General features: G+C 60.9%; 45 protein-coding genes and 4 pseudogenes. 29 read left to right on the plus strand and 20 right to left on the minus strand.

What is annotated here, in order from left to right; genetic code table 11:
* Positions 1-356: 356 nt before the first annotated feature.
* Positions 357-1,211, minus strand: a complete 855-nt coding sequence (locus BT116_RS24240) for a LysR family transcriptional regulator (RefSeq protein WP_072347701.1) — start codon at positions 1,209-1,211, stop codon at positions 357-359.
* 74 nt (positions 1,212-1,285) lie between these two features.
* Between BT116_RS24240 and BT116_RS24245 the strand changes: the two genes are divergently transcribed.
* Together BT116_RS24245 and BT116_RS24250 are read left to right on the plus strand one after the other, a co-directional pair.
* Entirely contained in the window at positions 1,286-2,236 is a 951-nt protein-coding gene (locus tag BT116_RS24245) for a DMT family transporter (protein WP_072347703.1), read from the plus strand.
* 91 nt (positions 2,237-2,327) lie between these two features.
* Positions 2,328-2,726, plus strand: a complete 399-nt coding sequence (locus BT116_RS24250) for a VOC family protein (protein ID WP_072347705.1) — start codon at positions 2,328-2,330, stop codon at positions 2,724-2,726.
* Between the two features lie 23 nt (positions 2,727-2,749).
* Here BT116_RS24250 and BT116_RS24255 read toward each other — a convergent pair whose 3' ends face one another.
* Positions 2,750-3,682 (minus strand): LysR family transcriptional regulator, encoded by a 933-nt coding sequence (locus tag BT116_RS24255; RefSeq protein ID WP_072347707.1) that lies wholly within the window; start codon positions 3,680-3,682, stop codon positions 2,750-2,752.
* Between the two features lie 148 nt (positions 3,683-3,830).
* Between BT116_RS24255 and BT116_RS24260 the strand changes: the two genes are divergently transcribed.
* Positions 3,831-5,060, plus strand: a complete 1,230-nt coding sequence (locus tag BT116_RS24260; protein WP_072347709.1) for an MFS transporter — start codon at positions 3,831-3,833, stop codon at positions 5,058-5,060.
* Between the two features lie 224 nt (positions 5,061-5,284).
* On the opposite strand, the gene BT116_RS24265 is transcribed toward BT116_RS24260, so the two are convergent.
* Positions 5,285-5,632, minus strand: coding sequence for a carboxymuconolactone decarboxylase family protein (locus tag BT116_RS24265; RefSeq protein WP_072347711.1), 348 nt, complete (start codon positions 5,630-5,632; stop codon positions 5,285-5,287).
* 110 nt (positions 5,633-5,742) lie between these two features.
* On the opposite strand from BT116_RS24265, the gene BT116_RS24270 reads away from it, so the two are divergent.
* On the plus strand, positions 5,743-6,666 hold the full coding sequence (locus BT116_RS24270) for an AraC family transcriptional regulator (RefSeq protein WP_072347713.1): 924 nt from the start codon (positions 5,743-5,745) through the stop codon (positions 6,664-6,666).
* A 3-nt stretch (positions 6,667-6,669) separates the two neighbouring features.
* On the opposite strand, the gene BT116_RS24275 is transcribed toward BT116_RS24270, so the two are convergent.
* The 6 genes and pseudogenes from BT116_RS24275 to BT116_RS31930 form a co-directional block, all read right to left on the minus strand.
* Entirely contained in the window at positions 6,670-7,575 is a 906-nt protein-coding gene (locus BT116_RS24275) for a LysR family transcriptional regulator (RefSeq protein ID WP_072347715.1), read from the minus strand.
* On the minus strand, positions 7,575-8,495 hold the full coding sequence (locus BT116_RS24280; RefSeq protein ID WP_072347717.1) for a LysR family transcriptional regulator: 921 nt from the start codon (positions 8,493-8,495) through the stop codon (positions 7,575-7,577). Before BT116_RS24280 ends, BT116_RS24275 begins: the two co-directional genes overlap by 1 nt.
* Positions 8,496-8,573: 78 nt before the next feature.
* The gene (locus BT116_RS24285; RefSeq protein WP_063321590.1) at positions 8,574-9,203 is read right to left on the minus strand and encodes a glutathione S-transferase family protein; all 630 of its coding nucleotides are present in this window, start codon (positions 9,201-9,203) and stop codon (positions 8,574-8,576) included.
* Positions 9,204-9,415: 212 nt separating this feature from the next.
* Positions 9,416-11,470, minus strand: coding sequence for a 2Fe-2S iron-sulfur cluster-binding protein (locus tag BT116_RS24290; RefSeq protein ID WP_072347719.1), 2,055 nt, complete (start codon positions 11,468-11,470; stop codon positions 9,416-9,418).
* 199 nt (positions 11,471-11,669) lie between these two features.
* Positions 11,670-11,858, minus strand: a pseudogene (locus BT116_RS24295) (hybrid sensor histidine kinase/response regulator); the annotation flags it as partial.
* A gap of 85 nt (positions 11,859-11,943) precedes the next feature.
* A pseudogene (locus tag BT116_RS31930) lies at positions 11,944-12,013 on the minus strand (hypothetical protein); the annotation flags it as partial.
* An 88-nt stretch (positions 12,014-12,101) separates the two neighbouring features.
* Between BT116_RS31930 and BT116_RS31525 the strand changes: the two are divergent.
* A pseudogene (locus BT116_RS31525) lies at positions 12,102-12,290 on the plus strand (hybrid sensor histidine kinase/response regulator); the annotation flags it as partial.
* On the opposite strand, the gene BT116_RS31935 reads toward BT116_RS31525, so the two are convergent.
* The 3 genes and pseudogenes from BT116_RS31935 to BT116_RS24310 form a co-directional block, all read right to left on the minus strand.
* Positions 12,271-12,885, minus strand: a complete 615-nt coding sequence (locus BT116_RS31935) for a methyl-accepting chemotaxis protein (RefSeq protein ID WP_371914176.1) — start codon at positions 12,883-12,885, stop codon at positions 12,271-12,273. The pseudogene BT116_RS31525 and the gene BT116_RS31935 sit on opposite strands and share 20 nt — an antisense overlap.
* Positions 12,859-13,626, minus strand: a pseudogene (locus BT116_RS31940) (PAS domain-containing protein); the annotation flags it as partial. The gene BT116_RS31935 and the pseudogene BT116_RS31940, both read right to left, overlap by 27 nt.
* A gap of 84 nt (positions 13,627-13,710) precedes the next feature.
* The gene (locus tag BT116_RS24310; RefSeq protein ID WP_072347723.1) at positions 13,711-14,616 is read right to left on the minus strand and encodes a transcriptional regulator GcvA; all 906 of its coding nucleotides are present in this window, start codon (positions 14,614-14,616) and stop codon (positions 13,711-13,713) included.
* A gap of 113 nt (positions 14,617-14,729) precedes the next feature.
* Between BT116_RS24310 and gstA the strand changes: the two genes are divergently transcribed.
* Positions 14,730-15,329: a glutathione transferase GstA gene (gene gstA / locus BT116_RS24315; RefSeq protein ID WP_072347725.1), complete on the plus strand. Its 600-nt coding sequence runs from the start codon at positions 14,730-14,732 to the stop codon at positions 15,327-15,329.
* Positions 15,330-15,479: 150 nt separating this feature from the next.
* Here gstA and BT116_RS24320 read toward each other — a convergent pair whose 3' ends face one another.
* Positions 15,480-16,436: a threonine dehydratase gene (locus BT116_RS24320; protein WP_063321596.1), complete on the minus strand. Its 957-nt coding sequence runs from the start codon at positions 16,434-16,436 to the stop codon at positions 15,480-15,482.
* Between the two features lie 92 nt (positions 16,437-16,528).
* On the opposite strand from BT116_RS24320, the gene BT116_RS24325 reads away from it, so the two are divergent.
* From BT116_RS24325 to BT116_RS24385, 13 genes are all read left to right on the plus strand, one after another.
* Positions 16,529-17,344, plus strand: a complete 816-nt coding sequence (locus BT116_RS24325) for a helix-turn-helix transcriptional regulator (protein ID WP_072347727.1) — start codon at positions 16,529-16,531, stop codon at positions 17,342-17,344.
* Between the two features lie 242 nt (positions 17,345-17,586).
* Positions 17,587-19,461, plus strand: coding sequence for a 3-dehydroquinate synthase (locus BT116_RS24330; RefSeq protein ID WP_072347730.1), 1,875 nt, complete (start codon positions 17,587-17,589; stop codon positions 19,459-19,461).
* Complete coding sequence (locus tag BT116_RS24335) at positions 19,458-20,348, plus strand: UbiA family prenyltransferase (RefSeq protein ID WP_072347732.1); 891 nt, start codon at positions 19,458-19,460, stop codon at positions 20,346-20,348. The genes BT116_RS24330 and BT116_RS24335 overlap by 4 nt, the downstream gene beginning before the upstream one ends.
* A complete protein-coding gene (locus BT116_RS24340) occupies positions 20,345-21,118 on the plus strand; it encodes an EboA domain-containing protein (RefSeq protein ID WP_072347734.1) in 774 nt (257 codons plus the stop codon). Before BT116_RS24335 ends, BT116_RS24340 begins: the two co-directional genes overlap by 4 nt.
* Before the next feature lie 39 nt (positions 21,119-21,157).
* Positions 21,158-22,042 (plus strand): TatD family hydrolase, encoded by an 885-nt coding sequence (locus BT116_RS24345; RefSeq protein WP_058545409.1) that lies wholly within the window; start codon positions 21,158-21,160, stop codon positions 22,040-22,042.
* Positions 22,039-23,268: a metabolite traffic protein EboE gene (eboE, locus tag BT116_RS24350; RefSeq protein ID WP_072347736.1), complete on the plus strand. Its 1,230-nt coding sequence runs from the start codon at positions 22,039-22,041 to the stop codon at positions 23,266-23,268. The genes BT116_RS24345 and eboE overlap by 4 nt, the downstream gene beginning before the upstream one ends.
* Positions 23,258-24,712: an alkaline phosphatase family protein gene (locus BT116_RS24355; RefSeq protein WP_072347738.1), complete on the plus strand. Its 1,455-nt coding sequence runs from the start codon at positions 23,258-23,260 to the stop codon at positions 24,710-24,712. Before eboE ends, BT116_RS24355 begins: the two co-directional genes overlap by 11 nt.
* On the plus strand, positions 24,682-25,824 hold the full coding sequence (locus BT116_RS24360) for a hypothetical protein (protein WP_072347740.1): 1,143 nt from the start codon (positions 24,682-24,684) through the stop codon (positions 25,822-25,824). The genes BT116_RS24355 and BT116_RS24360 overlap by 31 nt, the downstream gene beginning before the upstream one ends.
* Before the next feature lie 10 nt (positions 25,825-25,834).
* Positions 25,835-28,219, plus strand: a complete 2,385-nt coding sequence (locus tag BT116_RS24365; RefSeq protein WP_072347742.1) for a hypothetical protein — start codon at positions 25,835-25,837, stop codon at positions 28,217-28,219.
* A gap of 155 nt (positions 28,220-28,374) precedes the next feature.
* Complete coding sequence (locus tag BT116_RS24370) at positions 28,375-29,295, plus strand: hypothetical protein (RefSeq protein WP_072347744.1); 921 nt, start codon at positions 28,375-28,377, stop codon at positions 29,293-29,295.
* Between the two features lie 19 nt (positions 29,296-29,314).
* Positions 29,315-30,619 (plus strand): hypothetical protein, encoded by a 1,305-nt coding sequence (locus BT116_RS24375; RefSeq protein ID WP_072347746.1) that lies wholly within the window; start codon positions 29,315-29,317, stop codon positions 30,617-30,619.
* 3 nt (positions 30,620-30,622) lie between these two features.
* Complete coding sequence (locus BT116_RS24380) at positions 30,623-32,440, plus strand: hypothetical protein (RefSeq protein WP_072347748.1); 1,818 nt, start codon at positions 30,623-30,625, stop codon at positions 32,438-32,440.
* Between the two features lie 32 nt (positions 32,441-32,472).
* A complete protein-coding gene (locus BT116_RS24385) occupies positions 32,473-33,528 on the plus strand; it encodes a hypothetical protein (protein WP_072347750.1) in 1,056 nt (351 codons plus the stop codon).
* Between the two features lie 156 nt (positions 33,529-33,684).
* Here BT116_RS24385 and BT116_RS24390 read toward each other — a convergent pair whose 3' ends face one another.
* The 5 genes from BT116_RS24390 to BT116_RS24410 form a co-directional block, all read right to left on the minus strand.
* Complete coding sequence (locus BT116_RS24390; RefSeq protein ID WP_072347752.1) at positions 33,685-34,449, minus strand: SDR family NAD(P)-dependent oxidoreductase; 765 nt, start codon at positions 34,447-34,449, stop codon at positions 33,685-33,687.
* A 267-nt stretch (positions 34,450-34,716) separates the two neighbouring features.
* Positions 34,717-37,086, minus strand: a complete 2,370-nt coding sequence (locus BT116_RS24395) for a hypothetical protein (RefSeq protein WP_072347755.1) — start codon at positions 37,084-37,086, stop codon at positions 34,717-34,719.
* A gap of 52 nt (positions 37,087-37,138) precedes the next feature.
* Positions 37,139-37,888: an ABC transporter permease gene (locus BT116_RS24400; RefSeq protein ID WP_060741800.1), complete on the minus strand. Its 750-nt coding sequence runs from the start codon at positions 37,886-37,888 to the stop codon at positions 37,139-37,141.
* Between the two features lie 7 nt (positions 37,889-37,895).
* Positions 37,896-38,897, minus strand: a complete 1,002-nt coding sequence (locus BT116_RS24405; protein WP_072347757.1) for an ABC transporter substrate-binding protein — start codon at positions 38,895-38,897, stop codon at positions 37,896-37,898.
* Positions 38,894-39,733 carry an ABC transporter ATP-binding protein gene (locus BT116_RS24410; protein WP_072347759.1) on the minus strand — a complete coding sequence of 280 codons (840 nt, stop codon included), beginning with the start codon at positions 39,731-39,733 and terminating at the stop codon, positions 38,894-38,896. Before BT116_RS24410 ends, BT116_RS24405 begins: the two co-directional genes overlap by 4 nt.
* Before the next feature lie 134 nt (positions 39,734-39,867).
* Between BT116_RS24410 and BT116_RS24415 the strand changes: the two genes are divergently transcribed.
* Complete coding sequence (locus BT116_RS24415) at positions 39,868-40,602, plus strand: GntR family transcriptional regulator (RefSeq protein ID WP_072347761.1); 735 nt, start codon at positions 39,868-39,870, stop codon at positions 40,600-40,602.
* A gap of 6 nt (positions 40,603-40,608) precedes the next feature.
* Here the strand turns inward: BT116_RS24415 and BT116_RS24420 are convergent, their stop codons facing one another.
* Both BT116_RS24420 and BT116_RS24425 read right to left on the minus strand, forming a co-directional pair.
* The gene (locus tag BT116_RS24420) at positions 40,609-41,520 is read right to left on the minus strand and encodes a bifunctional helix-turn-helix transcriptional regulator/GNAT family N-acetyltransferase (RefSeq protein WP_072347763.1); all 912 of its coding nucleotides are present in this window, start codon (positions 41,518-41,520) and stop codon (positions 40,609-40,611) included.
* Between the two features lie 226 nt (positions 41,521-41,746).
* Positions 41,747-42,343 carry a TetR/AcrR family transcriptional regulator gene (locus BT116_RS24425; RefSeq protein ID WP_072347765.1) on the minus strand — a complete coding sequence of 199 codons (597 nt, stop codon included), beginning with the start codon at positions 42,341-42,343 and terminating at the stop codon, positions 41,747-41,749.
* A 510-nt stretch (positions 42,344-42,853) separates the two neighbouring features.
* On the opposite strand from BT116_RS24425, the gene BT116_RS24430 reads away from it, so the two are divergent.
* The 9 genes from BT116_RS24430 (at position 42,854) to BT116_RS24470 (ending at position 54,455) form a co-directional block, all read left to right on the plus strand.
* Entirely contained in the window at positions 42,854-43,867 is a 1,014-nt protein-coding gene (locus BT116_RS24430) for an SDR family oxidoreductase (RefSeq protein ID WP_072347767.1), read from the plus strand.
* An 81-nt stretch (positions 43,868-43,948) separates the two neighbouring features.
* Positions 43,949-45,469: a class I adenylate-forming enzyme family protein gene (locus BT116_RS24435; protein ID WP_072347769.1), complete on the plus strand. Its 1,521-nt coding sequence runs from the start codon at positions 43,949-43,951 to the stop codon at positions 45,467-45,469.
* Positions 45,459-46,070 carry an HAD-IB family hydrolase gene (locus tag BT116_RS24440; protein WP_003201018.1) on the plus strand — a complete coding sequence of 204 codons (612 nt, stop codon included), beginning with the start codon at positions 45,459-45,461 and terminating at the stop codon, positions 46,068-46,070. Before BT116_RS24435 ends, BT116_RS24440 begins: the two co-directional genes overlap by 11 nt.
* A gap of 3 nt (positions 46,071-46,073) precedes the next feature.
* A complete protein-coding gene (locus tag BT116_RS24445) occupies positions 46,074-47,837 on the plus strand; it encodes an FAD-dependent monooxygenase (RefSeq protein ID WP_072347771.1) in 1,764 nt (587 codons plus the stop codon).
* A gap of 388 nt (positions 47,838-48,225) precedes the next feature.
* Positions 48,226-49,047 carry an acyl carrier protein gene (locus tag BT116_RS24450; RefSeq protein ID WP_256572600.1) on the plus strand — a complete coding sequence of 274 codons (822 nt, stop codon included), beginning with the start codon at positions 48,226-48,228 and terminating at the stop codon, positions 49,045-49,047.
* A gap of 74 nt (positions 49,048-49,121) precedes the next feature.
* On the plus strand, positions 49,122-52,550 hold the full coding sequence (locus BT116_RS24455; RefSeq protein WP_072347775.1) for a polyketide synthase family protein: 3,429 nt from the start codon (positions 49,122-49,124) through the stop codon (positions 52,548-52,550).
* Positions 52,551-52,607: 57 nt separating this feature from the next.
* On the plus strand, positions 52,608-53,078 hold the full coding sequence (locus tag BT116_RS24460; RefSeq protein WP_072347781.1) for an SRPBCC family protein: 471 nt from the start codon (positions 52,608-52,610) through the stop codon (positions 53,076-53,078).
* Between the two features lie 85 nt (positions 53,079-53,163).
* Positions 53,164-53,862, plus strand: a complete 699-nt coding sequence (locus BT116_RS24465) for an outer membrane protein (RefSeq protein WP_072347777.1) — start codon at positions 53,164-53,166, stop codon at positions 53,860-53,862.
* Positions 53,863-54,026: 164 nt separating this feature from the next.
* A complete protein-coding gene (locus tag BT116_RS24470) occupies positions 54,027-54,455 on the plus strand; it encodes a DUF1810 domain-containing protein (protein WP_072347779.1) in 429 nt (142 codons plus the stop codon).
* The last annotated feature ends 240 nt before the right edge of the window (positions 54,456-54,695 follow it).

Raw genomic sequence — 54,695 nt, forward strand, 5'->3', positions numbered from 1 at the left:
GATGCATTCCCACGCAGAGCGAGGGAACGATCGGGGCGCGGAGGTGGTGGAAGATCGTTCCTCACGCTCCGCGTGGGAACGCCGCCAGGGACGCTCCGCGTTCCGCTTCTGGACGGTGACGCAGAGCGTCACGGGATGCATTCCCACGCAGAGCGAGGGAATGATCGGGGCGCGGAGGTGGTGGAAGATCGTTCCTCACGCTCCGCGTGGGAATGCCGCCAGGGACGCTCCGCGTTCCGCTTCTGCAAGGTGACGCAGAGCGTCACGGGATGCTTTCCCACGCAGAGTGAGGGAACGATCAAGCGTGGCGGAGGAGCTTGCTCGTGCTGGGTGAGGCAGCAGCCCCTGCCCCGGCTCTATAATCGGAAATACTGTTGCATCGTACGGGAAAGCAGGTTCACGGCCTCATCGCCGTGTGACGCCTGGGCTCGCATGAACACCACCTCGTGCTCCTTGATGACCGGAAGGCCTTCGAGGATCTGCATGGCATCTGTCACACGCGCGCGGTCTATCAGGCTGACCGCCAACCCCGCCTCCACACACGCCTTGACGGCCTGGTTGGAGGGGCTTTCCAGAACGACTCGGGTCCTGCGGCCGCTTTGCCTGAGGGCCTCCATCATCGCTTGCCGATAAGGGCATTGCGCCGCATGCACCGCCAACGGCAGTGGCGCCATCGGGGCCATCGTCGTGTGGACCGGACCAACCCAGACCGGGGTGGTGGAAACCAGCACTTGCCCTCCAGCACTGGCCTGCCCCTTGGGCTGCACAACAACCGCTGCCTGGAGCTTGCCGCGCTGCACCAGGTCACGTAACGCGTAGCTTGGCGCGGTCTTGAGTTCCAGCACCACGTTGGGCCACGCGGCGGCGAAGGCCGGGAGGATGTCGCGGATGACATGCTCGGCGTATTCATCCGGCACCCCCAACGTAATGCGTCCCGCCAGCCGGGTTCCGTGCAGATCGGCCAGCACCCGGTCATGGGTGCTCAGCAGTTCCGTCGTTGCCACGAGCAGACGCTTGCCCAACGCGGTGAGGGACACCGATTGATTGTCCCGGTTGAGCAAACGCCCGCCAGCGACCGCCTCCAGGCGCTGAATATGCACGCTGACCGCCGCCGGGCTTTTGTGCAGTTGTTCTGCCGCCGCACTGAATTTGCCGATTCGCGCCACCGCATGAAAGGTACGGATCAAGTCGATATCGAGTATGGCCGTCATGATTCAATCTTCGTGAAGCACTGATGCATTACATTTTGATTTATTAGATTACGTCGGTTTCGTAGCCTGTGGTCATGAACCCGACTAAATCGATGTGCTGCCCTTCACTGCCCAAGCCCGACTGGCGCTGGCTGATTCCATTGCCACTGCTCGAAGCCGCGTTGCTGCTGACGTGGAGCTCCGGCTTCGTTGGCGCGCGTTTTTCCATTGATTACGCGCCAGCATTGCTGGTGGTGTTCTGGCGTTGCGTCGTGGTCACACTCGTCCTGTTGCCCTTCGTCGCCAGAGCGCTGCGCCGAACCTCGCCCGTCGTGCTGTTGAAAAATGCCGGCATCGGCCTGCTGGCGATGGCGGGCTACCTGGCCGGTATCACCCAAGGCATTGCGCTGGGTGTGCCGGCGGGCCTGGCCGCGCTAGTCGCTGATCTGCTGCCGATGGGCCTGGCGCTGTTGGCGGCGAGCGTACTCAAGCAACGACTGGCCTGGCAGGTCTGGGCCGGCCTACTTATCGGCCTGCTCGGCGTCATGCTGGTGACCCAAGGCGCGCTGGCGTGGGGCAACGCGCCCTGGTGGGCCTATGGCCTGCCGCTGCTTGGCATGCTCTCGCTCGCCGTCGCGACTCTGTGGCAGAAATACCTACCCTGCGCGCAAACACTGGGCCTGTTGCCTAACCTGTGGCTGCAATGCTGCGTTTCGGGCCTGGCCTTCGCCCTGGTCGAAGCCGCCCATGGCAGCCTCGCCCCGATACCCAGCACCGGCTTTGCACTGAGCGTCTTGTGGACTGCGGGCCTGTCGACGATGGGCGGCTATGGGCTCTACTGGCTGTGTCTGCGCCGCGCGACCGCCACCCGGGTCGCCAGCGTCCTGTACCTCAGCCCGCCCATTACGATGCTCTGGGCCTGGGTCATGTTCGACGAACCGCTTTCATGGCAGATGGTGGTGGGGATGGCGGTGTCCGGGATTGGCATCTGGCTGGTCGTCGGCACCGAAGCCCGGCAGGCCAGGCGTCCGGCGTCTGAGCACTAACCGCCCGGACTTGGCAGCGGGATGATGCCTGTGGCAGCGTAGGCTGGAATTTCAAACAACCCTCACGCCCACAAGCAAAACGGTAGCCATTATGATCTCGCACGTGTTTCTAGGTATCGGCGATTTTGATCGCGCCTTCGTGTTCTATTCAAAAGTCATGACCGGGCTGGGCCTGACATTGAAATTTAGCGACGCTCACAAAGGCTGGGCGGGCTGGATTGCCGAGCATTCACCTCGTCCGATTTTCGTGATTGGAAAACCCTTTGACGGCAAGATGCACGAACCCGGCAACGGACAAATGGTGGCTCTGCTTGCCCCCAACCGGGAAGCCGTGAGGAACAGCTACGCGACAGCGCTGGCACTGGGTGGGACGTGTGAGGGAGAACCCGGCTTGAGACCCCACTACCACCCCGACTATTACGGCGCCTACTTTCGAGATCTCGATGGCAACAAGCTTTGTGTCTGTTGCCATGATTCGGTGTCGACTTAGTCGTGGCACCACAGGCAGAACTTCTAGAGCCGTTGCGCCCGCCCTCCCGCCGTCTGAGCCAAACTGGCCGTCAGCACGTCCAATAAAGCCGCGACCTTGGGAAGCGTCCCACGGTTTTTCCGCCAGGCAAGATTGATCGCCATTCCATCGGTTGCCCACTGCGGCAGCACTTCAACCAACGTCCCCTCATCCAGTTGTCGCTGGACCAACCAGGACGGTAATTGGGCAATACCGCAACCCGCCAATACCGCAATCACCAGGCCCTCGCCATCGCCCACCACCAGCGTTGGCGAGACCTGTTTCCTGAGCGTTTCGCCCCGATGCCCGGCAAAATTCCAGGGGCTGACGTTTCCATCCGGCCAACCGTAGGCGATGCACTGGTGATGTTCCAGATCGAGGTCGATCAGGGGCGTGCCATGCCTGGCCAGATATGCAGGGGACGCACAGAAAATATGCCATTCGCTGCCAAGGTGGCGATGCCCCCACGTGGCCGGCCAAATGTCCGCGCCTCCCAAACGGATCACGATGTCCACGCCTTCCTGCACAGGATCGATAAAACCGTCGGAGAAGGAAAGGTGTGGCACCAGTTGCGGAAAGTCCTGCAGGCATCGCACGACGATAGGCAGCACCTGGGATCGGCCGAAGGCGCCCGGAAGGTCGATCCGAACTCTGCCACGTGGCTCGGTGTTTTCAGCGTGCAGCGACCACTCAGCCTCTTCCAGGTCGGCGAGCACGCCTGTGCAGGTGCGAAGAAAGACGCGCCCTGCATCCGTCAGCGAAACACGTCGAGTCGTACGTTCGAACAGTCGAACCCCAAGTCGGCTCTCCAGGCGAGCAACGCTTTTGCTGATCGCAGAACTGGTCAGGCTCATCCGCTCAGCGGCAGCCTTGAAACTGCCGGACTCGGCGACACAGACAAATACATCGATCCCCTTCAATCGCTCCGAGGAAAACATGGACATCCTTATTCATGAACTGAATTCAATCAACTGGAGAAAAAGCATCATAAATCAGAACTGGCTTCCTCAGTAAGCTTGGCTGCCGCGTATCCGTCCGCGCGACGACGCTGGTCCCTATAAACATCTCCGGTCGTATGAGGCAAGGATGCTCGCCACCCTTAAAAACTACCCCGCGTCAGTCAATCTGCTGCTCTGGGCGTCACTCATCCTGACGCTGGCCCGGGCAATCACACTGCCTTACCTGGTCATCTACCTGTCGGGCAACTTTGGATTGAACGTTGCCGACATCGGCCTGGTGATCGGCAGCACATTGATCATCGGCTCCCTGTTGAGCCTCTACGGTGGCTTCCTGGTGGACAACGTGTCCAGCCACCGACTCATCCTGGGGTTCAGCGGACTGTTCGCGGCGGGGTTTCTCGGAACGTTTCTGGCTCGCGATCTCTGGCTGTTCTACAGCTGCCTGGTGCTGATCAACCTGGCTTATGCCGTGATCGATATCGCGGTCAAGGCAGGATTCGGCAGCTTGCTCGCGGTGGCCGAGCGCAGCGAAGCGTTCTCGATCAAATACACCCTGACCAACATCGGCTATGCCGTTGGGCCATTTCTCGGGGCGGGAATAGCCGATCTGGACATCAGCTTGCCATTTCTATTGTCCTGCATGCTGGGTGCCGGGTTCTGCCTGGTCTATTTTGTCTGGGGCGACAGGGACCTGGCGGTCGTCGATGCGGGCCACTGTAGGAGCGAGCTGGCTCGCGAAAGCGCTAAACCCGTGCCCTTCCTGGCCGTGGGCAAGCTTCTGCTGCGCGATTACCGCTTGGTGTGCTTCACCCTCGGCGGCCTGCTCAGCGCGGTGGTCTTCGGCCAGTTCACGGCCTATCTCTCCCAGTACCTGGTGGTCACTACAACAGCGCAGTCCACCTACCGCATCATCAGCGCCCTTGTGACGACCAACGCGCTGATGGTGATCAGCCTGCAATACGTCATTGGCCGAAAGATTTCCCACCGTCATCTGAACCTGTGGCTGGCAGCGGGGCTGAGTCTGTTCATCCTCGGCCTGGCCGGCTTCGCGGTGGCCGACACCCTCCTGCTCTGGGTGATCGCCATGGCGGTGTTCACGGTCGGAGAGATCATCGTCTTCCCCACTGAATACATGTTCATCGACAACATCGCGCCCGACCACCTGCGCGGCATGTACTACGCTGCGCAGAATCTCGGCAACCTCGGCGCCGCCTCCGGGCCGGTGCTGTGTGGCGTCGTATTGGCAACGCAGCCACCTCACTACATCTTCTACATGCTCGCCCTGTTCATTGTTGCCGGTGGTGTGTTTTATTTCCTGGGAACCTGTCGGCTGATCGACTCGCCGGCCAAGACATAATGCATGGCCTGTGACGATCGGTACGACGCTCCGACGTTTCATGCCTGACGGCGCAGTGTCGGCCTGATCCTGTGGGAGCGAGCTTGCTCGCGATGAGACCGGCACATCCAACATCACCGTAAACTGACACACCGTTTTTCGCGAGCAAGCCCGCTCCCACAGTGGACTTCGGGTGTTCACAACATCTGAACACCACACAAAAACCCTGTGGGAGCGGGTGAAAATCACACCGGCGCTTTCAGCGTGTCATACGCTTCAAGCGACCGCAGCGAGTAGATGTAGGCCGCGCCCGCATTCAACGAAATCGCAGTTGCCAGGGCTGCTGCGACCTCCTCGCGACTCGCGCCGGCCTTGATCGCCGCGTCCGTGTGGGCGGCGATGCAGCCGTCGCAGCGAGTGGTGACGGCGATGGCGATCGAGATCAGTTCGCGGGTCTTGGCATCGAGTACATTATTTTCGCTGGCGGCTTCCCCTAGCGCCATATAGGCCTTGACCATTTTCGGGTTGCTGCGGCCCAGCGCGCCAAAGGCTTTCTGGATGGTGGGCAACAATTCGGACCAGTTATTGAACATGGCATTAACTCCTGAGTGGGTTGGGTGTACTGTTTTGACGCCCTCAGTTTTTCACTCTGGCGCCACTCGGGTTTGCTCAATGCGCTCAGGTTTTTTGGCGAAACGCTCAAATGAATGCGATCGATAAACTCATCAGCCTGGCCAACGTGCGCGGCAGCCTGGACCTGCGCTGTCAGTTCCAGGGCGACTGGGCCCTGGATCACGGGCAGCAAGCCTTGGGCACAGCCCCCTATCACATCGTGCTGGCCGGCGAATGCCGCGTCGAGTTTGCCGATGGGCAGCGCTTGCCCATGCGCGCCGGCGACATCCTGCTGTTGCCGCGCGGTGCCCCTCACGTCATGCACAGCCCTGGCAAAACGGTAACGCCGACCTCACCCCGGGTCGTGACCGGGGGCACCTTGCCGATTCATCGCATTGGCGGCGCCAGCGCGGAGCTGGACATGCTTTGCGGGGGCTTTCACTTCAACCGGGCTTCGTTGCTGTTCGGCGCCTTGCCCGAATACCTGGTGATTCCCAGCGGCGCATTACCAGCCAATGGGCCGTTGCCGGCGCTGGTGGAGGTCATGCGCGCAGAAGCGGATGGGGATAAGGTCGGTGCGCGCTTCTTGCTCGATGCCCTGTCACAGGCGCTGTTCACCCTGATTCTGCGTGCGCATCTGGCCAGCCAGGGACAGGACAGCGGCTCGCTGGCCCTGCTCGGCGATAAACGTCTGGGCCGGTCCTGGCAGGCCATGTTGGCAGACCCTGCGCACGCATGGACCATCCAAGGCCTGGCGGACATCGCGAGCATGTCCCGGGCCAATTTCATGCGCGCATTCGTCAAGGTGGCCGGCGTCTCGCCGTGGGTGCTGTTGACGCAAGTACGCATGGAGTTGGCCTTCAGCCTGCTCAGCCATTCACACTTGGGACTAAGCGATATCGCCGTACAGGTCGGCTACCAATCCCAGGCCGCGTTCAGCAAGAAATTCAAGGAAGTCTTCGGCGAGGCGCCAGGACGCGTGCGCCGCGGGATCCTGAGCCCAAGCGCGAGCTGATACTCAAGAAACATCCGCTCGCAGGGCCGGGTGCTCGCGCAGGCGCTCGACGATGTAGTCCACGAAGCTGCGCACGCGCATCGGCGCCTTGCTTCTTTCGCGGTAGACCACATGAACCGGTATCGAGGGCGGTTCATAAGGTTGCAAGACCCGGCGCAAGCGTCCGCTGTTCAGATAGTCGTGCAGTGGATAGTTCAAGCAGCGCATCAACCCAGCCCCATGAGCCGCCGCATCGATGGCCGTCTGTAGCGTGGCGCAGCTGAGCCGCGTGCGTGCCTTGAGGCCGCTGGCCGGCTGATGGAAAGGCCACTGGACCCAATCCTGATTGGCCTGCGTGGCGATCAGTCGATGATTGTGCAGGTCCTGCGGCACAACCGGTTCACCATGAAGCGCCAGGTAGCCAGGACTGGCGCAGACGAGTGAACGAACGCTGCCGACCGGTCGTGCGATCAATGAGCAGTTGGGCAGATGCCCCACCAGCACCGCCACATCCAGCCCTTCCTCGTGCATGTTCGGAAAACGATCGTGGTAGTGGGCGAATATCCTGATCTCGGGGTACTGATCCATGTAGCCGGCCAGCACCGGGGCCATGACATAGCGGCTGAACAGCAAGGGCAACAGGATCGTCAGGTTGCCTTGGGCCTGGACATGCCAGCCCTTGGCCGATGCCTCGGCCTCGTCAATCGCCTTGAGGATCCGTGAACAGTCAGCCATGAAGCCGATCCCGGCCTCAGTCAGCACGACCCCGCGCGTGCTGCGCAACAGTAACTGCACACCCAGTCGCGCCTCCAACCGAGCGATGGCGCGCATCACGGTCGGTCCGGAAACGTTGAGGCGCTGGGCTGCCGAAGCGAGACTGGGGCACTGCGACAGCGCATGGAACATCAGCATTTCATGGTGGCGAGCCATCAGGCGAGGCCTTTTACGACAGGCTTGAGCGTGACGTCGTCCCCCAACCGATCAGCGAGAAAGTCGACGAACGTGCGCACCTTGGCCGGCACTCGATTGCTCTTCTGATACACCACGTGAATCGGCAACGCTGGCGGCTCGAACGCCTTGAGCACCACCTCAAGTTCCCCATCGGCGACCTGTCGGGCTACTTGATAGGACAAGACCCGGGTCACGCCCCACCCCTGGCAGGCGATGTTGATCGCTGCCTGATTCGCGGTCACCACCAGGCGCGGATCAAAGCGCAAGCTCAGCGAATTGGCCTCGTCCATGAACTGCCAGTGGCTCAGCAAATGACTGGCCGAAGACATCACGATGTTGGCCTTGCTCAACTCGCCAGGATGCGTTGGCCGTCCGTGTCGCTGGAAATAGGCCGGGGCGCCACAAATCACCTGGCGCACTTCACCGACCTTGATGGCGTGCTGATTGTTTTCCTGCAAATGACCGATGCGGATCGCCACGTCGATGCCTTCGTCGGCGATGTTCACCACACGGTCGACCAACAAGGCGTTGAGGTGCACCGAGGGAAATCGATCCAGGTAATCCGTCAGCAAAGGCGCGATGTACAGCTCGCCAAACAGCACCGGAGCGGTGACCGTCAGATATCCGCAGGGGATCGAATAGCTGCCGGCAGCGGCCTCCTCGGCTTCATCGAGCTCACTCAGGATCCGGCGACAATCTTCCAGGTAGCGTTGCCCCGCTTCGGTCAGGTACACCTTGCGGGTGGTGCGCGACAACAGCTGGGTGCCAATCCGCTCCTCCATCGCCGCAATGGCGCGCGTCACGCTTGGCGGTGAAATACGCAGTCGGCGGGCAGCAGCGGCGAACCCTTCCTCCTCGGCCACCGCCATGAAAACCTGCATTTCCTGAAAGCGATCCATGGGTGGTCCAGTCTTTAGGGCACGTGGCTTGAATGGACTTGCCGGAAGATACCCTCCGGCAAGCACCTGCGGTTTGAATCAGGCTTGCTGCAAGCCCTTGGCGGTACGTTGCATGCCGACGAAATTCGGCAAGGCTTCGATGCTGCCCAGCCAGGCCCGGACATTCGGGTAGTCGGTCAGCGCGACGTTGCCTTCCGGCGCATGGGACACGTAGGTGTACGCGGCCACATCAGCGATGGTCGGTTGCTCACCGGCCAGGAACCGGCTTTGCCCCAACTCCGTCTCCATCACCTTCAACAGGGCATGGGAGCGCTTGATGGCGTCTTCGGCGTCATAGCCGGCGCCGAACACGGTGATCAACCGGGCGTTGGCCGGCCCCTGGTTGATCTGGCCCGCCGCCACCGACAGCCAGCGCTGCACCCGCGCCTGGGCAAGCGAATCACTGGGCAGCCATTGCCCCTTGCCATACTTGGTCGCGAGGTAGACCAGGATCGCGTTCGAGTCGGCCAGGACGGTGCCGTTATCGTCGATCACCGGCACCTGGCCAAAGCTGTTGATGGCGAGAAATTCCGGCGTCTTGTGCTCACCTTTCATCAAGTCCACGAATATCAACTCGGTTGGCAAGCCAAGCAGCGAGAGCATCAGCTCGACACGATGGGCGTGCCCCGACAGCGGGTGGCGATAAAGTTTGATCGCTTTCTCAGACATGACGTACTCCATGTTGTTTTGGGCTCGAAGCGGTGATCGCGTCGATGGCGCTATCCTCTGCTCCTGTCCCGGACAGCGGAATAACCAGCTTCTACAATCCAGCATTTCATCCAGTGAAACAGTCGGGCGGTGAGCCTAGTGGCCTATACGGTTAATTCGAGTACTCAAATTCGGGCGCCGAGGTTGAGCACACGAACCAGCCACGCAGGCCACTAGACCTCCAGCACCAAAGGCTCGCTCCCCTGGGCCGGTACGGCACAACAGATCAGCACTTCACCTTCGCCAACCGGTTCGGCCGGCTGGCTCAGGTAATGCACCTGGCCGCGGCTCAAGCGAGTTTTGCAGGTGCCGCAGGAGCCGCCGCGGCAACTGAATTCCGGGTTAAGGCCGCGCGCTTCGGCCAGCTCCAGCAGCGTCCCACTGCCCGGCTCCCAACGTGCCTCCTTGCCGGAACTGGCGAACAATACCTTCACCGCTTCATTCGCGGCCGGCACTTGCTCCGGCGCCGGCATGCTCACTTCGAGATCTCGCACGAGCGTCGAGGGCCCGAAGGTTTCCGCGTGGATGCGATCGTCAGGGATGCGCAGCTTGCGCAGCCCGTCGTACAACGCCTGGGTAAAGCTGCCCGGCCCGCACAAATAGAAGTCGTAGTCGTTGAGCGGCAGCAGCTTCTTGAGCAGTTCCACATCGATCCTGCCGGCCAGGTCATAGCCCTCAGCGCTCCCTCCATCAGTGGGTGGCTGGCTGACCAGGCGCAGGACCTGTAACTTGTCGCCGGCACGGGCGGCCAGTTCGTCGATCTCGTCACGGAAAGCCAGGTCGGCCACCGAACGAGCGCTTTGCACCAGCCAGACCGGGCGCATTCGGCTGATGCGTAGGCCCTGGTAAACCACCTCGCGCAACATCGACAACAACGGCGTGATACCTACCCCCGCTGCCAGCAAGACCAACGGACGCCGCTCGGTGGCCTGGACGGTGAAATGGCCCTGAGGCGCCCGCGCCTCAATCTCATGCAGCGTCTGCACCTGATCATGCAGGTGGGACGACACCGAGCCATCGCGCTTGACGCTGATACGCAGGAAATCATCCGACGGCGCACTGGATACGCTGTAGGTCCGGATCGATGGAGCGCTCTGTCCTTCCAACAAGATCCTCACCGGCAAATGTTGCCCGGCTTCAAACCGGGGCAAACCCAAGCCATCGCTCGCCTGCAAGTAGAACGAGCGAATGTTGTGGCTTTCATCCACCACCCGCGCAACACGCAACGCCCGCCAGCGGCTACGCAGCGCCTCGGCCTGCAAGCGCTCGGCGGCCTGCTCCCAACTGCCGGTCATCATTGAATTGGGCGAGTCGCCTTCCTCCTGGTCCTTCCAGCGCAGCGCAATGGCCGCTGGGCGATACACGATGCGTTGCGGGGTAAAGCGCAACAGCCGCTCGGCGCCCTGGAACGCGCTGATCTCGGGGTCGTCCAGCAGCACTTGCGCCGAGCCGCTCATTTGCAGCAGATCGCCCGTCCGGAAATCGACGAACACCAGCCCTGCCCGTGGATTGAGCAGGATGTTGCCCAGCGTGTTGAAAAACAGGTTGCCGGAAAAGTCCGGGATGGTCAGCGATCCATCTTCATCCATGCGCACAAACCCTGGCTTGCCACCACGGTGGGAAGCATCGACCTGCCGCTCGCCATCGCGTACCACGTAGGTGGCGATATAGAACGAATCGGCCACCGTCACCAGGCGCCGCACCAGCGGGTCGGACACGGTCAGTTGACGCGGCGCAACGGCCTGCGCGTCGACGAAGTGGTACTGGCGCAAGTTGATGTAGCGAGGGCAGTTGCCATACGCCTGGCTCACTGAAATCTCGAGCCCCGGGTCGAGCTGACGACGGACGACACCGTTCATGCGGTTGCGTCTGCGGGTGTGCAACTCGATCCCCAGCATCCCGATGGCATCGCCCTCGCCCATGCCCTCCTGGGCCGGGTCGTTCGGCTCAGGTTCGAGTTGGATGTGCAGGGTCTGCGGATCGGGTGAGTTCATGAAGCCCGGTTGTCCCGCGCGCAGGGTCGCCCAGACGTCGCCTTGCCGATCCACCGCCCCCAGCACCACGAAAGGCAGTTGGGCGTAGAACTCCCGATGCTGGTCCGGCATCCAGGTACGCGCCAGTTGCCGTTGACCGACACTGGCCATCATGTCGACTGCCCCGACGGAGCGCTGCAAGGCCAGCTCTCCTTCGTGCCAGGGCGAGGTTTTTGCTTGCAAGGCTACGTCCATCAGCTACTCCTCGCGCTCGCAGCATGAGCGCCTGCGCCAGTGCGCTACGGTTGGGGATTCTCCGCCTTCGTTTGCACGGCTGTGCAAGTGGCTGGAGTCATCTTCTGCCCAAAGCGACGGCGCAGGAATACGCACAAACTGCAATCCACCGTTTCATAAAATGGAATGGTGGAAGAACGAGCAATTGCCCGGACGGCGATCACGTCCTGATGCTGGCAAAGTTCTTGGTCAGCTCGAGCAAGGTCGCCCGCAACTCCGGCGGTCGCACGGGCTTGCCCAGGATCGAAATGTTCATGGGGTGCAGCGCATGGCGGATTCTTTCGATTTCATGACCGGTCATGATCATGGCGGGGACTTCCCAGCCCCGTTGCTCGCCAATCGTGGCGATGTATATAGCGCGGATGTCGCCATCAGCACGTTGGCGAGACGATGCGCAATGAGCGGTCGATGTTGTCCACCAATCGCAACTCTTACTGGCCCAACCGGGCATCGCGCAGGCAGGCGGTGAACAAGCCGATCGAGTGAAATCGGTTGGCGCAAGTCGATGTCCAGGGCCTAGGCCTGTCCATCGTCAAGCGCATAAGCCAGATGCTCGACGTCGACATACACATCCGCTCCAAGGTCGGACAAGCAAGTCCCGGCGCTGGTCATCACCGGGCATGAGATCGAGCGGATACGCCAATCGCTGCAAAGCCTGAGTATCTCGGTGCTGGCCAAGCCCGTGCGACCGCCGGAACTGCGAGCGGTATTGCTTGAATTGGTCAAGCGCATTAATCGCAAGGGCGAGGCCTCAGCTTACCTCAACCCACCCAGCCGATAGCCGTCTTGGGGATCACCTCGGACTCGTCGAGCTTGGACGCAAACATGCTCACGGCCTCAAGTGCGTCCGTGGTCCCGTTCCTGATTTGCACGATGACCGAACCGGCCTGGTCTGCCAGGGTTACACCGCGCAATGCGCCTTCATGGGTCATGTTCATGCTGGCGACGGCATCGCGGGTTTCGGAGAGGATCATGCCGATCATTTCGGCAATCTCCGAGGTGGAGCGACTGGTGCGCCCGGCCAGTTGCCGGACCTCGTCGGCCACCACCGCGAATCCCCTCCCCTGGTCCCCGGCCCGCGCGGCTTCGATGGCCGCGTTGAGGGCCAGCAGGTTGGTCTGGTCGGCAATGCCGCGAATGGTGTTGACGATGGCGGTGATCTCTTCCGAACGCGCGCCCAACTGCCCAACCAGACGCGCGGAAGAGCCAATGTTATCGGCAATCTCGCGCATCTCCTTGGCAGTCTGGTGGATCACCTGGGCACCCTGTTCGGCCACTCGTTCGGTCTCGGCGGAGATATGGTACGCACGGGAAGCGCCACGCGAATCCTCTTCGAATTTCTCCACCCGCTCGCTGATGTCACTGGCGAACTTCACGATCTTGCACAACTTGCCTTCGGCGTCGTAGACCGGGTTGTAGCTGGCTTCCAGCCAGACGACTTTGCCATTTTTGCCGAGGCGCTTGAATTGGCCGCTGAAAAACTCGCCGGCGTTGAGACGGCGCCAGAAATCACTGTACTCCGAACTGCCAACCAGGCTCGGTTCGCAGAACATCCGGTGATGCTTGCCCTTGAGCTCCGCCAACGTGTAATTCATGACATTCATGAAGTTATCGTTGGCGGTCAGGATGTGGCCGCCCAGGTCGAACTCGATCACGGCCATGGCCCGGTCGAGTGCCGCCAGCCGGCCACGTGTTTCTGCCTCGCTGGCAACCTTGGCGGTGACATCGAGTGCGTACTTGACCACCTTCACGACGCGGCCCTGCTCGTCCACTATCGGGTTATAGCTGGCTTCCAGCCACACGTTCTGCCCTTGCGCGCTACGGCGCTGAAACGTGCCGGAAACAAACTGACCGGCGCGCAACTGGTTCCAGAATTCACGGTACTCGGGGCTGCCCACCAGCGCCGGGGTGCAAAAATCCCGATGGGACAGGCCGGCCAATTGATCCGCACGGTAGCCCATCGTGCCAAGAAAATTTTCGTTCGCCCGAAGGACCTTGCCGTCGGGGCTGAACTCGATAACAGCCATCGACCGCTCCAGGGAGCCTACCAGTCCTTTGTATGTTGCCAATTCGGCCGTCCTAGCCGTCAGTTCGTTTTTTAGTGTTGTATTAAACATGACGTACCCTCGGTGAACCCTGAAAGTAACCGGACCTTCTATTCATATCGGCGCGCTGACTGAAGGCTGAACGGTACGCGGTAATCATGTTTCGGCGCCAAAACCCAACGAATCCATCAACCAGGTTCTAAAGGCCTGCACTTTGGGGGTGTCGGCTGTTTCATGCGGGCTCACGAAATAAAAGCCGAGGTCAGATTTCAATCGCAGATCAAAGGGTGCAATCAATCGCCCGGCCTTGAGGTCATCCTCGACATAGGTCGAACGCCCAATGCACACCCCCAGACCGTCAACCGCAGCCTGAACGGCCATCATCGCAAGGTCGAATGTCAGCCGGCTGCCTTCGGCCAGTTTTTTCGGCTGGCCAGCGGCGCTCAACCAGGCACTCCAGTCGTCGCGGGTCACCCCACTGACCTGCAACAAGGTGTGCCGGGCCAGATCGCACGGATTCTCCAGGACTTTCGGACCTTGCAGCAGCCTGGGGCTGCACACCGGAAAGATCTCATCGGCCATCAGCCAGTCCGCCCGCAACCCCTTCCAGTCCCCGGAACCGTAACGAATGGCCGCATCGACGCCGCCCTCACGAAAATCCACTCGTTCGGTGGATGCCGTAACGCGCACGTCAATGTTGGGAAACGCCTGCTGGAATGACGCCAGTCGCGGCAACAACCATTTGGAAGCAAATGAAACCAGGGTACTGATCGTCAAGATGCTGTTGCTGCGGCTCTGCAGCAACGTCTGCGTGCAATAGCGCAACTCATGGAACGCCGCGCGAACGCCCGGGAAATAGGCATGTCCTTCGTCTGTCAGGGCCAGGCCATCCTTGAGCCGCAAGAACAGGCGCACGCCCAGTTCTTCTTCGAGCCGGCGAATTTGATGGCTGATGGCTGTCTGCGTGACGTTCAGCTCTTGCGCAGCCTTGGTAAAGCTCATATGCCGAGCGGCCGACTCGAAAGCTTTAAGGCCATTGAGGGAAGGGATTCTGATGGCCATTGGGCTCGGCTTGCTCATGAGATTTTGTCATACGCTAGCACTGAAGATGTCGTTTGAAAATGTTCCGGCCCTCGCGGATTCTGACAGCACGTCCCCCCGTCCTCGAGGAAACCATGAAACTGTACTTCGCCCCCATGACCTGCTCATTGTCCCCGCACATCGTGCTGCGGGAATTGGGCCTGCCATTTGAATTGATTCGGGTCGACAACAAAACCAAGCGAACTGCCGATGGGCTCGATTTCCTGAGCATCAACCCCAAGGGCTACGTGGCAGCCTTGGTGCTGGATAACGGTGATGTCCTGACCGAGGGGCCCGCCATCGTCCAGTACCTGGCCGACCTGGTCCCCGCAAACACGCTGGCGCCGGCCAATGGCACTTGGGAGCGGGTTCGCTTGCAGGAATGGTTGAACTTCATTACCTCCGAAGTTCACAGCGGATGTGCGCCGCTGTTCAACGCCGATATTGCAGAGTCGACCAAGGCCATCTTCAGGGCAAAACTGTTCAGGCGCCTGGACTACCTCAGCCAGGCCCTTGAACAACAGGATTACCTGATGGGCACCTTTGGCCTGGCCGACAGCTATTTGTTTACCGTCCTGAACTGGCTGCCGTTGTTCAATATCCAGATCAGGGATTGGCCGGCACTGGCGGCGTTCATGGCGCGAATCGCAACACGCCCCAGCGTCCGGGCGGCCATGGCGGCGGAGGCGGCGTAGTCGTTGGCGGCACATTCAACCTCAGGTACAACCTGACCTGCGGCTATCGCGAGCAAGCTCGCTCACAGTTGCCCGGGGTGATTGTGAGATTCGAGATACACCTCGGCCGTCCTGTGGGAGCTTGCTCGCGATGACGGCGGCAGCCCAACCTCAGCCAATCAGATTCGCATACACCGGCCGGTCGATATTGCCACCGGAGAGAATCACCGCCACCCTTTTCCCCCGCATCGTTTCACGCTCCTGCATCAGCGCTGCCAAGGCGGCCGCGCCGGCACCTTCGGCGAGGTTGTGGGTGTCGGTGTAATACGCCCGCATGGCCCCGGCAATTTCAGCATCGCTGACCGCTACGATTCTCGCCGCTCCGGCCCCATAGATGGCAAAGGCCTCGGGAACGGGTCTGCGCACGGCCAGGCCGTCGGCAAAGGTATTTGCCGACGCGGTCTCGCATAGCCTGCCCGCTTCAAACGACAACTTCGCCGCGAGGGCCTCGGTGGACACCACGCCCACCACCTGGGTCTTCAGGCCCAAGGCATCGCGGGCGGCGATGACCGCGCAAATCCCCGAGCCGCAGCCTATCGGCACATAGACGGTGTCCAGGTCCGGCACCGCGTTGAACAGCTCAAGCCCATAGGTCGCCACACCCTTGACCAACTCGGGATGGAACGGCGGCACCAGGTAGAGGCCATGCGATTGCGCCAGGCGTACGGCCTCCTCACGGGCCTCATCGAAATCGCGGCCATACTCGACCACCTCGCCGCCAAAACCGCGCATGGCGTTGTTCTTCTCCACCGAGTTACCTTGCGGCACGACGATCAACGCTTTCAAACCCAATGCGCTGGCCGCCAGCGCCAGGCTCTGGCCGTGGTTGCCGCGAGTCGCCGTGACGATGCCTTTTGCCTCTGGGTGCTCGCGCTTGAGCCAGCGCACGAAGGTCAGGCCGCCGCGTACCTTGAAGGCCCCCGTCGGGGTGTGATTCTCGTGCTTGACCCACACCGTGCAACCCAGCCGTTCAGCCAACAAGGGCCAGGCGTACTGGGCGGTGGCGGGCATGACTTCGTATAAGTGGCGGGCAGCTTGTTCGATATCGTCGCGAGTCAGTGTGTGCATGATGGACCTCCGGGTTTTGCCCAGTCTAATCAGGGCACCACCGGCGGGCTTTCAGAAAACTGACCTGACTTTCTGCTTCTCTCTTCACTACTATGCTGTTCATGAACCCTCGAAACCGCCAACAGCCGCCCCAGTCCGAACCGATCCGTCGTATCGAAGCGGGGCCGTGGGCGATCGAATTGCTGCCCGGCTGCGCCTACGCCACCCGCTATGTCGCCACCCAGTCGGCGATCGGCTTTGCCTTCGACAGCCAGCGCGGCCTGCACGCCATCGGCAGCGACCGCGTGCAGCCCTTCGAGGCGATCCCCAACGGCCTGGCATTCGTCCCCGCCGAATGCGACGTGTTCTCCGAATCCCCCAAGGGCGGAGAATACCTGCGGGTCGTGCGCACCGACGGTGTGGCATTGCCGGGGGAACATGCGTTCAACAACCGTATTGACCCGCAGGCCATCACCCTCGCCCTGAGAATACGCAGCGCACTGCTGCGTGCCACCGCAGACGATGACTGGGAGGCCTGGACGCTCGGATTGGCTGAACGGGTGAAGGACCACAAGACTTTTTCTGTGCCCCCCCACGGCTCCATCACCGGCGGGCGCATGCGCCTGCTCGACGAGTTCATCGATGCCGGTCTCGACGGTCCGCTGGGGGTCAAGGAAATGGCCGGGCTGCTTGGCTTGTCCGAAGGGTATTTCATGCGGGCATTCAAGAATGCCACCGGCAAAAGCCCGCACAGCTACCTGATCGACCGGCGCCTGGCCAAGGCACGGACGCTGATGCGCGACTCAACCGCCCGACTGATCGATATCGCCCACACTTGCGGCTTCAACTCCCAGGCGCACATGACCACACTGTTCAAGCAACGCCTTGGCGTCAGCCCGGCGCAGTTGCGGGGCTATTCGAGGCCCTGAACGGGCCGGGCAAGCCGCTAATTCGGGTCACCTGAAACACGAGTGGCGCTCCAAATCAAATCGCCATCAGATGGCCTTGCAAAAACACCCGGGCCGTCTAGATTCAAACCTGTCATCAACCACATCATCAACCACACCTGACAGCCCTTCGGGCGAGAGCGTCTATTGGCCTAAAACACACACTTGGCGTTGCTTTCAATTACTGACACGGAATCAGTCAATAACAACAAGAGGGATGCTTGATGAAGCATGGCCGTGGGTATCGTTTGCTCTCGCAAAAAGGCGCAGCCGGACATTTCTGGCTGTCGCTGGTTTGCTTTTCCGCCCTGGTGATCGCCAGCTTCTTGCTGTTCGAACAACAGATCCAGGACTTGCTGACCCATCTCGACCTGTACCAACCCTCGACGCCCGCGCAGAAACTCTACCTGGCGTTGTTGCTGGTCGCCCTGCTGGCACTGGACGTGGTGCTGCCGGTGCCGTCGAGCATGGTTGCGCTGCTGGCCGTAGCCATGCTCGGCAGCGTGGGGGGTTACCTGGCGATTTTCGTGGGGCTGTGCCTGGGCGCCGGGTTGGGCTATGCCCTGGGCGCCGGCTATTTGCGTTTGTTGTCCGGCCGCCTGGGCCTGCATCAGCGCCAGCCGGGGCAACTGGCGTACCGGTTGGGCACACTGTCGTTGATCTGCCTGCGCGGGGTCCCGGTATTGGCGGAAACTTCAGTCGTCGCCGCCGGTATGCAAGGCTACCCTCTGCGCGCTTTCATCCTGGTCACCACCCTGGCCAACGCCGGCCTCGCGCTAGCCTACAGCGCCATTGGCACCTTTCTCGTCGAGCAGAACGCGCTGTTGGTGACCTTGCTCGCCAGCATGGTATTGCCCGGGCTGTTCATCGCCGGCTACAGCCTGTTCAAGAGCCTTCGCCGCAGCGACGCGGAGCAACCGTTGCACGGGCGCTTCAAGGTCAGCTACGACTACCCGGTGGTGTTCACCGACCATGTATTCGATCCGCTCAATCCCTGCCTGCACCGCCAGCTCATGGCCGGCCACAGGGGCCCGGTCACGGTGTTGATATTCGCCGATGAACAACTGCTGCACAGCGCCCCGCACCTGCAGGAACAGATCAACGCCTACTTCGCCAGCCACTTTCCAGACCTGCACTTGCAGGCGCCGCCGATTGCGGTCCCGGCCGGCGAGTCGAGCAAGGATTCACAGGTGTTGCAGCGGCTGTACACCGACATGCTGCAACATGGCTTGGACCGGCATTGCCATGTGCTGGCCCTCGGTGGCGGCGCGGTGCTGGATGCGGTGGGCTACGCCTGCGCCACCTTCCACCGTGGCATTCGCCTGATTCGCATCCCCAGCACCGTGCTCGCCCAGAACGACGCCGGCATCGGTGTAAAAAACGGCATCAACGCCTTCGGCCAGAAGAACTTGCTGGGTGCCTTCTATCCCGCCACCGCAGTCATCAACGACTTTCAATTGCTGACCAGCCTGACCCGACGCGACCAGATCGCAGGCCTGGCCGAGGCGGTCAAGGTGGCGTTGATCAAGGACCCGGCGTTTTTCCAGTGGATGGAGCAACAGGCCGACGCCCTCGCCCACTTCGAACATGGGGCCAGCCGCTATGCGATCCGCCGCTGCGCCGAATTGCACCTGGCGCACATCACCGGTGCCGGCGACCCCTTCGAACGCGGTAACGGACGGCCCTTGGACTACGGACATTGGGCCGCTCACAAACTGGAAAATCTCAGTCAGCACCGACTGCGCCATGGTGAAGCCGTCGCGGTGGGCATGGCCCTGGATGGGCTTTATGCCAATGCCCTGGGGTTGTTGAGCGACGGCGACACCGAACGGGTGCTGAACCTGCTGCTCAAGCTCGGCTTCTGTCTGAACCCGCCAGAACTGACCTTGAAAGATGCACTGGGGCGCTCGCAGGTCTTGCTGGGATTGGAGGAGTTCCGCCAGCATCTGGGCGGGCAACTCTCCATCCCCATGTTGAGCCGGATCGGCGAGTCGGTGGACTTGCATGAAATCGATACCGCGCGAATGGAGCAGGCATTGCAGCGGCTGTCCACCCAGGTCGAGCTTGCGCCGATCCTGAACGAGCGCTGTGCGCAATGAACCAGACGGCGCCGAACCTCAAGACCTGGCTGACCCTCGGCCGTGTCTCCAACCTGCCCACGGTGTGGACCAACACCTTGGCCGCCGCCCTGCTCGCCAGCAGCGCCGGGGCCCTGGCACCGCCGTCTTCCCTGGTGTGGATCCTGCTGCTGGTGGCCCTGTCGCTGCTGTACCTCGCCGGCATGCTGTTGAACGACCTGTTGGACGCCGACTGGGACCAACAACACCACAACCCCCGCCCCATAACGCTGGGCCTGGTGAGCCGCCAGCACGTGCGGCTGGCCACTGCGTTGTTGCTGGTGCTGGCTGCCGCCTCGCTGCTGGGCCTGAGCCAGTTGATCGAGCAGCCGCACTGGCTGCTGGGCAGCGCGACCCTGTTGGTGGGCTGCATTCTCGGTTACAACCTGCTGCACAAGAGATACGCCCACAGCGTCTGGCTGATGGGGGCCTGCCGCTCGGCGCTCTACCTCACCGCGGCGGCCAGCCTGGCGATGCCGGCGGGACCGATCTGGCTCTGCGCCATTTTGCTCGGTGTCTACATCAGCGGCCTGACCTACCTGGCCCGCCAGGAACACCGCAACCAACTGATCAGCCGCCTCCCCCTGCTCCTGATGCTGAGCCCACTGGCCTTGGCAGTCTATGCAGGCAGCACCTGGTTTTGGCCGGTGCTGCTGTTATGGCTTGGCTGGTTGGGCTGGCATTACTGGCACAACCTGGCCAACCCTCGGCAACGACGAGTCCGCGCCTTTATCGGCGCTGGCCTGGCAGCCCTGCCGCTGTTCGATGCCCTGGTGCTGGCCGTGGCTAACCAGCCCTTGGGCAGCCTGTTATGTGTCGTGGTGTTTTTCCTGCTTCCCCATTTCCAGCGCTGGATCAAACCAACATGAACACGGACGTTACTGCAGCGGCATCGGCGGCCCTCGACATGCGCCACGACTGCCTGAACGAACAACGCCAGCCCTTCATCCGCCATCTCGATGAAAGCGAACGGCGATGGTGGCATCAGGCACAGGAACAGCTTGCCCTAAGCCCGGACGCCAACACCGCGGCGCTCATGAGCAGCCAATGCAAGCGCAACCTCAAGGAGCGTGCGCAACCTGGCTGCGATGGCTGGAGCAACGTCCAGCTGGCGCGGGCGTTGCTGCTGGCCCAGGTGCTGGAACAGCAGCCCGCCGCCGGGCAAGTCCCGCTGCTGCACCAATTGTTCCTGTGGGGCGACGACCAGGAAAAGGTCGCCACCTTGAAAGCCCTCGATTGGCTCGATAGTCGCGGAGCGTGCGTGGAGCTTGCACGCCAGGCCGGGCGCACCAGCAACAGCCAGGTGTTCGCCGCCCTCGCCCTGGACACCGCCTACCCATCGCGTCACTACAACGAACAGGCCTTCAACCAATTGGTGCTGAAAGCGCTGGGCATGGGCCTCGACGTACGACGCCTGATCGGCCTGGCGCAACGACACAGCGTCACCCTCAACCAGTTGGCCCTCGACCTGCTGGACGAACAACTCGCCGCCGAACGAACGGTGTCCGCCGGGCTGCCCCACGTCATTGCCTTCGACCTGCTGAGCCCGGCGCAACATCAGCGCCTGGCCGGCCTGGGCCAGCAACAACGCTTGCCGACGCAATGGCACGAGCACCTGGGCGGCGTTTCGCCGAACTGATGGCCCACCTCCCCCCGCTTTTTTTGACGAGGATTCACCATGCCCAAGTACTTTGACCCGCATATCCACATGGTCAGCCGCACCACCGACGATTACCAGAACATGGCGGCCGCCGGCATCACCGGGGTGATCGAGCCGGCCTTCTGGCAGGGCCAGGCCAGGACCAGCGTCGGCAGTTTCATCGACTACTTCGACACGTTGTTGGGCTGGGAGCGTTTTCGCGCCAGCATGTTTGGCATCCATCACTTCTGCACCATTGGCCTGAACCCCAAGGAGGCCAATGACCTGTCGGTGGCCAATGAGGTGCTGGAGATTCTGCCGCGCTACCTGGTGAAAGACGGCGTGGTGGCGGTGGGTGAAATCGGCTACGACGACATTACCCCGGAAGAAGATCGCTTCCTCGCCGCGCAATTGGAGCTGGCCAAGCAATTCAATCTGCCGGTGCTGGTGCACACCCCGCACCGCGACAAGATAGGTGGCACCAAACGCACGCTCGCCGTCATCCGCGAGGTCGGCATCGCCGAACACCTGGTGATCATTGACCACCTCAACGAACTGACCCTGCCCCTGGTGCTGGACAGCGACTGCTGGCGCGGCCACTCCATCTACCCCAACACCAAGATGTCGGAACAACGCATGGTCGCGCTGCTGCAGCAGTACGGCACGGAAAAAATGGTGGTCAACAGCGCCGCCGACTGGGGCATCAGCGACCCGCTCAAGGTGCCCAAGACCGGCCAGGCAATGTTGGCCGCAGGCTTCAGTGAAGCCCAGGTCGAACAAGTGCTGTTCCACAACCCGGTGGACTTTTTTGCCCAGAGCGGCCAGTTGGACAAAGCCCTGGTCAGCACGCCCCTGCCCATCGATCAGCGGCGGCAATGGCAGGACAACTCCGCCCTGCGGGGCCAGGAACCGGTGATCAAATGAGCGCCCGCACGGGTTGGACGGCCACGCAGATCGGCTATTGCAGCAACGTGCACCCGACCCATGACCTGGGCGGGCTACGCGCTTGCGTCGAACGGCATTTCCAGACCGTACGCACACTGCGCGGGCTCGACACGCAGGACAGTGGATTGTGGATCAGCGCCCTCGCCGCCGCCGAACTCCAACACGCGCCGACCCGTGCGGATTTCCTCGACCTGCTGCGACGCAGCGGGCTACGCCTGACCTCGCTCAATGGGTTTCCCTACGGCCAATTTCACCAAGGCGCGGTGAAAGCCGACGTCTACCTGCCCAGCTGGGCCGATCCGCAGCGGCTGGCGTACAGCCTGGACCTGGCTCGACTTCTCGCCCAGGCCCTGCCAGCGGACTGTGCCCAGGGGGTGATCTCCAGCCTGCCGCTGGGCTATGCCGCCCACTGGAGCCCGACGCTACAGCAACGTGCCGAGCAGCAACTGCGCGAGCTCACTGCCGGGCTGGCCCGGCTGCAACGGGAGACGGGCAAGAAGATCGTGGTCTGCCTGGAGATGGAGCCCGATTGCGTGCTGGAAAACACCGACCAGGCCATCGCCTTCTTCCGCCACTGGCAAGCCACGGATCCGCACCATGAACACCTGGCGCTGTGCTTTGACGTTTGCCACCAGGCCGTGATGTTCGAAGACTGCTATCAATCACTGGACCGATTGCGTCGGGCCCGGGTCCCCATCGGCAAGATCCAGTTATCCAATGCACTGATTTGTCGCCTGCCTGAGGACGAACACCGGCGCGAACAGGTGCTCAAGACATTGAGCGGTTTTGCCGAGCCCACCTACCTGCATCAAGTGAAGGCCCGCGATGGACACGATCGGTTATCGGCCTGGGCCGACCTCCCCGCGGCCCTGGACGATTGTGAGCAGAACCGCATCTCTCATCCCGAGCTGAGGATTCACTTCCACATTCCGCTGTTCAGCGAGCAGTTGCTGCTGCCCGAACTCAGCGGCAGCCAGCTTGCCCTGTCGCAGACTTTCGACTTTTTGGCCGACCATGGGGATTTTCGCCCCGTACTGGAAGTGGAAACCTACAGCTGGGGCGTCCTGCCCAGCCAATTGCGGCCCACGACCGAGCATGCCCAACTCCAGGGCATCGCGGCGGAGTTGCGTTGGGTCGAGGATCAATTGCAACAACGCCGCTTGCTGCAACCTCAAGCACTGGAGGCCCACGCCCATGCGCTCTGATCCTGCGCGCCAGCCGCTGCTGCTGATCAACGTGGTCGGCCTGACGCCCGCGCTGTTGGGTGCCGCGACGCCCTGCATCAATGCCCTGTTGAAAACGGCCAAGATGGCCACGCTGCAGCCAGTGTTCCCGGCGGTCACCTCGACCGTGCAGGCCTCGATCCTCACCGGACAACCAGCGTCGGAACACGGCATCGTCGGCAACGGCTGGTATTTTCGCGATCAGGCCGAAGTGCGTTTCTGGCTGCAACCCAATGCACTGATCCAGGGGGAAAAGGTCTGGCAGACACTCAAGCGTCTGTACCCCGGGTTTCGCTGCAGCCAGTTGTTCTGGTGGTACAACATGTATGCCGACGTGGACGCCGCCATTACCCCTCGGCCCCACTACCCGGCCGATGGTCGCAAGCTGTTCGGCCTGTATTCGGCGCCGGCCTCGTTGCATGAACGTATCGAACAGCAGATCGGCGAGTTTCCCTTTCCGAGTTTCTGGGGACCGGCGGCCGGCATCGCGTCGAGCCGCTGGATCGTCGACTGCGCCATCGCCGAATTCCAGCTCAACCGCCCCGACCTGCAATTGATCTACCTGCCCCACCTCGACTACAGCCTGCAACGCCTGGGGCCCGATCACCCGGCGATTGCCGACGAGGTACGGGCCATCGACAGCGAAGTCGGGCGTCTGCTGGACTTTGCCCAAGCACAAGGCGCGGCAGTGATGCTGCTGTCCGAATACGGGATCGAAGCCGTCACCCAATCCGTTTCCATCAACCGGTTGTTACGTGCCGAGGGCTTGTTGCAGGTCCGCCAATCACTGACCTGGGAGTTGCTCGATCCCGGTGCCAGTGCAGCGTTTGCCGTGGCCGATCATCAGGTCGCGCACATCTACGTGAAGCAGGCGTGCGACATCCCCCGCGTCAAGGCGCTGTTGCAACGCCAGGCCGGCATCGAGCAGGTGCTGGATAAAACCGAACAACGGGCCTGGCAACTGGATCATCCCCGCAGCGGCGAACTGGTGGCCGTGGCCGCGCCCGGTTACTGGTTCGATTACTACTACTGGTTCGACGAGCGCAAGGCTCCCGACTTTGCCCGCACCGTGGACATCCATCGCAAGCCAGGCTATGACCCGCTCGAGCTGTTCATCGACCCGGCCATTCGCTTCCCGACATTTAAAGTGGCGCGCCGCCTGCTCCAGAAAAAGCTCGGCTTTCGCTACTACATGGACCTGATTCCGCTGGACACCCGCCTGGTCCGCGGCAGCCACGGACGGCTGCCCACGAGCGAGAAGACCGGCCCGCTGCTCATCACCAATTGTGATCTGTCGTTGCCACAGCACCTTGCGGCCACGGCGGTGAAGCAACTGCTCCTGGAACACTTCCGGGGGCACCCTCATGCCGATACGGCGAATGCCAAGGAGCTTCCATGCGGCGAGCCATTTCCATCACTGTTCTAAGTGCCCTGGCCGGTTTGGCCCAGGCACAGGACACCCACAATTTCGATTGCAGCAACTTCCTGCAATTTGGAACAGACATCAACCAGACTCGGACCGCGTTTGCCCAGAGTCCCGAGACCATGGCCTGGAACTGGTTCGTCTGCTTGAACCAACCCAGTACCGCGCAAAGCAGCAATCTCGTGTGGGAGACGATGAAGCCCTCGGACCAGGTCTACCTGCCCAACGGCGCTCCACCGGGCACCTATGACAGCTCCGCGCCGCTCCCGGCCGCGGTGGTGACGCAAGCCAAGGCACAAGGCATGGACTTGTCCCGGTCCTTCCATAACATCAATGCCACCCAACAGGTCGATGGCCTGATCCTGCAAATGGGTGGTGCCGTGCCCGATGCCCAACAAGGCCACCCCGTACGCTTTCAGTTGCTGATGGGCAAGGACACGTTCGATTACATCGTGAAGAAGCAGGTCTACAACGTGAATGGCCAGGCCGCCCTGGCCGAGGACCTGAACTTCCCTCCCACCGCCTGGGAGTTGAAAGCCGCGTGGCTGTGGATCGGCACAGACACGACCTACCGACAAACCCTGGTAAACGACGGCTACTACATTGCCCAGGCCTACTACCAGCAGGACGACGGTACTTACCAGGTCGGCTATGTGGCATTGAGCGGTCTGCATGTCGTCAACAAACTGAATGCCGACTGGGTCTGGACCACCTTCGAAAACATCAACAACAGTAAATACACCGTCACCAATGCCGCCCCGCCTGCGCCGATGACCAACACCACGGGGCCGACTCCGGCCGCCAAGCCGGTGAATGCCAGCTTCCAGGCCAATAACCGGAACCTGTCGAAGTACGAGTTGATCGGGGTCGAGTTCCAACCCATCACCCAGGTACTGGCCAACTCACAACTGGAATCGGCGTTCCAGAACACCTCGTCCTGCCTGGCCTGCCACGGCACCGCCGCCTATTCGAACGACAAAGGCTACTTCAATTTCGCTCTGAACCACGGGGGCGGCATCGTCTACCCCACCACCCCGCTGCCGCCCTCGGCATTCGATGGCTACAAAAAACTGGACTTTGTCTGGTCGCTGAAACGCGCCCAGTGGCAACGCTAAGGAGCATGACATGAGCGTATTGAATTTCCCCCGTATCTACCTCAACGGCCATATGTTCTGGAACCCGCCAACGGCCAACAACAACGACGTGTATCCGCTGTATGACGCGGTAAACGCGGACATCAACTGGCCGTTCATGAGCCACTTCGACATCAACGCCAAGAACGCCCCCACCCTACTGATGCCCTGGGCCATCAAGCCCCTGACAATGGCGGAGCTGCCGCCCTATATGCTGCAGGTACCGACCAATGCCAACCCGAAAACCTACCCATACATGCCCGCCGAATGGGATCTGTTTGGCGACAATGCCTGCGGCACGGTGAGCTACAAAGGGACTCGCTCAACGATCATTGGCGGCGAGCTGCAGGCCGACACCTACATCACCGAGGATGCGCTGGTTGGCAGGGACTACCAATTGCTCGGCAATCCCTTTGGCAGCAACGCTCCGACTGCCGCGCGCTTCGTGGACGTCAGCCCGTGGCAGAACACCTTCACCGCGTTGTATTTCGACAAGCTGATGCTGGGGGATGCCACGTGTGGCCTGACCCTCAATCGCCAGTATCGGATGATGGATCGCTTCCTCAATTTCAATTGGGGCGCCTTCGGTGGCCTGGTGTATGTCACCACCACCTGGCAGACCTGCTTTCCCCAGGAGAACCTGGAATGGGTCATCGGCGATTCGGCGCTGCTGAGTAACCTGCAGCAGCAGATGAAGCTGCAAGGGGCAAAGGGCCTGATGTTCAGGTTCTCCACCTACCTGACCTGCTACGACAGGAACGGTGTTTTCAACGACTTCCCGTACGTCAACACCCGTTCCAATGCCCCCTCGGATACGGCTCGTCTGCAAGCGATGTATCAGAAGGGACTGGACAACGTTTCCGGTATTTTCTTCAATCCCGCCTACAGCCGCACCGCCGCGACCCTGGGCCTCTGGTTCGCCGACGAATACCCGACCGCGCCCGCCGGCCTGCGCCTGGTGCCCGCGCAGGCCGTATCTGTTGTTCAACCCAGTGGAACTCCCCAAAACGCCACACTGGGCGTGACTTCGGTGCAGATTACCGGCAACACCCTGTCGCTGGATCTGGCCAACACGTTCCCGTTCTATCCGGTAGAGCCCAATGCCCCCATCCTGACCGCCGAAAAATTCCAGGCCGGCGACTATCAACTGGGTGTACGCGAGGGTGATCAATTCACGCCGGTAGTGGACTTGGGTTTCGACCGGTATAACCAGGCAGCCTTCGACAAACGCTCCGGCCTGCAAGACTTCCCGCTCAGCGACGCGGACCTGACGAAACTACAACCAGGTCATCCATTGGAGCTGCGACTCAAGGCTACGGCCGCCCCGACCCCCGTGATCGCCGCCACCCAGCAAACCTGGACCGCCGAAGTGGTGGAGAGCGGCAGTTTCATTGACGTGGGTGACCATAAGACACTGACCATCATGGTGCAGAAAAATGGTCAGCCGGCGGCCAATACCACGCTGTGGGTGGCGGAATATGGCAACCCTTACATGGTGACCACCAGCGACTACTACCTGGCCTCCAGCAACGCGGCCAATTTCACGCTGTTCTTCGACCACCCAGAGGACCCCAACCTGAACAAGGCCAATCTGCCGAACTTCAATAATGCGCCGCCCGTACAAAACTATCTGGCCAAAGGCAGCGGCCGCCGACTGACCGCGCTGCAGAATACGGATCAGTCCAGTGGAAACCCGATCGGTTATCAGCAATTCCTGCAGGGCGACGGCAAACCGGTCACGATCGACTTGCACCCTTGCCTGGCATTCGATGCCGGCGTCTACGCCACCGGAACCCTGAGCGACGACGTCCACGCCACTGCGGTGGATTACTCTTATGTCACCACTACCACCGACGCCAACGGCATCGCCCAGGTGAGCTTCAGGGCTGTCGCCCCCGGCTTCCCGACCTTGCGTTTTTTCGTCAAGGATGGCGACAGCGATCCGGTCATCCCCTTCAGCTTCCCGCTGCCCCAAGCCTACATCGACTTCCTCGCCCCGCTCCGCGTCCTGCCCTTGGACGTGCAACTGCAACAGGACTTCATCAACTACTGGAACACCGTCTACAAGGATCAGAACGCCGCAAAGCAGCTGTGGGAGGGTTTCCTCTACCCACGCATCCTGCAGACCTTCTATTACCTGTACCCCATCATGAACAAGTACATGCCGCTCAACTCCCAGGCGCGCGTCGAAGGCGCCATCGACCAGTTGATTGTGCTGATCAGCAAGCCCTACCAGGAAGAAAGCACGCTCGCGATGCCCATCACCCGTGACATGTCCCAGAGCCGCCGTGCGGTATTGGAGCTGTGGGCCCAGAAACTGGTGAAGCGCAACTATCCGCCACAAGAACTCAAGATGAGCGATTACGACAACCTCTGACCGTAACGCTGTTATCCAAGGAGGATAAACCACTGTGGGAGCGAGCTTGCTCGCGATGATGTCGGGTCAGTTTGCATTGACGCTGGCTGTGTCGACGCCATCGCGAGCAAGCTCGCTCCCACAGTGACACTCGGTACTTTTCAAAGGAATGACCTATGAAAACCAGTATCTTGACCCGCCTATTGCTGTTGATCCTGCTGTTCAGCCCACCACTGTTCGCCCAGGACAGCGGTGCCGTCTACTTCACCATGGGCGTGCATAACACCGAAGGGTGCAACGAACAGAACGGCAACTGCATCGCCAAACGTGCCCCAGGCGACCCTTCCGATCCGTTTTTCCCGGCGTTCTGGATCAGCGATTGGACCATGTACCGGGTGATGCACAACTACGAAAAAAACCCGCCGCCCTACAGCAATCCCCCTTCCACCCTGACCCCGGCGGACTACACCGTCTCTCGCGGGACCAGCTATTACGACACGGCCTATATCCCGGCCGATGGCGACGGCTTCGGGGCGATGATGGAGCACTATGAGAAGTACTGCCTGCCGATCTTTCCGATCAAGAACAACAACTACACCTGCTCCTTCGTGTCCCTGGGCAACAAGGCATACTTCCTGACCTACCCGCAGGATCGCCCCAAGGACATGCCGGCCTGCTGCATGTTCTCGCCGATGAATCATCCGCCGCGGCAAGACTTCATCCAGCACCTGCCCTACAGCGCCGAGCGCAGCAAAAACCTGGATGGCAGCGTGCAGGCCTACGCCCTGGACCTGGATTCGCCGCAAGGTCCGATCCTGTTCGGTTATGCCTTCTACAAAAAGATGTCGGGGCAACCACCCTACCGGCAGCCTCAATCGTTCTTTTTCTCCGGTGACACCAGTGTCGCCAATGCCCCCATCGTCAGCCAGAACTACACCAACTTCCGCATCGCCAGACCGGACCCTGCCCAGACCTGGGCGCAAGTGGCCGCGATGTGCCCGGCGAATCCACCGCCCTGCCAGTTGTTCGAACCACCGGCTTCACAGAGCAACGGGCAAAAGGCGCAGTGGAACAAGCTCATGCAGCGCAAACCCTGACCAATGACGAAGGATCGCCATGAACACTTCACTCCGTTTCACCCTGGTACTACTGGGTCTGGCCAGTCTTCCGGCCCTGGCCCTGGAACAATCCCAGGAACAAGCCATGCCACGGACGCAGGCCTCGAACCTGAATTGCCAGCCCCCCAGCACGGCGCCAGCGGCCAACGCCAGCCAGGACCTGTTCGATCAATACAGCTGGCAGTTGTTCATCGCCGTGAACTGGCCCGCCCAGGCGGGGCAGCGCGGTGATCCCGACTGCAGCAAACAACCGGGAGACCCTGGCTACACCGTCTGGCAGACCTACAAGACCGTGGAAGAAACCTTCCTGCCACGGGGGGCCGATCCAGGCCCCTGGAACACCCCGCAGCTTGCCAAGAGCCTGGGTATCATCAACATCGCCGCGCTGAAGAACAGCTCCCAGGTGAATGCCGTCGACCAGGCCGTCGGCGGCTGGCTGATCGACCAGGCCGGCAACCCGACCTACTACGACATCTCGGCCAACGAGACCTCCTACAACTACATCGTCGCCAACCAGTTCTATAACGCCGATGTGGTTTCCAAAGCCAACAACATCAACTTTCCCTATGGGGTCATCGAGGTCAAATCGAGCTGGCGCATCCTCACCCCCCATGACAATGCCAGCCGCTACCTGACCATGCTTGCGCGCGTGGCCACGTTCGACGACCAAGGCCAGCGCACCGGCGTCACCGAGGCCTACCTGGGCCTGGTGGGGCTGCACGTCATCACCAAGGTGAACGGCTATCCGCAGTGGATCTGGTCGACCTTCGAGCAGATCGACAACGTTCCACCCAAAACCCTGGTGAACGGTGTATGGGTCGACCAGCCGGCCTCCGGAACGGCCTATTCCTACTTCAACCCCAGCGCCCCGGCAGCCACGCTCAACCAGTCACCCTGCGACTGGCAGACCCAGGGCGCGCACCTGGTCTGCGTGCCCAAGCCTGGCACCACCTTCCAGACCCCGAACCCGTTGAACCGGTACACCCCGATCGCCGAGATCACCAACGAGGTCAACGCCCGTTACCGCAGCGACCCAGACCTGCAACGCAGCGTGCTGAAGTACTACCAACTCATCACCACCCAGCGCCCGCTGATGCCGGACAACCCCAGTAATCCACTGGGCCAGCCGACCCCCGCCCTTTCGGCCAACGTGACCATGGAAAGCTACATCCAACCCAACAGCAGTTGCATGAACTGCCACTCCATGGCGACACCGGTCAAGAGCCCCTACAAATCCGACTACTCCTACCTGTTCAAATTCGCCAATTCGCCTGTCGGCAAAACCATCAAGGACGAGGAATAACTCATGAGCATCCTGAACGGACCACGGCTGAATTTCTGGGGCGGTATCCGCACGGACGTCAGCCTGCCGAACAACTCCCCGACCATTCCCTACGACGGCAACGACGACTGGCCGCTCTTCGACCTGACCACTTCGACCCTGGCACCGAGCGCCGAGTCCTACACCGACGACCAGTTGAACAACATGATCAATGCCCCCACCGGCAACTACTACACCGCCGGGGGCTGGAATCACTATGGGCAGCATGTCGTCGACATGCAGAACGCCCTGATCAGCTCCCAGGGCATTCCCGGCAGCATCAACACCACCGGCGACCTGGTGGGCCAGCCCGTCTACCTGCTCGGTTCGGTGGACCCGGTGACCGGCCAGGGGCCCGTTTCCGGACCGATGATGGTGGACCTGGACCCCACCTCCTCGACGACCACCCAAATCTTCGTCGGCGGCCTGCAAATCGGTGGCAACGACAACATCCAATTGCTGATCCGCAGCAACACCGTGTGCAGCAGCTTCGACGTGGCAGGACGTGTGCTGCTGCCAAAAAAAATGGACGCGCCGGGCTCTTTCCACGCCAGCGGCACGTTTCAACTGACCTTCCCCTTGAGCAGCATTGTCAGCTGGAACCAGAACAGCAGCGGCCTGCGCTCGATCATTCAGGCACCGGGCGCCACGGGCATCGTCCTGCGTTTCGTTATGTTCGAAATGTGCCCCACGATGACCACCGAACAACTGGACGCCGACTATGCCGCCGGTCGGTACACGCCCAACCCGAGCATCGGCCGGGTCATCGGCACACTGGCCCCGGCCTTCGCCGACGAGCCGCTGAACTGCCAGCCGGGCCGGCAACTGGTCAACCAGAGTACCGGCAATGCCGGTTATGCCGACCTGGACAACACCGGTTACTTGAGCATCGACATGGTGAACGTCATTCCGAAGGAAACCTTCCGGGCCGTCAGGGACGACATCACCAGCCCGATCGGCCCCAACGCCGATTACGGGACCGTGACCATCAGCGCCGGCACCACCACCCTGATGGCCCTGGAGCCGACCAGTCGGTTTTTATTGGATTACTACGTGTATGGCGGCATCGTCGACCTGCCCCTGACCGCCAACCAGCTACAGGCAGTACGGACCTCTGCCTTGGCGATCAACGCACCGGGCAAGGTCGCCGGTACCACGTTGCAGGCCACCGAGTCGACCTATCGGATCTATGCCGACCAGCGCAACGTCTACCTGGAGGACTACCCCAACGGCCTGTCGATCACCCTTCAGGTCAGATACCTGGGCGGGGCGGTGCCCAGCACCACCGAAATTGGCCTGCAGGCGATCCCGGCAGCGGATCCTCCCACGTACAAAGAGCCGCAGTACTGGGACTTCCTCGACTACCCTGACTCGCTGACGGTCAACGCCGGCCAGCTTTCAGTGAGCTTCCCCGTCACCGTCAAACCGGGCAGCGCCGCCCAGGCCGGTTTCGTCGCCCTGACCTGCACGGCCAATGGCCTCGACAGCAGTGCCTACTTCACCAACTTTCGCAAATACGCCCAGACCGACTTCGGCATTCCCCAGGGCACCCCCATCACCTGGCCGCTGATGTACCCCAACGTGCTGCGCTTTCACTACCTGGCCTTCCCCGCCATGTCGCGCTATATCCCGCTGAATCAGCCCGACGCCGTCATGGGCGCCAAGAACCCCATCCTCGCCCGCACCTCGGACGCCTACAAAGGCACCACGCTGTTCATGCCCGTGGTGCGCTCGATGTCGCCCTGCCAACGGGCGTTGCTGCGGGCCTATCTCACCGGTGAACCGTGGCAGCCGCCGCAATGACCGTATCCCCTGCTCATTCACGGAGAAAGCCTATGCCCGTTCCCCTTCAGATCCCCGCGCACCCCGGGGAAAGCCTGCGCCCCAGCACCCTGGTCGCCGAGGACCTGCTGAACCCTCGCGGCCTCTGCCTGCAAGCCGATGGCAGCCTGCTGCTGACCGAAGCAGGCTCGGGGTTGCCCGACCAACCCTTCAGCGGCCGTATCAGTCGATTGCGACCGGATCCGCAGCGACCCGGCACCTACCTGCCCCGCGAAACATTGGCGCAAGGGTTTCGCGCCATGAACATGCAGGCGCGCATGCTGCGTGATGAAATCATGGGGGTGTCGGACATCGCCTGCGGTGACGGACGCTGCCTGGTCAGCCAGACCGATTATGTCGCGGGCTCCAAACTGCTGGACCTGCAATTCACACCGCCCGAGCCGGTGTTCCATAGCCGTGGCAACCTGAATGCGCTGTGCTACCACCCGACCCGCCGCAGTTGGCTGGCCGTCAAGCCCGATACCAATCAGTTGGTGGAGTTCGTCACCGGCCAGCAAGAGCGCGTGCTGGCCCAACTGCCCGAACTGGATCAAGGCCAGGAAGCCGTTCCCGTGACCCTGGTGTACGAACCGGCGACAGACGCCGTGCTGATCAGCCTGTTCTCGGGTGAACTGCACGGCGACCCGAGCCGCAAGGGCATCGACTTTGCCGAGAAGGCCGGCCAGGTGATCCGGGTCTGGCCGGACAGCGCCAGGATCGACATCCTGATTCACCGCCTGCAACTGCCCACCGGGCTGGCGCTGCGCCCCAACGGTCAACTGCTGGTGCTGGAACTCTGCGAGCGCCTGCAACAACCGCTGCTTTCCGACTGGAACGGCGACCCCCTGCATGGCGGCTTTACCCGGTTCAGTGGGCGGCTGCTGAGCTGCGACTTGCAAACCGCCCAGGTCACGGTGCTCGCCCGCGACCTGGACACCCCTTCCAACCTGTGCCTGTTACCGGACGCGGTACTGGTCAGCGAAGGCATGGGGCTGCTCGGGCGGCCCCTGCCTACGCCAGATGGAAGCGTGGTGCCGTTAAACGGCAGACTTCGTCGGGTGCAACTCTGAACAAGCATTCAAGACAAAGGCAAAAAAACGGCGCTTACCCTAATGCCAGTCAGTTAAGGATCACATGACACAAAACCTGTGGGAGCAAAGCTCGGGTTTGAGGCTTAACTGATCGGCATTAGCGCTTACCCTGGGATAAGCGCCGTTTTTCTTGACTCAGCCAGCAGTGACCGTCATGCCACCATCCGCCATGACCACCGAACCGACGATAAAGCTGGCACGATCCGACGCAAGGAACGCAACCACCTCGGCAATTTCTTCCGGCTGTGCGGCTCGGCCAATAGGCGCGGCTTCACCATGCTGGGCAAGGAACGCCGGGCCGTCCTCGACTACGTCATTAAGGATGTTGGTGACCACATCGCCAACGCCGACCGCATTGACGCGAATACCATCCTCGATGACTTCCAGCGCCAGGGTCCGCGTCAGTTGTGCCAGGGCACCCTTGGAGGCGGTATAGGCGGCAATGGTCGGGAAGGCAAAATAGGACGCGTAGGACGCTATGTTGACGATGGCCCCCGACTTGTTCGGCATCATCGCCTTGACCGCTTCGCGTGAATGCAGGAAGGCCGCGGTGGCGTTGACCGCCTGGATGCGCTCCCAGTCCTGGCGCGTCATGTCGATCACCCGTTTGTTGATGATGATCCCGGCATTGTTGACCAGGATGTCCAGCCGGCCGAACTGCTCGACGGCCAGGCCGACGGCGCGCTCGGCAGCGCCATCCTCGGTGATGTCGGCCTCCAGCGGCACCAGCCCGGGGCGGGCCAGCTCATGGACGGCGGGGTTGATGTCTTCCGCGACCACCTTGGCGCCGCGGGCGTGCAGCAACAACGCGATGGCCTTGCCGATGCCACTGGCGGCTCCGGTGACCAGTGCAACCTTGCCTTCGACTTCCTGGGGAATACTGCGTTGGATATCGGTCATGATCGCTCTCCTGCGTGAGCGGGCCGACGAGACATTCACCGGCCCGGCGCCCCTGGGCGCTGTCGTTATCGACGGTTTCACTTTCTCGCAACGGCGACTGCCGGGCTTTCGCAGGCTTGCTGGGACTGTCGGGGTTTTGCGCAAATGTGACCAGAGATAGCTCCCGCCGGGCTGTGTAGGCGCTGGCGAAGCCTGCGATCTTTTGATCTTTCACCTGAGATTCAAGTGTCTGGGGAAAGATCGCAGCCTCGTTGCACTCGACAGCGCCTACAGGGTCAGGAACAGCGCGGACGTCCAGACCCGTGACTGATCCCGCTGGCGGGCACAGATGAACAAGGGATGTTCACGCCCTGGGTCAAGCCCCAGGCGGGCCAGTTCGATGCACCCCTGCAATTCACGGGGTAACGCCGCAGCGGTCATCCGTTCCAGGGACAGCTTCAACTCCGCGCCCGGCAACTCTTCGACCACTTGCGATTGCGCCAACAACTCATCGCCGGACAGCTCCATCACCACGGTCGGTGCGTGCACGTAAGGTTGCGGTTCGGACGGGTCGCCGACCTTGATGTAATTGTCGATACGGCTATGGATCTGCAGTGTGGCGCCGGCCAGTTGCGACAGGTCGATTTCGATGCTGTCGGTATCGCCGTTGGTGTCGGTGCGAAACGCCAGGACCGTGGCGTCCTTGCGCCATACGGTCTGCTCGGGATGGTCGAGGCCCAGGGCGCGAAAGCCATTGATGACCGCGCCGGTGATGCGGATTTCGCCAGTCCAGTACGCGCCGCGATAGCGGTCCTTGATCCGCGCGCCACCCAGGCGCAGGCGAATGCGTTGGGCGCAGAAACCCAGTTCCTGATGCAGGTTGCGCGACCAGATCAACTGGTCGCCGTCGAACAGATCGACCTGCTCCCACCCTGCCTCCCCCAGCAGTCGATAGTCCAGGGAAGCATTCGAATCGGCAGTGAAGACTTCACCCATGAAGTGCTTGCCCTGGCGCAGGCTGGCGAACGAACGCTCACCGGTCGTGGCGAAGGTACGGCGGGCGCGCAAGGCCTTGCCGACGCTGGTGCGGTCGAAAGCCTCGGCGACCACACCCGTCAACCCGCCACGGGAGCCGAACACCGCCGTGGCCGGAACGCCGCCACCGCAGCGGCCCTGGTGCTCATCGCTGTTCGCCGCGGCGCCAACCCGATAGCCACGCTGCAGCGCTTCGGCGTAGACCCAATGGAACTGGCCCCAGGCCGAACCCACCTCGATCAACCGCTCGAGTTCCGGGTGATGCCAGTCGAGGTTGCAACGGCGTCCGCCGACATGGGGCATCATCAGATGGCCTTCGGGGTCCTTGGCATAGGCGGCGTACAACTCGTCCACCGGCCAGGCGCCTGGCTTGATGGTGCCGGCGGTGAACTCGTTCCATTCGAAGGAGCGCACCAGTCGTCCTTGATTGTCGAAGGGGAACTCGGGTTTGCGGTCATGCAGGAATACGACGTTGCGGTCGCCGCCCGCACAAGAGTTACCGCACCATTCGGTTCCGGGATAACACACGAATCGGCCCGACTCATTGAGCTCGTGGATCAGCTTGACCGCCTGGTCCCAGCGTTGCTCGGTGATATTGAAGTCATTGGCGGTGTAGCCGAGGACGTCGAGCCCGGCGACATCACGACCGTAGCTGAGGTTGTACAGCGTGTCGTTGGTGCCCACCGTGTCATCGGAGTGCACATGCAAGTCGGCATAGAGCGGGCGCAACGCCGTACCGGCCGGGTCGACAGTGACGAAGGCCTCGGCCCCGTCGACAAACGGCGCCGCCACGTTGGCGGACAAACGCCACTCGCCCACGGCGCCGAGGTCAAGCGCCTCGAGCCGGGCCGTCGCCCAACCTTCGGACGCCAGCGTGAACGGCTGCCGACGCTCGCCGCCCTCCGGATCGACCAGGGTCAGTACCCCCTCGAGCGGCAGGTTTCGGCAGGTGTTGCCCCAGGCATCGTCCACCCGCACGAGGACGTCGAATGCTTCCCCGGCGCTGACCAGTCGAGGCACGATCAGCTGCACACGCTGCGCCGGTCCCGGCACGATGTCCAACAAGGGATCGCCCGGCACTTCGGCAAATTTCGAGCTGCCCAGCGGGTCGATGAACAGGCGGAAACGGAAGTCCTTCTCGACGAAACTCTGCACCCGCGTTCCCGCCCCGCCCTGGCGTCGGTCGCCCAGGCGAATGATGACTTTATCGCCCGGGTTCAGGTACCCGTCGATGATGTCGATGATGATCGCTTTCTGGAATGGCCGTTCATGGCCCTTCTGGTCGAAGCGCACTTTCAAATGCTGCACCGTGGCCTGGCTCTGGCCGGGGACCAGCTCACCGGCCTGGTATTCGGCGCTGACATAGTTGGGGCCGGCCGGGTTCGAGGTCTGGAACAAGGCCCAGTCGGAATAGAACTTGAAGGCCAGCTTGAGCCACGCGCCATCGGCCAGGCCGCTGCCACCGACCTCGTAGACCAGGGTGATTTCATCCCACTGCCCGGCGACCAGCGTGTCACGGTCGCAGTGGACGCTGCCCAGGAACGGACGTTTCTTGTTGCGCTCATACAGACCTTGTGGGGCGATGTAATGCCCGGCTTCGCGGGGATCGAAAACGTTACTCACATGACACCTCGTGCAGTGGTCCACTGAAGGGTTCGAATACGTGGAGCGATGCTTATTGCACGCGCCATTGCTGGTAGTGACGCTCGATGCGCCGGAACACAAAGCTTTCCATGAGCCAGGCAATCAAGCCGATCACGACAATGCCCAGCAGCACCTGGCTGCTGTTGCCGATCTGTCCGCCCGTGGCGACCATCCAGCCGATGCCTCGGGAAGCGCCGATCATTTCCGCCGCCACCAGCGCCCGCCAGCCCTGGCTGAAGCCGATGCGCAAGGCGGCGGTCACGAACGGCAACGAGGCCGGCAAATAGACGTGGGCCAACAGTTGCCAGGCGTTGGCACCCAAGGTCCGTGCCGCGCGAACTTCACCGCCGCGGATGCTCTGCACGCCCTCCTGGATGGTCACCGCCATGGGGAACATCGCGGCAATGAAAATCACCAGCACGATAGAGACATAGCCCAGGCCGAAAATGATCATGATCAGCGGCGCCCAGGCGATTGGCGGAATAGCCATGAACAGGCTGTTGAGCGGCGAGATGAAATCGCGAAAGCGCGAGGACAGGCCCGCGGCCGTGCCCAGCAGGAGCGCAACGATCACCGCGGCGCAAAAACCACCCAGCTCTTCCAGCACACTGGCCTGCAGGTGCTGCCACAGCGAACGGTCACCCAGCCAACGCAGCGCCTCGCGGGCAACGTCCCAAGGCTGCGGCAGGATGTAGGTGGGAAAGCGGCTGGCCAGGGCGATCCAGATCAACAACAGGAACGGCAGCGACGCCCATCCCCAATTCGGTTTTGGCAAGGACATGACGGACTCAGTGCGCGGCTTTTTCCAGGTAGGAGGTATCCACGATCTGTTCGGTCTTGAGCGTGGTGTCGATAAAACCCAGGTCGTGGGAGTAATCCATCAGGCGCTGGATGAACTGGATGTCCGCCGCCTGCAAGTCCGCCGACCAACCCAACCGGGTCCGTGCCTGGGCGACAATGGCTTCGGGGGCGATGGTCTTGCCGTCCGGGCCTTGCACCGCTTCCAGCTTGAACGCCTCGGCAATGAGCCGGTTCGACTCGGCGGGATGTTCGTTGAGGAACGCGATGGCCTTGCGATGGGCGCGTAACAGCTTCACAACATCATCCGGTCGCTCCTGCAAGGTTTTCGGCAAGGCGATCACCACGTACCACGGGTACTGGGGCAGCGCCTGGTTGACGTCCAGCAGGATCCGGCTCGAACCGCGCAGCACCGACTGGCTGACGAAGGGTTCCCAGGAAAACGCAGCGTCGACGATGCCACGTTCAAGGGCAGCGTTCATGTTGCCCGGCGGCATGTCGATGATGTCCAGGTCCTTGTCGGGATCGAGCCCGGCCTTTTCCTTCAGGACATAACCGCGCAGCAGCACATCCATGCCACTGCCCTTCTTGACCCCGGCAAGTTTTTTCCCCTTGAGCGCTTCCAGCTGGGTGATCGGACTCTTGGCGTCGACAATCACCGCGGCCTGGCCGTAATTGACCTTCGCCAGGATCCGGCTTTGCAGCCCGCGGGAAAACCACTGGTACACCGGTGGGGTGCCGACATAGGCCACGTCCAGTTCACCGGCGGCCAGTGCCTGCTGGATCACCGGGCCATCGCCCAAGGCCTTGAGGTCGACGTTCAAGCCTTCTTCGCGGTAGTAACCTTGTTTGTCGGCGATCAGCGCCGGGGCGTTGGCCATGGCGAAGACATAACCCACGCGCAAGGGTTTCGCCTCGCCCGCTACGGCGAATGCGCTGCCTGCCAACGTGGCGGCAGACAATGTGAGGGCAAGCAGCGAACGTTTGATCATGCTGTCAGCTCAAGTCGAGGGGTGGGGTGAACCGTGGTGTCGCAGGCGTCCATTACCTGGGCAATGCGCGTCATCAGCTCATTGCGGTAATCGAGGAACGCCGGTAGGCGACGGGTTTTCAGGTTGCTGCGGGGACGCGGCAGGTGGATCTCCAGCTCGCTGTGAATGCCCCCGGGGGCGATGTTGAGCACGATGACCCGATCGGCCAGGAACACCGCTTCGTCGATGTCGTGGGTAATGAACAACACCGTCTGGCCCAGTTCGGCCCAGATGCGCAACGTCTCTTCGTTCATGCTGTTGCGACTGATGGCATCGAGCGCGGCGAACGGCTCATCCATCAGCAATACGCTGGGTTCCAAGGCCAGGGTCCGGGCCAGGGAGACGCGCTGTTGCATGCCCCCGGAAAGCTGGTGCGGCAGCCGCTGCGCCGCACTCTCCAGACCGACCAGGCGCAGGTACTGCAATGCCTGTGCGCGCTGCTGCGCTTCGTCGGTCTGGGCGCTCATCCGCAGACCGAAGCGAACGTTTTCCAGGGCACTCAACCAGGGGAACAATTGCGGCGCCTGGAACACATAACCCAGCTCCGAGCGCTCCGGGCGTACCGCTGTCTGGTTGATGGTGATGCGGCCACTTTGCGGTTGCACGAACCCTGACAACAGGTTCAGCAAGGTGGTTTTCCCACAGCCGGATGGCCCCAGGATCGCGACGAACTCGCCGGGCCTGGCGTTCAGGCTGAAAGAGGAAAATACCCGATGCCCGTTGGGGTAGCTGAAGCTGATGTCATCGACCGTCAGGGCGTCGGCTTGCGGCTGCGGGCAAGGGAGGGTTTTGAGCATGGCAAGTGTCGTCAGGTCGTTTACAATGGGATTACCCGACATAATACGTATTAATACAAGTAGTCCCAATAACCTATTTTTATAACCTTAGAAGTGAAGGCACCCTGCCCCACTCAAGGCCATGGAAGCTGACAGTGTCCACCTCCATTCTTCGCGACAGCACCACCTCGCTCTACGAGCAGATCGCCCATCAACTGTTGGAAGAAATCCAGCGCGGCGACTACGAACCCAGCGGCAAGCTCCCATCCGAGGCGCAGTTGGGCGAACGGTTCGGGGTGAGCCGCGTCACGGTTCGCCTGGCGGTGGGCAAGCTCAGCGACGATGGCGTGGTGGAACGCAAGCAAGGCAAAGGCACCTTCGTGGCGGCCAAACAGGTACGCCACGGCCTGGATGCGTTGCGCAGCTTTCATGAGGCGTTGTTGTTGCAAGGGCTGCAACCGAGCATGCAGGTGCTCAGCCACGCCCTGCAGCCCGTCCCGGAAACCCTGCGGGGTCTGTTTGAGCAAGCGCACGACTGCCTGCTTCTGGAGCGACTGCACTTCGTCGATGACGAACCCATCGCATTGGGACGCAGCCACCTGCCGGCAGAGTTGGCCAGCGTGGCCTGGGCTGAGGTCGAACATCAGCCGATCTATTCCATTCTCGAATCGATCACCGGCCTGGCAGTCAGCCGCGCCGACCTGGCCATCCGTGCACAGGAAGCCGACAAAAGCCTGGCCAGCGCGCTGCACGTCAAACGCGGTGCCGCGCTGCTGGTCATGGAGCGCACGTCCTATTTCGCCAACGGTCGTTGCTGCGACCGCACGACGTTTTTCATCCGCCCGGAACGCTATGCCTTCGTACTTAGCGGGGTTTTCAAATCCAATTGATAGGATTCAAATTGGCGAGACGGTTGGGCCCGGCCTGACAAAACACTGTTCTGTAACCTGGCGCCCCCATTGCTGTCCCTCTTGCTCCTGCTCCAACCTGAAACCGAACGCTTCATACAGCTTGCGAGCAGCATCGAGCCCCTGGAACGTCCAGAGGCTCGTTGAACTGAAGCCCCACTCGTCACAGAATTTCATCGCTTCAGCCAACAGGCGTCTGCCGGCGCCCTTGCCTCGTGCCGAATCATCCAGGATGAAGCAACGCAGTACCGCACTGCCGTCCTCTCCTTCTCCGTCGATGGCAATCGAACCGACCACGCGTTCGCCATCCAGGGCCAACCAGACCTCATTGCGCGGGTTGTGCAAACGCCCCATCAGGTGCGCCATGTCCGATGCCACCAGGCTTTCGAACAACTGGCCAAAGTTCGAATGCCTGGAGTAATAGTCCGCATGCATTTGCACAATGCGGCCAATCACGCCAGGACGGTAGCCCCGGGCAATCTCCAGCCGCGCCGGCGCAGGCGGCTCTGTACCGAGTCGATGAGCGTGCAGCGCAACGGCATAGCTGGCAATCCCCTCGCTCACGGTCTGACATTGCTCGCCGGATAAGTGAGACATGGCCGCGACAACCTGTTGGGTGGCGAAAGCATCGATAGCTCGAAGGGTCTTTTGCCCCTGCACGGTGAGCCGCAGTCGCTTGGCTCGGGCATCCTGTTCATGGGCAATTTCTTCAATCTCACCGGCCTCGACGAGCTTGCGAACCATCCGGCTTACGCTGGATTTTTCCAAGCCAAGCAGCTCGACAAGCTCACCCGCCGTCAGGAATTGGCGATGGCCGAGTTCGACTATTGTGTGCACCGACGACGGCGGATAACCCGTCGCAGCCAGCGTGGCGTGCATGAACCCCAGCTCCCGCACCATGAGGTGCGATGCCGAACGGATTTTTTCAATCAGGTCTGGTGGGCACTGGTTCACGGGGGACCTCGGACGCAACGAGCCATTAGTTGTATTGCACAACTAAAGACCCATCCATGCGTTCAGTCAAACCTTGCGGTGCCATCCCGGGTAACTTCAAGACCTTCCAGGCCCATGACATTGCCGCCCTGCGTCACAGATTGCTGGGCCAACCAACGATAACGCCAGGGACTTATAGAGGCTCTGCGGTCTGGATGAGCGAGTTCAGCACCAGCTTGATTTCAACAGCTGGGTCTTTATGCCCTTGCAATATCAGGCCTTCCGCCAGGGCGGTGAAGGTCTTGGCAAGCGCGGCGTCGGCCAGTGGCGGCTTCTTGCCAGCATGATTGAATATGATGGTAATCAACTTGCCCAAGGCCTCGCTGTTTTCCTCATGCAAGTCGTAGTAATGCGGCGAGAATTCTTCATCGCGCAAGGCGATCAATTGCAACTCGGCATCGAGGATCGCACAGCGGGTATTGTTCTTCAGCGTATCGATATAGGCATTCAAGCCGTGGCTCAACTGTTCCGCCGAATATCCCGATGCCAGGGTCGTACTCAGGCGCTCGATCTCAACTCGCTTGAAGCGTTGAGTCAATTGCAGCAGCAAGTCCGATTTACTTGAAAAATTTGAGAAAAAGGCGCCTTTGGAAAAGCCCGCCTCTTCGGCGATAACGTTGACGCTGGCGGCATGGAAGCCCTTGCGGATCATCAGCTCAGTGGCTGTGTCGAACAATTTGTCTCTTGTTACTTGCTGGCTCTCTTCTCGACCTAGTCTCTTTTTAATCACGCCCTCGGCTCCTTTGGCCAAACAAGATAGCTATGTGTGACTGAATGCAACGAATCGATTACTCACTGTACGGAACCCGTTTTCGCCATCATATCTTATACGCGCCTTGTTCAATCATTTACATTTTAACTTTCAAAAAAGGCCATGTATGTGCCATGTAGTTGGAACAGCCGCAAAGGCACCCTAGATGGGCTACCGGCCCCAGTTTTTGCCGGATAGGAGTGACTCACAATCTTCGTTTCGCGCCCCTTGATGAGCCCTTGCCGTCCCTTTGAGCGGCTCAAACCGGATATTTCCCTGCCCTCGACCATGCGCCGGAACCCGAAAAAACCTGCACGAAGCCCGATGCAGAGCCATCAGCTCGTCAATCCGACGAAATACCACTTGATTTTCAAATACCGAATGGTTTTTACTTGCGCCGTTGGTGGAGCCCAACGCCTGATCAGCGCATCGAGTCAGTGACACCGCTCTCGATGCAATGCCAGGTCACCTCACAGGAGCGGGATTTTAATGGAATATGCCTTCGTTACAGGCGCTACTGGCCTGCTCGGGAATAATGTCGTTCGTGCGTTGTTAAAGCGGAACATCAAAGTAAAAGCGTTGGTTCGTTCCGTAGAGAAAGCCAGGAAACAGTTCGGCAGCCTGCCTGTGGAGTTCGTCGAAGGCGACATGCTTAATGTCGAGGCCTTCGCCCATGCCCTGCAAGGCTGTGACGCCCTGTTTCATACGGCGGCCTATTTCCGCGACAGTTACAAAGGCGGGAAACATTGGCAAAAACTGTATGACACCAATGTGACCGGCACCGAGCGCTTGTTGCAAGCCGCTTATGACGCCGGTATCCGTCGTGCGGTCCACACCTCTTCCATTGCCGTATTGAAGGGCAATCGGGATCAAGTGATCGATGAAACCATGTCTCGCAGTGAATTGGAGGCTGACGATTATTACTTGAGCAAAATATTGTCCGAACAGAAGGTCCAGCAATTCCTGGCGCAGCACCCGGACATGTTTATCGCCATGGTCCTGCCAGGTTGGATGTTCGGCCCCGGCGATATCGGCCCTACTTCCTCAGGACAGTTCCTGCTCGACTTTGTCGGACAGAAATTGCCCGGTGTACTCCCCGGAAGCTTTTCCGTTGTCGATGCCCGGGATGTGGCCGAACATCAAATCGCGGCCATTACCCGCGGCAGGTCCGGAGAGCGCTACCTGGCCGCCGGCAATCACATGGACATGAAGAGCATTTTCCAGGCGCTGTCCAGCGTCAGTGGCATAAAAGCCCCAGAGCGAAAAGTGCCTCTGTTCATGCTGCGAATCATCGCGCTTATCTATGAAGGTTACTACCGGATCACAAAAAAGCCGGTGCTCATCAGTACCTCCACGGTCAAGCTCATGGAGCAAGAACAAGGCCGCACTCATTTCAGCCATAACAAAAGCTCAAGAGAATTGGAGTGCAAGTTCCGCCCTGTTGCTGAAACCCTGACCGATACCCTGGATTGGTATCGGAATAACAACTACACAGATGCTTAATTGAAACAATTCATATATAGCCTGCCTCTGTAGTACTTTTTTTGACTAGCCATATATCCAAGGATTGAGAGAGGTTGGTAAATGAAAAGCCTTTCATATAAAGAAGGTTTTCTGCATCGCTTTGTCGGTTTTTCGGAATCGTTTCCCGAACAAGTTGCTATTCGCCATCTGGACACGGAAGAAGACACAGTTACTTACCGCGAGTTGCACATCAAGGCTGAACAATGCAATGGCGCTCTTACAGCGCTTGGTGTATTGCCTGGCGACAAAGTAGCGCTGGTACTGCCCAATGGGGTGGCATTCATCGCTTACTACTTGGCGATCATCGGGCGAGGCGCCATTCCGGTCATCCTCAACTACAAGTTGACCCCTTTCGAAATGGCCAGTGTCGTCAGCCTCGCCAGGCCGACGCTCGTGGTCACGACCGAAACGCTATGGGTGCAACACAGTGAGGTGTTCCAGGCTGACAACGGTGTCAGGCACTCCCTGGTGCTGGACGGTGGGAGCGAACCGTCATCGTCCCTGCCCGCCAACGCAACGGCCATCTCTCAACTACCTTGCCAGATCGAACCCTTGTTGCTGCCCGAGGGTAATCCGGTCGTCTCGGTCCAATTCACCTATCGGGGCATCGGCAGGCCCCTGGCTGTTTCTCACCGATATCTCGACCTGACGCAATCGAGCGACGGGCTGCATGAGCACTTTCATCTGCAAGGCGTCGGCTCCGTTCATCTGGTGACGTTGCCACTGTATGCGATCTTCGGCCTGTCCGTGATGATGGTGTTTCCCTTGAGCGTGGGCGCCACCCTGCTGATGACCAACACCCTGCTCAACCGAGACCTCGCTGAAGTCCTGTCGGAGCATCAGGTCACCTTTGCCTGCCTGGTGCCCGATGTCATTCGTTACTTCAATACGCGCCTGGCCAAACGCAAAGGCGCGCTCCTGCCGTTGCACCCGCAGTTGATGATTTACTCGGGGGGCAGCCACCTGCCGGCCGATGAAGCCGAGAAGCTGGGGAAGTTGCTGGGGTGCAATCCGGTGCTGCAGGGCTATGGCTTGACCGAAAGCATGCCTGTAATCGTCCAGAGCTCGATTGGTACGGTCCACCGTGGCGCCATGGGCCAGCCGATCAGCGGTGTGGAACTGCGCATTGTCGATGCCCAGGGCCAGGACGTAGCGCCGGGGCGTATCGGCGAATTGCTGATACGTGGCTCGATGGTGATCGACGGCTATAACGATGCCGAGGACACCAACGCGCGGTTCTTCCGCGATGGCTGGTTCCACAGCGGTGACCTGGTCTGGCAGGACGACGATGGCCATGTGTTTTTCTATTGCCAGCGCCTGCGGATTTCGAAGATCAAGGCGCAGATGGTCGACCTGGTGGAAATCGAATCCGTCGCCCTCAAGCACCCCGGCGTGGTGCGCGCCAAGGCCTATATCGTCCCGGACCACAAGGAAGTCAACGTGCTGCACCTGTGCGTCGAAGGGACCGGCGAGCTGACCCAGAACACACTGTCTACCTTGCTTTCGCGCTACCTATCGGGCTTCAAGCTGCCCAAGACCATCGAGATGACTTCTCTCAAGGAAGAGGCCCATGCACGCTAACAGCACACAACCGGTCCTGGCCGTTTTCGACTTCGACGGCACATTGACCGACCGGCACACGTTCTGGCGCTACATGCGCTTTATCGTGGGCACCCGCTCGTTCTGGCTGCGGATCATTCCCCTGCTGCCCAAGATGCTCAGCGTGATCGTCGGCATCACCCCGCTGATGCAAGCACGGCTGGCGTTCATCGCCTGCTACCTGGGCGGCCTGTCGGTGGAGCAAGAGCGCGAACATGCCAAGTATTTCATCAGCGAGCTGCTGCCGCTCTGGCTCAGGCCTGAGGCGTTGCGGCGGCTGCAATGGCATCAGTCCATGGGGCACGTCACCGCGCTGGTGAGCAATTCGCCGGAAAACTACCTGATCCCCTGGGGCCAGGCCGCGGGTTTTGACTATGTGTGCGGCACCCGCCTGGCAACGGCAAAGAACAAGCTGACCGGCGGGATATCCGGTACCAACTGTGTAGAGCGAGAGAAAGTCACGCGGCTCAAGGGCTGCTTGAGCAACCTTGATGATTTTTACATTTATGCCTACGGCGACTCATCGGGCGACGACGCCCTGCTCGGCATTGCCAACTCTCCCTTCTACAGAAACTGGTACTGATCGATGAACACTCTGAGCACGTTGGCCCCCAACCATTTCAAGCGCCCTGGCAGCGCCCCGACCGTCATGATCGTCGGAGCCGGTCCTGTTGGCCTGTCCCTGGCAATCCTGTTGAAGAAATGGGGCGTGTCGTTCCGCATCATTGAAAGGAACGCTGGCCCCTCGACGGCGACCAAGGCGATGGCTATCCATTCCCGGACCCTGGAAATCTTTCGGGACCTGGGCGTTGCCGAGCAAGCCATCAGCGACGGCTTCACGATCAACCAGTTTTCGGTGCAGTCGAACGCCAAGCGGGTGCTGAACTACAACTTCTCCTACCTGGACGCGCCCTATCCCCTGCTCCTGAGCCTGCCACAGCCGCAAACGGAGAAAATTCTCCTGGAGCGGCTCAGGGAGCTGGGGGCCGAGGTGGAGTGGAATACCGAACTGGTGGACATCGAAAACCAGCCGGGTTCGGTGCGCATGACGCTCAAGCATGCCGACGGCACCGACGAACACTTCACCAGTCGTTGGGTGGCCGCGTGCGACGGTGCTCGCAGCAACATCAGAAAACGCCTGGACATGACGTTCGAAGGCTCGTCCTACGACCGCTTCTTCATGCTCGCCGATGCCGATATCGAGTGGTCCGGAAGCAAGGATGAGGGCGCATTCTTCCTGGGTGCGCAGGACGGTTATGTGGCCGTTGCACCGATCAGCGCTCAATCGCGTTATCGGCTGTTCATCGAAATGCCCTACAACCTGCCACCAGAAGGCGAGCGCCCGTCCTTGAGCCTGGAGAACTTCCAGCGCTTGTGCGAAGGGCGCGGGCAAAAGATGACGCTGTCCAACATTTCATCGACCACCATCGCCTCTTTCCAGCATCGCCGCGTGCAATCGATGCAACAAGGCTCCGTGTTCCTGCTGGGGGATTCGGCGCATATCGGCAGCCCCATCGGTGGACAGTGGATGAACCTGGGGATTTCCGAGGCCTATAACCTGGCCTGGAAAATGGCCTATGTCGATCAGGGCCTGGCGAATCCGTCCTTGCTCGACAGCTACAACGAAGAGCGCTACCCGGTTGCCCTGGAAGTCGAGAACACCGCACACCGGCTGACGGGGCTGATTACGGTCCGGCGTCGCGCCCTGGTGTGGCTGCGCGACAACGTCCTGCCGCTGTTGAGCAACCGCAAAAAGGTCCAGCGCAAACTGCCGTCGATGATTTCCGGTCATCAATATCACTATGAGAAAAGTGACTACATTCAAGAATCACTGACGAAGAAGCAGCGCAAGAACTGGAGCAAGAAAGGGAAAAAACCCGAGTTCCAGACCGCAGCGCCTCGCGCCGGGCAACTGGCGCCCGATGTCGAACTGTGGCAACTGCAAGGGATGCCGACAAAACGCTTGATCGACTTGTTCCACGGGACATTCACGCTGTTGATTTTCAGCGCGGCCGATCAGTTTTCGCCGTTGTTGCCAGGCTACTACACGCTGGCCAAGTCGGTGGAACAGGACTACCCAGGCATCAAGGCCTACTGCGTGATCGACGCCCTGAGCAGCGCCGGCCTGCCGGCTTGGCATTCGACGTTGCTGGACCCCGATTGGCGACTGCATAAGCGCTATCACGCCAGGGAAGGCACGATGATGCTGATTCGTCCTGACGGCTATATCGCTTTCCTCGGCGCCGATGCAATAACGCTGATGACGTATCTGAACGTAAGGTCCGGGTTGCTCAAGGGCGCCAGGAAAACAATATCTTGCGAGACCGACGCAGTGGAACTCCAACTTTAAGTCGCTCCATGGCTACTGCCAGTTTGATGATTTGATTTAAACAAGGCCCTGTCCTGGGCCATGATTCTTGATCTTTCTTACTTATAGAAATATCGACCGACTTGGTTAGGAGAACTTTATGCGCTTGCAACTTAACGATGTTGTGCAGGAATTCATCGTATCCAATGGGAGAATAGCCCATAGCTATTTCTCTCTTTCCGAAAAGATTATTGATTCACTGTGCGAATCCAATGTCGCCAAAGAAGCAATATTGCTGCGACTCCTGGAACAGGCTGAAACGGTCACTGCGCATTATTTCAATGCTCATCAACAAGTCCTTGAAGGCGTTTATGCCAATGGGACCGAAGCAGCTGTCAACCAGAGTGTTCCCGTGCTGGAGCCGGTTCACTTGAACCCGACCATACTGGCGCCGGCGCCTGTCGTCGAAGCCGTCGAAGAGACAGATGCACTTAGCTACGGGCAATGGTTGCGTGCCGAAATCAGCACCGTCACCGGCTTCCAGGCGCAACAGATCGACTTCGATCAGAGCTTCGAGAGCCTGGGGATCGACTCGCTGGGGCTGGTCGATATTTTCGAATCCCTGGCCCAGCACTTCCCGGAAAAGAAAGACCTCACCTCGCAGCTCTTCGATGCCCCTACCCCGACCGCCTTGCTGGCACGGCTTGAAGCCGATCCGCAGGCACCCACGGTGGATATCCAAGCATGGGTACTCGACCAACTCGCAGTCATCACCGGCTTTACGGTTGAGCAGATCGACCCGTCACAAAGCTATGAAAGCCTGGGTCTTGATTCGCTGGTGCAGTTGGACTTCCTGGAGTCGGTAGTCGCCATGTGGCCACAACTCAAGGCGCACAGTTCCGAGCTGGCCAACGCCAAGCTCCCGCAGGCAACCATTGCCCTGATTCAAGCCGCCCTGGCCGATCCAACACCGCAGGCAGCGCCTGGCGTCGAGCCTTCACCTGCCACGCCGGACACTCAGGGGCAGGAAGAAAACCTGCTGCTCAACGCCCTGTCTCCGTTGATCCCGGACGCAGCGCAGTCGATCGACATCCAGACGCCGTTCGCACAACTGGGCCTCAACGGCTTTGCCCGCGAGGCGCTCTGCCAATCCATGGCGCAACAGTGCTCTGCCAGCGAGTTTGCCGGTGAAGCGCTGATGTCCCGTCGCACGCCTCAAGATGCCTTGTCGCTGCTGGCCAGGCTGAGCTGAGCCCAGCAGCAACAGGAATGGAATCCGGGTGATCGAACAGGTCACCCAGCGTTTTGGCGATCAGGGAGACAGGTATGAGTGGCGCAGTAACAACAATGGGCGATTTCTGCTTCAGCGCGATGGCGGGCGAGTTTCCGGGGGCGCCATCCACGGATGCGCTTTGGCAGTTGCTCTGGCAAGGGCAGATCGCACCGATCGAATCCATGCCGACACGTTGGGAATTGGACAAGGCGTCGATCTATTCAACCAAGGCCGGCGAGAAGGATCGCACGTACCTGGACAGCGCTTTTTGCCTGACCGATGACGCCTCGACCCCGTCACGGCACGAAGGACGACAGGTCGCCATCGGCAAGAAAGTGCTCCAGACGTTGCTCACCCAACTCGCCGGACAAGGCTCGGCGCTGAGCAGGGAGCGCACCGCGCTGGTGGTCGCGACCTCCTGGAGCGACGAGAGCTATTTCGTCACCGGCGTATCCAGAAAAACCGACACGCCGTCGGGCTTTACACCGGGTGAGCAAGTGGCGGAACTGGCAGCGGCCTTTGCCTTGGGCGGGCCGGCGTTGTCGGTAGACACCGCGTGCAGTTCGTTCCCCTATGCCTTGGATATGGCCCAGGCGCTGGTCAACAGTGGTCAGGCTGACAACGCGATTGTCATGGCCCTCAACACCGTGCTGCCGCCCGCGCTGTTCCTGGGTTTCTCGCAGTTGACGGCTTTTTCCGCCCGCGCGCGGATGGAAGCGTTCGGCCAGGACGCCGACGGCATCGTGCCGGGCGAATGTGCCGTGGCCTTTCTGGTCGAACCGCTCGCCCAGGCCCTGACAGCACAGCGTCGTCCCCTGGGCGTGCTGCGCGCCTTGGGCATGTCCGCCGACGGCGCCGAAGGCTCGGTGTTCGCGCCAGGCAAACAGGCCCAGTACTCGGCCTACCAACGTGCCTATCGCGGCCTCGATCCACGCGATGTGGACTACATCGAGACCCACGGCACCGGTACACCGCTGGGGGACGCAACGGAGCTGGCCTCGCTGAACAGCTTCTTTGCCCCCCATCGTCCGGACGGCAAGAAAATCATCATCGGTTCGATCAAGTCGGTCATCGGCCATCCCCTGGCCGCCGCCGGAGGGGCCTCGCTCGCCAAGGCCTTGATGATACTGCGCCATAAAGGCATCCCCCCGCAGCCCGGTTACCGCCCCAGCCCCAAGGTCGACGAGACCTGCCTGCGACTCGCCACCCAGCAGGTACAGCCCCTGGAGGATCATCGATCTGCACTCCGGATCGGCATCTCCAGTTTTGGTTTCGGCGGCGCCAACGCGCACCTGGTGGTGGAGGAATACATTCCCGGCAACCACTCTGCCTCTCCCCTGACCGCCCCGGCGGGCGCCAGTGGCGTGGTAATGCTCGACCTTGCCATTGTCGAGGCTGAAGCAGCGCTGGGCAGCCACCGTTCCTTGCAGTCATTCCAACAGCAACTCGATCAACCCGCCGCTCCCTCGGTCATGTTCCCTTATGGGCGCTTCGTTGATTACACCCCGGCGCCCGGTCAACCGTTGCTGGGAAAATTCCTCGCCCAAGACCACGTTATCGATATCGATGGCTTTGGCATGGGTCCCAAGCCATTGGCTCATGTCGACCCGTTCAAGCTGTTGATCACCGATCGCGTCAATCATCTGCTGCGACGTTTGCCAGGCGTAGCCGGTTCGCCCGGCACTGCGATGGTCATGTGCTGCAACATGGGCGGCGAGCGCTTCAGCAATGCCTACAGCAGCGCCCACAACTTCTACTCCCGGGCGCAAGGTACGGCACCGGGCGTCGAGGTGACGGACGTGGCAACCATGCTGCCGAACATGTTGTCCGGCTACCCGGCGCAGATTTTTGACTTCAAGGGTTTCCATCAGACCCTGGTCGGCACGGCGGGACTGTTCTGGCAAACCCTGCTGGCCTCGCCGCAATGGTTCAACGATGGCATCACCACGCTGCTGCTCGGCGCAGGGCGTTTTTTCAGCGGTGAAATCGAGGTCGAGCGCGCCCGGAGCAACACAATCACGCAAGGTGAAGGACTGGGGCTGATCGCGCTGCGTCGTTATCAACCGGATGCCGCTGACAAACCCTTGCTGGTGATCCGCGCGGCGGTCCTCGCCCACGCTGCCGACTCGTTGGACGAGGCTTGCCAACGGCTGGGCAAAGCGCCGAGCGACTATCCGAACGTTGACGTCTGTGAGTTGCAGCCTGCTGCGACGCCTGCCAGCGGATCGCTGCAGGAGCTGACCGGCTTCCTGGCTGAAGCCAGTGGCATCGAGACCCTGTTGGCGGTGATGTTGAAGGGCACGACCCATTCGGTGATCGAGGTGCGCGATGCCGGCAAGACGGTGATGTGGCTGTTTACCGAAAAACTTCGCCAATGGAGCCCGGCGGCGGCCGAAGCCAGCTCGCCCATCAAGCATCCCTTCATGTTGCGCTTTGCCCATTCGTCATCCCACGAACTGCAGCAGGTCATCACGCCTGCCCGGCCTGTCAGTGTGGTTCGCGAACCGCAGAACGACGGCGTCGACGTGCAGCAACTCAGCGACATGCTCACCAGCACCTTGCTCTCCGGGCTGCGGGTGCGGGTTCGCGCCATGGAAAGCCTGTTCGCCCTGCACCGTGGCGACACATCCCAGCGCCCGACACGCTGGCAGCGCAGCGCGGAACATATCGTGATCGCCAATGCCCAGCGCAGCCCACAGTCGCTGCACGCCCAGCTCGTGGTGGATGAAGCGCACCCGTACTTCTTCGATCATCCCCTGGATCACGTCCCGGGCATTTTGCTGCTCGAGGGCGTGCTGCAATTGATCGAACTGGCGATGCCTCCTCTGAGCGGACGGGTCGCCTACATCAAGACCCTGACGATCAAGTTCCAGCAATACGTACAGAAGCAAGGCGTGATCGATCTGCACGTCGAGCAAGGCCAGGATCCCCAGGTGTTCAATGCCAAGGTCATGCAGGCCGGGAAAGTGATGTGCACCTGCGTCCTCGGGATGGCCTACAGCTCGGCGTTCGAGACATCGCCAGCCGGCGAATTCACCGCCACGCCCTGCCGTAACAAGGCCCTGTTGCACAAGGCCAGGGAGGAGAACGTCATCGTCAGTGACATGAGCGGTATCGCCCAGGGCCTGAGCGTGGACACGCTGAAACTGCCGCAGGAACACTTCTTCCAGGCAGGTGATCCCGAGCACTATTCGATGGTGTATTTCCTCGAAGTCGCTCGCCAGTGCTACATGCAGATCGCCCACAGCCATCTGCGGATTCCACTCAACACCCCGATGAATCTGCTGGCCTTGAGCTTCACCCTGGATCGCCCCATCCCCAGGAACAGCCCGCTGTCATTGGCGCCGCAAGCCGGCTTTGATGCGGCGCTCCAGGCATTCAAGACCAACCGCATCTATATCGACCTGTTCAACCGGGGTGAAAAAATCGGTCAAGCAAGTATTACCGCCCAGGTGCTGAGTCAATCCGCCCCGGCGGCCTGAGCATTGAATGGATCTGCCCTGCGCATGACCGTGCCCCCCCACAACCAAGGTGTCGCCGTGAACGATGTCAAAGTGCAAGTCATAGTCAAATCGCCCCCTTCTGAAATCTGGAAGATCTGGAACAATTTTGCAGAAGCGCCGTCATGGGATACCGACGTTCGCCAGTGTCAGCTCGACGGCCCTTTCCAGGCGGGGACACGCGGCAAATGTGTGCTCAAGAATGGCTTGAACATGTCACTGAAACTGGAAGCCGTGAGCCTGCACGAAAGCTATCGCAACAGTGCACGGCTGCTGTGGATCGACCTCGAATTCGATCATCAGATGCGCAGGCTTTCTCCCGACGAAACCCATGTCATCCATAGCGCGAAAATTTCCGGGCCGTTGAGTTTCCTGTACCGCGCGTTGCTGCGCAAAGCGTTGACCGCAGCGATGACCACGGCACTGGACAACCTGTGCACGCTGGCTGAACAACGGGCCATCGCCACCCCAGGACACGAGAAAACCGCGACGCCTTTGCACCTCGTGTGAATGCCTCCCGGAAGCTTGCGTGCAGGACGCGCCTTCCCGGACTCGCGTTGCTTACTTATCGATAACAGTACATTTCGGATCTAGCATGAACCTACAGAAAAACACCCAGTATCTGCTCATGGCAATCGTTGGCCTGGGGGCTATTGCCCCAGCACCGAGTTTCGCCGACAACCTCGGCCCCTACATCAGTGGCATGGGCGGCGTGAACTGGGTCTCCAAACAGGACCTGACCCAGAACAACAATGATTTCGTCGAGATGGAATACAACCAACCGCTGCACTCGGGCTACGCCACCGGGCTGGCACTGGGCTGGCGGTTCCCGGTCGGGCTACGGCCCGAGGTGGAACTGAGCTACCGCCGCAACACCCTGGACCAATTCAATAACCGGATCTACGAGGGCGGGAGCAGCATCGAGGGCAAAGGCGAAGAGCAAGCCAGCAGCCTCATGGCCAACCTCTGGTATGACATCCCGAACCTGCCTGCCCCCTTGAGCCGGCTCACACCTTATGTGGGCGGTGGCCTGGGCTACGCGGTACTGACCATCAAGGGCCTGGAAGCCGGTGGCGTCGAGTTCGGCGGCACCCATCGCGACACCGTCTCGGCCTGGCAACTCGGCGCAGGCGTCGCTTACGAGCTGAGCGACCATTGGTCCATGTCCCTGGATTACCGCTACTTCAAGACCGGCGAAGCGAATTTCGGCCAAATCCAGGGCCTGCCCCCGGCTGACGTGGAAACCGAATACAACGCCCAGTCCTTGATGCTCGGCCTGCGGTACTGGCTGTAAGCGCTAGCTGGATCGGCGCCTTGCCTTGGCCAGGCGTCAATCATCATCGCGACTCACGCAAAGTGCCTGGCGCCTTTGCCGAACGGCGCTATAGCGCAAGTGTGCTATAGGCTCTGCTCTTGTCTGGTTCATTCTTCAGCCTTGAAACCCTACCGGAGGCTCGCATGACCGAATCACTGGAGCGTTTTATCCAGGCGCAAGCGTCTACCTATGACCACGCCTTGCTGGAACTGCAGCGTGGCCGCAAGGAAGGCCATTGGATGTGGTTCATATTTCCACAATTACGCGGCCTGGGTGTCAGCGAGAACGCCACTTACTATGGCCTGCGCGGCATTGACGAGGCGCGTGACTATTTGCAGCACCCGCTTCTGGGACCGCGACTCGAACGCGCGACTCGTGCCGTACTGGACTCGGGAGCCGCTTTGGAGAAACTCCTCGGGCCCATCGATGCCATGAAGTTCGCCTCCTGCATGACGCTTTTTGCAGCGGCTGCGGGCGGGCAATCGGTGTATGCCCAGGCGTTGGAGGGTGGGCTGGAGGTCGACTCAAGGACACTGGAACTGCTCAAGGAGCAGGAGAGCAGGAATGTCTGATTATGAAACATGGACGCTGGCAGTACACGTGACCCAATGGCGGTCCTGCGCGGGTTAACGTTCTAGATCGACAACACAAAGCGGCCTCGCCCTCGATTTCCTCGCTACCCGACAGCGCGTCAGGCACAAACCCGCACCGTCCAAGGGCCTTCCTTGAACCGACGTTGCGGAGGCGGTGGAAGATCGTTCCCCACGCTCCGCGTGGGAACGCCGCCAGGGACGCTCCGCGTTCCGCTTCTG

Source organism: Pseudomonas sp. NFACC16-2 (genome assembly GCF_900119205.1).
Classification (GTDB): Bacteria; Pseudomonadota; Gammaproteobacteria; order Pseudomonadales; family Pseudomonadaceae; genus Aquipseudomonas; species Aquipseudomonas fluorescens_Q.

Coding starts and splice junctions, on each gene's coding strand:
- BT116_RS24375 (WP_072347746.1), top strand. CDS start 29,315: ATGAACACTTCACTCCGTTTCACCCTGGTACTACTGGGTCTGGCCAGT.
- BT116_RS24370 (WP_072347744.1), top strand. CDS start 28,375: ATGAAAACCAGTATCTTGACCCGCCTATTGCTGTTGATCCTGCTGTTC.
- BT116_RS24385 (WP_072347750.1), top strand. CDS start 32,473: ATGCCCGTTCCCCTTCAGATCCCCGCGCACCCCGGGGAAAGCCTGCGC.
- BT116_RS24390 (WP_072347752.1), bottom strand. CDS start 34,449: ATGACCGATATCCAACGCAGTATTCCCCAGGAAGTCGAAGGCAAGGTT.
- BT116_RS24435 (WP_072347769.1), top strand. CDS start 43,949: ATGAAAAGCCTTTCATATAAAGAAGGTTTTCTGCATCGCTTTGTCGGT.
- BT116_RS24330 (WP_072347730.1), top strand. CDS start 17,587: ATGAAGCATGGCCGTGGGTATCGTTTGCTCTCGCAAAAAGGCGCAGCC.
- BT116_RS24445 (WP_072347771.1), top strand. CDS start 46,074: ATGAACACTCTGAGCACGTTGGCCCCCAACCATTTCAAGCGCCCTGGC.
- BT116_RS24360 (WP_072347740.1), top strand. CDS start 24,682: ATGCGGCGAGCCATTTCCATCACTGTTCTAAGTGCCCTGGCCGGTTTG.
- BT116_RS24410 (WP_072347759.1), bottom strand. CDS start 39,733: ATGCTCAAAACCCTCCCTTGCCCGCAGCCGCAAGCCGACGCCCTGACG.
- BT116_RS24240 (WP_072347701.1), bottom strand. CDS start 1,211: ATGACGGCCATACTCGATATCGACTTGATCCGTACCTTTCATGCGGTG.
- BT116_RS24325 (WP_072347727.1), top strand. CDS start 16,529: ATGCTGTTCATGAACCCTCGAAACCGCCAACAGCCGCCCCAGTCCGAA.
- BT116_RS24355 (WP_072347738.1), top strand. CDS start 23,258: ATGCGCTCTGATCCTGCGCGCCAGCCGCTGCTGCTGATCAACGTGGTC.
- BT116_RS24420 (WP_072347763.1), bottom strand. CDS start 41,520: ATGGTGCGGGAGCTGGGGTTCATGCACGCCACGCTGGCTGCGACGGGT.
- BT116_RS24310 (WP_072347723.1), bottom strand. CDS start 14,616: ATGGCCATCAGAATCCCTTCCCTCAATGGCCTTAAAGCTTTCGAGTCG.
- BT116_RS24320 (WP_063321596.1), bottom strand. CDS start 16,436: ATGCACACACTGACTCGCGACGATATCGAACAAGCTGCCCGCCACTTA.
- BT116_RS24275 (WP_072347715.1), bottom strand. CDS start 7,575: ATGGCTCGCCACCATGAAATGCTGATGTTCCATGCGCTGTCGCAGTGC.
- BT116_RS24455 (WP_072347775.1), top strand. CDS start 49,122: ATGAGTGGCGCAGTAACAACAATGGGCGATTTCTGCTTCAGCGCGATG.
- BT116_RS24260 (WP_072347709.1), top strand. CDS start 3,831: ATGCTCGCCACCCTTAAAAACTACCCCGCGTCAGTCAATCTGCTGCTC.
- BT116_RS24465 (WP_072347777.1), top strand. CDS start 53,164: ATGAACCTACAGAAAAACACCCAGTATCTGCTCATGGCAATCGTTGGC.
- BT116_RS24250 (WP_072347705.1), top strand. CDS start 2,328: ATGATCTCGCACGTGTTTCTAGGTATCGGCGATTTTGATCGCGCCTTC.
- BT116_RS24255 (WP_072347707.1), bottom strand. CDS start 3,682: ATGTTTTCCTCGGAGCGATTGAAGGGGATCGATGTATTTGTCTGTGTC.
- gstA (WP_072347725.1), top strand. CDS start 14,730: ATGAAACTGTACTTCGCCCCCATGACCTGCTCATTGTCCCCGCACATC.
- BT116_RS24245 (WP_072347703.1), top strand. CDS start 1,286: ATGAACCCGACTAAATCGATGTGCTGCCCTTCACTGCCCAAGCCCGAC.
- BT116_RS24400 (WP_060741800.1), bottom strand. CDS start 37,888: ATGTCCTTGCCAAAACCGAATTGGGGATGGGCGTCGCTGCCGTTCCTG.
- eboE (WP_072347736.1), top strand. CDS start 22,039: ATGAGCGCCCGCACGGGTTGGACGGCCACGCAGATCGGCTATTGCAGC.
- BT116_RS24280 (WP_072347717.1), bottom strand. CDS start 8,495: ATGGATCGCTTTCAGGAAATGCAGGTTTTCATGGCGGTGGCCGAGGAG.
- BT116_RS24380 (WP_072347748.1), top strand. CDS start 30,623: ATGAGCATCCTGAACGGACCACGGCTGAATTTCTGGGGCGGTATCCGC.
- BT116_RS24265 (WP_072347711.1), bottom strand. CDS start 5,632: ATGTTCAATAACTGGTCCGAATTGTTGCCCACCATCCAGAAAGCCTTT.
- BT116_RS24470 (WP_072347779.1), top strand. CDS start 54,027: ATGACCGAATCACTGGAGCGTTTTATCCAGGCGCAAGCGTCTACCTAT.
- BT116_RS24440 (WP_003201018.1), top strand. CDS start 45,459: ATGCACGCTAACAGCACACAACCGGTCCTGGCCGTTTTCGACTTCGAC.
- BT116_RS24340 (WP_072347734.1), top strand. CDS start 20,345: ATGAACACGGACGTTACTGCAGCGGCATCGGCGGCCCTCGACATGCGC.
- BT116_RS24405 (WP_072347757.1), bottom strand. CDS start 38,897: ATGATCAAACGTTCGCTGCTTGCCCTCACATTGTCTGCCGCCACGTTG.
- BT116_RS24365 (WP_072347742.1), top strand. CDS start 25,835: ATGAGCGTATTGAATTTCCCCCGTATCTACCTCAACGGCCATATGTTC.
- BT116_RS24430 (WP_072347767.1), top strand. CDS start 42,854: ATGGAATATGCCTTCGTTACAGGCGCTACTGGCCTGCTCGGGAATAAT.
- BT116_RS24270 (WP_072347713.1), top strand. CDS start 5,743: ATGAATGCGATCGATAAACTCATCAGCCTGGCCAACGTGCGCGGCAGC.
- BT116_RS24345 (WP_058545409.1), top strand. CDS start 21,158: ATGCCCAAGTACTTTGACCCGCATATCCACATGGTCAGCCGCACCACC.
- BT116_RS24285 (WP_063321590.1), bottom strand. CDS start 9,203: ATGTCTGAGAAAGCGATCAAACTTTATCGCCACCCGCTGTCGGGGCAC.
- BT116_RS24290 (WP_072347719.1), bottom strand. CDS start 11,470: ATGGACGTAGCCTTGCAAGCAAAAACCTCGCCCTGGCACGAAGGAGAG.
- BT116_RS24335 (WP_072347732.1), top strand. CDS start 19,458: ATGAACCAGACGGCGCCGAACCTCAAGACCTGGCTGACCCTCGGCCGT.